50 protein-coding genes, 2 tRNA genes and 1 pseudogene (1 of these 53 running past the window's edge) are annotated in these 57,671 nt (G+C 70.0%); 7 read left to right on the forward strand and 46 right to left on the reverse strand.

The window, feature by feature from the left end:
• The 13 genes from lepB (B3I25_RS05100) to ftsY all read right to left on the reverse strand — a co-directional run.
• The coding region (gene lepB / locus B3I25_RS05100; RefSeq protein ID WP_286738095.1) for a signal peptidase I at positions 1 to 441 on the reverse strand (441 nt) is incomplete at its 3' end.
• A gap of 132 nt (positions 442 to 573) precedes the next feature.
• Positions 574 to 1,263, reverse strand: coding sequence for a signal peptidase I (lepB, locus tag B3I25_RS05105; protein ID WP_286738097.1), 690 nt, complete (start codon positions 1,261 to 1,263; stop codon positions 574 to 576).
• A gap of 10 nt (positions 1,264 to 1,273) precedes the next feature.
• Positions 1,274 to 1,636: a 50S ribosomal protein L19 gene (gene rplS, locus B3I25_RS05110; protein WP_064846126.1), complete on the reverse strand. Its 363-nt coding sequence runs from the start codon at positions 1,634 to 1,636 to the stop codon at positions 1,274 to 1,276.
• A gap of 177 nt (positions 1,637 to 1,813) precedes the next feature.
• Positions 1,814 to 2,764, reverse strand: a complete 951-nt coding sequence (gene trmD / locus B3I25_RS05115) for a tRNA (guanosine(37)-N1)-methyltransferase TrmD (protein WP_206478602.1) — start codon at positions 2,762 to 2,764, stop codon at positions 1,814 to 1,816.
• Positions 2,765 to 2,767: 3 nt separating this feature from the next.
• Positions 2,768 to 3,343 carry a ribosome maturation factor RimM gene (gene rimM, locus B3I25_RS05120; RefSeq protein ID WP_206478603.1) on the reverse strand — a complete coding sequence of 192 codons (576 nt, stop codon included), beginning with the start codon at positions 3,341 to 3,343 and terminating at the stop codon, positions 2,768 to 2,770.
• 115 nt (positions 3,344 to 3,458) lie between these two features.
• On the reverse strand, positions 3,459 to 3,701 hold the full coding sequence (locus tag B3I25_RS05125; RefSeq protein ID WP_035964545.1) for an RNA-binding protein: 243 nt from the start codon (positions 3,699 to 3,701) through the stop codon (positions 3,459 to 3,461).
• Positions 3,702 to 3,703: 2 nt separating this feature from the next.
• Positions 3,704 to 4,132 carry a 30S ribosomal protein S16 gene (gene rpsP, locus B3I25_RS05130; protein WP_064846130.1) on the reverse strand — a complete coding sequence of 143 codons (429 nt, stop codon included), beginning with the start codon at positions 4,130 to 4,132 and terminating at the stop codon, positions 3,704 to 3,706.
• Between the two features lie 177 nt (positions 4,133 to 4,309).
• Positions 4,310 to 5,296, reverse strand: a complete 987-nt coding sequence (locus B3I25_RS05135) for a hypothetical protein (RefSeq protein WP_286738100.1) — start codon at positions 5,294 to 5,296, stop codon at positions 4,310 to 4,312.
• Positions 5,293 to 5,787: an NUDIX domain-containing protein gene (locus tag B3I25_RS05140; protein WP_131332723.1), complete on the reverse strand. Its 495-nt coding sequence runs from the start codon at positions 5,785 to 5,787 to the stop codon at positions 5,293 to 5,295. The genes B3I25_RS05135 and B3I25_RS05140 overlap by 4 nt, the downstream gene beginning before the upstream one ends.
• Positions 5,788 to 5,793: 6 nt before the next feature.
• Positions 5,794 to 7,365 (reverse strand): signal recognition particle protein, encoded by a 1,572-nt coding sequence (gene ffh / locus B3I25_RS05145; RefSeq protein WP_286738104.1) that lies wholly within the window; start codon positions 7,363 to 7,365, stop codon positions 5,794 to 5,796.
• A gap of 113 nt (positions 7,366 to 7,478) precedes the next feature.
• A complete protein-coding gene (locus B3I25_RS05150; RefSeq protein ID WP_035964556.1) occupies positions 7,479 to 7,817 on the reverse strand; it encodes a P-II family nitrogen regulator in 339 nt (112 codons plus the stop codon).
• A complete protein-coding gene (locus B3I25_RS05155) occupies positions 7,814 to 9,133 on the reverse strand; it encodes an ammonium transporter (RefSeq protein WP_239321680.1) in 1,320 nt (439 codons plus the stop codon). Before B3I25_RS05155 ends, B3I25_RS05150 begins: the two co-directional genes overlap by 4 nt.
• Positions 9,134 to 9,407: 274 nt before the next feature.
• Positions 9,408 to 10,514 carry a signal recognition particle-docking protein FtsY gene (ftsY, locus tag B3I25_RS05160; RefSeq protein ID WP_206069197.1) on the reverse strand — a complete coding sequence of 369 codons (1,107 nt, stop codon included), beginning with the start codon at positions 10,512 to 10,514 and terminating at the stop codon, positions 9,408 to 9,410.
• A gap of 25 nt (positions 10,515 to 10,539) precedes the next feature.
• Here ftsY and B3I25_RS05165 point away from each other — a divergent pair, with 25 nt between their 5' ends.
• Entirely contained in the window at positions 10,540 to 11,907 is a 1,368-nt protein-coding gene (locus B3I25_RS05165) for an MFS transporter (protein ID WP_286738110.1), read from the forward strand.
• 662 nt (positions 11,908 to 12,569) lie between these two features.
• Here B3I25_RS05165 and smc read toward each other — a convergent pair.
• Positions 12,570 to 16,220: a chromosome segregation protein SMC gene (gene smc / locus B3I25_RS05170; protein ID WP_286738111.1), complete on the reverse strand. Its 3,651-nt coding sequence runs from the start codon at positions 16,218 to 16,220 to the stop codon at positions 12,570 to 12,572.
• Positions 16,221 to 16,565: 345 nt separating this feature from the next.
• Here smc and B3I25_RS05175 point away from each other — a divergent pair, with 345 nt between their 5' ends.
• The 3 genes from B3I25_RS05175 (at position 16,566) to B3I25_RS05185 (ending at position 21,785) form a co-directional block, all read left to right on the forward strand.
• A complete protein-coding gene (locus B3I25_RS05175; RefSeq protein WP_064846585.1) occupies positions 16,566 to 17,591 on the forward strand; it encodes a 3-oxoacyl-ACP synthase III in 1,026 nt (341 codons plus the stop codon).
• 46 nt (positions 17,592 to 17,637) lie between these two features.
• Positions 17,638 to 20,379, forward strand: a complete 2,742-nt coding sequence (locus B3I25_RS05180; RefSeq protein WP_286738113.1) for an alpha/beta fold hydrolase — start codon at positions 17,638 to 17,640, stop codon at positions 20,377 to 20,379.
• Positions 20,380 to 20,669: 290 nt separating this feature from the next.
• Entirely contained in the window at positions 20,670 to 21,785 is a 1,116-nt protein-coding gene (locus B3I25_RS05185; protein ID WP_414672692.1) for an NAD-dependent epimerase/dehydratase family protein, read from the forward strand.
• Between the two features lie 85 nt (positions 21,786 to 21,870).
• Here B3I25_RS05185 and B3I25_RS05190 read toward each other — a convergent pair.
• The 8 genes and pseudogenes from B3I25_RS05190 to coaD form a co-directional block, all read right to left on the reverse strand.
• Positions 21,871 to 21,975, reverse strand: a pseudogene (locus B3I25_RS05190) (type II toxin-antitoxin system YoeB family toxin); the annotation flags it as partial.
• A 62-nt stretch (positions 21,976 to 22,037) separates the two neighbouring features.
• Positions 22,038 to 22,694, reverse strand: coding sequence for a cation transporter (locus B3I25_RS05195; protein WP_286738114.1), 657 nt, complete (start codon positions 22,692 to 22,694; stop codon positions 22,038 to 22,040).
• 130 nt (positions 22,695 to 22,824) lie between these two features.
• The gene (mutM, locus tag B3I25_RS05200) at positions 22,825 to 23,754 is read right to left on the reverse strand and encodes a bifunctional DNA-formamidopyrimidine glycosylase/DNA-(apurinic or apyrimidinic site) lyase (RefSeq protein WP_206478608.1); all 930 of its coding nucleotides are present in this window, start codon (positions 23,752 to 23,754) and stop codon (positions 22,825 to 22,827) included.
• A gap of 7 nt (positions 23,755 to 23,761) precedes the next feature.
• A complete protein-coding gene (gene rnc, locus B3I25_RS05205) occupies positions 23,762 to 24,466 on the reverse strand; it encodes a ribonuclease III (protein WP_064845668.1) in 705 nt (234 codons plus the stop codon).
• 1 nt (position 24,467) lies between these two features.
• The gene (rpmF, locus tag B3I25_RS05210; protein ID WP_012398114.1) at positions 24,468 to 24,671 is read right to left on the reverse strand and encodes a 50S ribosomal protein L32; all 204 of its coding nucleotides are present in this window, start codon (positions 24,669 to 24,671) and stop codon (positions 24,468 to 24,470) included.
• Between the two features lie 2 nt (positions 24,672 to 24,673).
• Positions 24,674 to 25,264 (reverse strand): YceD family protein, encoded by a 591-nt coding sequence (locus B3I25_RS05215; RefSeq protein ID WP_064845669.1) that lies wholly within the window; start codon positions 25,262 to 25,264, stop codon positions 24,674 to 24,676.
• Between the two features lie 37 nt (positions 25,265 to 25,301).
• Positions 25,302 to 25,784 (reverse strand): hypothetical protein, encoded by a 483-nt coding sequence (locus B3I25_RS05220; RefSeq protein ID WP_286738124.1) that lies wholly within the window; start codon positions 25,782 to 25,784, stop codon positions 25,302 to 25,304.
• 58 nt (positions 25,785 to 25,842) lie between these two features.
• Entirely contained in the window at positions 25,843 to 26,313 is a 471-nt protein-coding gene (gene coaD / locus B3I25_RS05225; protein ID WP_098056114.1) for a pantetheine-phosphate adenylyltransferase, read from the reverse strand.
• Positions 26,314 to 26,441: 128 nt separating this feature from the next.
• On the opposite strand from coaD, the gene B3I25_RS05230 reads away from it, so the two are divergent.
• Positions 26,442 to 27,620, forward strand: coding sequence for an aminotransferase class I/II-fold pyridoxal phosphate-dependent enzyme (locus B3I25_RS05230; protein ID WP_064845719.1), 1,179 nt, complete (start codon positions 26,442 to 26,444; stop codon positions 27,618 to 27,620).
• A gap of 140 nt (positions 27,621 to 27,760) precedes the next feature.
• On the opposite strand, the gene rsmD is transcribed toward B3I25_RS05230, so the two are convergent.
• The 4 genes from rsmD to thiL are packed head-to-tail and all read right to left on the reverse strand — an operon-like array spanning position 27,761 to position 32,676.
• Positions 27,761 to 28,354: a 16S rRNA (guanine(966)-N(2))-methyltransferase RsmD gene (rsmD, locus tag B3I25_RS05235; protein ID WP_064845671.1), complete on the reverse strand. Its 594-nt coding sequence runs from the start codon at positions 28,352 to 28,354 to the stop codon at positions 27,761 to 27,763.
• Positions 28,351 to 30,579, reverse strand: coding sequence for an ATP-dependent DNA helicase RecG (locus B3I25_RS05240; RefSeq protein WP_414672693.1), 2,229 nt, complete (start codon positions 30,577 to 30,579; stop codon positions 28,351 to 28,353). Before B3I25_RS05240 ends, rsmD begins: the two co-directional genes overlap by 4 nt.
• 44 nt (positions 30,580 to 30,623) lie before the next feature.
• Positions 30,624 to 31,571, reverse strand: coding sequence for a DAK2 domain-containing protein (locus B3I25_RS05245; RefSeq protein WP_231885487.1), 948 nt, complete (start codon positions 31,569 to 31,571; stop codon positions 30,624 to 30,626).
• Positions 31,561 to 32,676 (reverse strand): thiamine-phosphate kinase, encoded by a 1,116-nt coding sequence (gene thiL / locus B3I25_RS05250; RefSeq protein WP_286738129.1) that lies wholly within the window; start codon positions 32,674 to 32,676, stop codon positions 31,561 to 31,563. Before thiL ends, B3I25_RS05245 begins: the two co-directional genes overlap by 11 nt.
• 74 nt (positions 32,677 to 32,750) lie before the next feature.
• Here thiL and B3I25_RS05255 point away from each other — a divergent pair, with 74 nt between their 5' ends.
• Positions 32,751 to 33,377, forward strand: a complete 627-nt coding sequence (locus B3I25_RS05255) for a DUF3515 family protein (RefSeq protein WP_193519851.1) — start codon at positions 32,751 to 32,753, stop codon at positions 33,375 to 33,377.
• A 9-nt stretch (positions 33,378 to 33,386) separates the two neighbouring features.
• Here the strand turns inward: B3I25_RS05255 and B3I25_RS05260 are convergent, their stop codons facing one another.
• The 7 genes from B3I25_RS05260 to leuC form a co-directional block, all read right to left on the reverse strand.
• Positions 33,387 to 34,469 (reverse strand): sulfite oxidase, encoded by a 1,083-nt coding sequence (locus B3I25_RS05260; RefSeq protein WP_206478611.1) that lies wholly within the window; start codon positions 34,467 to 34,469, stop codon positions 33,387 to 33,389.
• A gap of 59 nt (positions 34,470 to 34,528) precedes the next feature.
• On the reverse strand, positions 34,529 to 35,680 hold the full coding sequence (locus B3I25_RS05265; RefSeq protein ID WP_035964592.1) for a D-alanine--D-alanine ligase family protein: 1,152 nt from the start codon (positions 35,678 to 35,680) through the stop codon (positions 34,529 to 34,531).
• Positions 35,677 to 36,747 (reverse strand): NAD(P)H-dependent glycerol-3-phosphate dehydrogenase, encoded by a 1,071-nt coding sequence (locus tag B3I25_RS05270; RefSeq protein WP_206478612.1) that lies wholly within the window; start codon positions 36,745 to 36,747, stop codon positions 35,677 to 35,679. Before B3I25_RS05270 ends, B3I25_RS05265 begins: the two co-directional genes overlap by 4 nt.
• Positions 36,744 to 37,487, reverse strand: coding sequence for a lysophospholipid acyltransferase family protein (locus B3I25_RS05275; protein ID WP_098054707.1), 744 nt, complete (start codon positions 37,485 to 37,487; stop codon positions 36,744 to 36,746). Before B3I25_RS05275 ends, B3I25_RS05270 begins: the two co-directional genes overlap by 4 nt.
• Before the next feature lie 72 nt (positions 37,488 to 37,559).
• On the reverse strand, positions 37,560 to 38,879 hold the full coding sequence (murA, locus tag B3I25_RS05280) for a UDP-N-acetylglucosamine 1-carboxyvinyltransferase (RefSeq protein ID WP_064845678.1): 1,320 nt from the start codon (positions 38,877 to 38,879) through the stop codon (positions 37,560 to 37,562).
• A 97-nt stretch (positions 38,880 to 38,976) separates the two neighbouring features.
• Entirely contained in the window at positions 38,977 to 39,576 is a 600-nt protein-coding gene (gene leuD / locus B3I25_RS05285) for a 3-isopropylmalate dehydratase small subunit (protein ID WP_035964598.1), read from the reverse strand.
• A gap of 46 nt (positions 39,577 to 39,622) precedes the next feature.
• The gene (leuC, locus tag B3I25_RS05290) at positions 39,623 to 41,056 is read right to left on the reverse strand and encodes a 3-isopropylmalate dehydratase large subunit (RefSeq protein ID WP_098054710.1); all 1,434 of its coding nucleotides are present in this window, start codon (positions 41,054 to 41,056) and stop codon (positions 39,623 to 39,625) included.
• Positions 41,057 to 41,216: 160 nt separating this feature from the next.
• On the opposite strand from leuC, the gene B3I25_RS05295 reads away from it, so the two are divergent.
• Complete coding sequence (locus B3I25_RS05295; protein WP_098054712.1) at positions 41,217 to 42,029, forward strand: IclR family transcriptional regulator; 813 nt, start codon at positions 41,217 to 41,219, stop codon at positions 42,027 to 42,029.
• Between the two features lie 63 nt (positions 42,030 to 42,092).
• On the opposite strand, the gene B3I25_RS05300 is transcribed toward B3I25_RS05295, so the two are convergent.
• The 13 genes from B3I25_RS05300 to B3I25_RS05360 all read right to left on the reverse strand — a co-directional run.
• Positions 42,093 to 43,760 (reverse strand): GTPase, encoded by a 1,668-nt coding sequence (locus B3I25_RS05300; protein ID WP_286738134.1) that lies wholly within the window; start codon positions 43,758 to 43,760, stop codon positions 42,093 to 42,095.
• Positions 43,757 to 45,511 (reverse strand): dynamin family protein, encoded by a 1,755-nt coding sequence (locus B3I25_RS05305; protein WP_286738135.1) that lies wholly within the window; start codon positions 45,509 to 45,511, stop codon positions 43,757 to 43,759. Before B3I25_RS05305 ends, B3I25_RS05300 begins: the two co-directional genes overlap by 4 nt.
• Positions 45,512 to 45,631: 120 nt before the next feature.
• Positions 45,632 to 45,704 (reverse strand) — tRNA-Glu (locus B3I25_RS05310).
• A 164-nt stretch (positions 45,705 to 45,868) separates the two neighbouring features.
• Positions 45,869 to 45,940 (reverse strand) — tRNA-Gln (locus tag B3I25_RS05315).
• 143 nt (positions 45,941 to 46,083) lie between these two features.
• Positions 46,084 to 47,604: a glutamate--tRNA ligase gene (gene gltX / locus B3I25_RS05320; protein WP_286738136.1), complete on the reverse strand. Its 1,521-nt coding sequence runs from the start codon at positions 47,602 to 47,604 to the stop codon at positions 46,084 to 46,086.
• A 192-nt stretch (positions 47,605 to 47,796) separates the two neighbouring features.
• A complete protein-coding gene (locus tag B3I25_RS05325; RefSeq protein ID WP_131332698.1) occupies positions 47,797 to 48,570 on the reverse strand; it encodes a fumarylacetoacetate hydrolase family protein in 774 nt (257 codons plus the stop codon).
• 117 nt (positions 48,571 to 48,687) lie between these two features.
• A complete protein-coding gene (locus B3I25_RS05330; protein WP_206398982.1) occupies positions 48,688 to 49,785 on the reverse strand; it encodes a branched-chain amino acid aminotransferase in 1,098 nt (365 codons plus the stop codon).
• A 108-nt stretch (positions 49,786 to 49,893) separates the two neighbouring features.
• Positions 49,894 to 50,982, reverse strand: a complete 1,089-nt coding sequence (locus B3I25_RS05335; RefSeq protein WP_098054789.1) for a 3-isopropylmalate dehydrogenase — start codon at positions 50,980 to 50,982, stop codon at positions 49,894 to 49,896.
• A 212-nt stretch (positions 50,983 to 51,194) separates the two neighbouring features.
• Positions 51,195 to 52,748, reverse strand: coding sequence for a methionine--tRNA ligase (metG, locus tag B3I25_RS05340; protein ID WP_098054723.1), 1,554 nt, complete (start codon positions 52,746 to 52,748; stop codon positions 51,195 to 51,197).
• 144 nt (positions 52,749 to 52,892) lie between these two features.
• Complete coding sequence (ilvC, locus tag B3I25_RS05345) at positions 52,893 to 53,918, reverse strand: ketol-acid reductoisomerase (protein WP_035964613.1); 1,026 nt, start codon at positions 53,916 to 53,918, stop codon at positions 52,893 to 52,895.
• Positions 53,919 to 54,016: 98 nt separating this feature from the next.
• Positions 54,017 to 54,526, reverse strand: coding sequence for an acetolactate synthase small subunit (gene ilvN / locus B3I25_RS05350; protein WP_064845687.1), 510 nt, complete (start codon positions 54,524 to 54,526; stop codon positions 54,017 to 54,019).
• Positions 54,527 to 54,529: 3 nt separating this feature from the next.
• Complete coding sequence (locus tag B3I25_RS05355; protein ID WP_286738140.1) at positions 54,530 to 56,407, reverse strand: acetolactate synthase large subunit; 1,878 nt, start codon at positions 56,405 to 56,407, stop codon at positions 54,530 to 54,532.
• 364 nt (positions 56,408 to 56,771) lie between these two features.
• Positions 56,772 to 57,671 carry the 3' portion of an NAD(P)-dependent oxidoreductase gene (locus tag B3I25_RS05360; RefSeq protein WP_286738142.1) on the reverse strand. It continues 78 nt past the right edge of the window, so only the last 900 of its 978 coding nucleotides appear in the window; the start codon falls outside the window, past its right edge — the gene reads right to left on this strand; it ends in the stop codon at positions 56,772 to 56,774.

Here is a 57,671-nt window from a genome sequence, read left to right on the forward strand (position 1 = left end):
CAGGCCCACGAACTCGAGCGCGCCGCGCACGGGGTTGGCCGCGGTCCGGGGCGCCTCGGGCAGCCAACCCTGGGTGTCCTCGAAGACCACGATGTCGCCGCGGTCGATGTTGCCCGTGCGGCCGTCCAGCACGTTGACGAAGATCCGGTCGTTGAGTTCCAGGGTCTGTTCCATGGACCCGGAGGGGATGAAGAAGCCGCGGATCAGGAAGGTCTTGACCAGGAACGCGATGAGGAGCGCGAGGGCCACCACGATCAGGATCTCCTTGACCGCGCCCCACCCGGTCGTGGGCTCCTTGGCGTCCCGGCGGCCGCGGCGCCGTGCGCCGGATTCGCTCGCCCGCGCGTCCCGGGGTGCCGCCGCGCCGCCGGGGTCGCGCTGGGGTGCGGGCTCACCCGGTCCGCGAACGCCCTCGACACCTGATCCATGCTGCTCAGCCACTACGCATTCCTCTTCTCGGGTCCCACGGACACGGTTGCGTGTTCGCGCGTGGGAGTTTGCTCGGCGACGTCGCTCGCGCCCGGGATGCCGTCCGCGCGGGGGTGCGCGGGGCGGGGCGGAGCACCGAGACCGTCACTCCCGCAGTGTACGGGCACGCTCCGGGGGCCACACGACACGCTCGGCGGTGCCCACGATGCGTTCGGTGCGGATCAGGCCGCCGCCCGGCGAGCCCAGCAGCGATCGGGAGTCCACGGACACGCTGCGGTGGTCACCCATGAGCCACACCCGTCCTTCGGGCACGTGCACCGTGAACGGGATTCGGGACGGCTCGTCCCCGCGGAAAACGTAGTCCTCGTGTTGTGGCCGGCCGTTGACGGTGACCAGTCCGCCCGCGGTGCAGCAGGACACTGTGTCCCCTGCGACCCCGATGACCCGCTTGACGTACGCGGTGTCTGAACCGGTGACGCCCAGCCAGCGGCCCAGGGTGTGGGCGACCTGCTGGTGCCACGGGTCCGTCGAGTGCAGCGGGTCCAGGGAACCGCGGCCGTCGAAGACCACCAGCTCGCCCCGAGCGACGTCGTTCCCCGAGACGAGTTTGTCCACCAGCACCCGGTCCCCGCCCTGGAGCGTGGGCTCCATGGAATCGGAACCGACCCAGTAGACGTCCGCCACGAAACCGCGCACGACCGAGGCCAGGACGAAGGCCGTGAGCAGGGCGATGGCCACGACCCACAACCACCACCGGCGCGTGGAAACGGGCCGTTTCACGGCGGAGGACCCGGCAGATGCCGGGCCCTCCGCGTGTTCCGTGTGCTGTGGCACCCGGTGAGTCTTACTTGCTCGATGCGCTCGAGTCGCGCTTCTCGCGGATGCGAGCAGCCTTACCGTGACGATCGCGCATGTAGTACAACTTGGCACGGCGCACGTCGCCGCGGCTCACGAGCTCGATCTTCTCGATGATCGGGGAGTGCACCGGGAAGGTACGCTCCACGCCCACACCGAAGCTGACCTTGCGCACGGTGAAGGTCTCGCGCACGCCGGAGCCCTGACGGCCCACGACGAAGCCCTTGAACACCTGAACACGGGAGCGGTTGCCTTCCACGATGTTCACGTGCACGTTGAGGGTGTCACCGGCACGGAAGTCCGGGACGTCGTTGCGCAGCGACTTGGCATCAAGCTGGTCAAGAATGTTCATGACATAACTCCTCGTGATCGCCGCAGGTCTCCCACGTGTGGTCCGCGTGTCACCCCGCGCGGGGTGGCATCGCTCCAGGATCCGGGACGGAACTTGGGATGGCCGTGCCGGGTGGTGCGTCGTTGGTCGCTCTCCCCCCTGCGGCAGGGGCGTGCCCGACGCACACACAGCGCTCTATTATGCCATATCCGGCGTGCCTTCCGCGGCCGCGTGCCCGCCGTCACGGCGCCACGATCCACCCGTCACGTGGAAGCCGGTCTCGGCGAGCACCGCGAGGTCCGCCCTGTCCAGCTGTGCGGGGTCCAGGGCCAGGATCATGTCCGGGCGGCGCTGCGCGGTGCGCGAGAGTTGCTGGTCCCGCCGCCACCGTTCGATCCGCCCGTGGTGACCGGACAGCAGGATCTCGGGCACGGCCCGCTCCCGCCACACCGCGGGTTTCGTGTACACGGGGTACTCGAGCAGCCCGCCCGTGTGGGACTCCTCGGCCAGTGATTCCGGATTGCCGATCACGCCGGGGATCAACCGCGTCACGGCCTCGACCATGGCGAGCACTGCGACCTCTCCCCCGTTGAGCACGTAGTCGCCCAGACTCAGGGGGCGCACCCGCACCTCGGTCCGAGCGTTGTCGATGAAGCGCTCGTCGATCCCCTCGTAGCGCCCGCACGCGAAGATCAGGTGCTCCTCCGCTGCCAGTTCGTACGCGATCCGCTGCGTGAACACCTCCCCCGCCGGGGACGGGACCACGAGCACGGGTGCCGCGGAGTGTTTCCCAACGGTGAAGGACGACGTTGCGGCACCCGGCTCTGTGGTCTGCGCAGGGTTCGTCACGACAGCCGGTACCGCGGTCTCCGGGGCCTCCGGTGCGGTCCGAGCGGACGACGACGCCGCGGCGTCGCCCCCTGCGCGCACCACCGACTCGAGGGCGAGCGTCCATGGCTCGGGCTTCATGACCATGCCCGCGCCCCCGCCGTAGGGGGTGTCGTCCACGGTGCGGTGCCGGTCGGTGGTGAAGTCGCGGGGATCGGTGACCGCGAGGTGGAGGACCCCGTCCGTGACGGCCTTACCGATCAGTGACAGGTTGAGGGGCTGCAGGTACTCGGGGAAGATGCTCAGCACGTCGATGCGCACGGTTTACTCCGCTTCCGCGAGCTCGAGCAGGCCCGGGGGCGGGCTCACCAGCACGACACCCGCGTCCAGGTCCACCTCGGGGACGATTTCTTCCACGAACGGGATGAGCACGGGCCGCCCGCCGCCGTCCGGGGTGATCTCCAACAGGTCCTGGGCGACACCCTGGATCAGCGCCTTGACCGTCCCGATCCGGGCGTCGTCCCGTGTGATGTCCACCGCCGTGAGACCCAGCAGGTCGTCCTGGTGCCATTCGTCGTCGTCGAGCTCGAGGTCCGCGGCCTCCGCGAACAGTTCGAGACCCCGCGCGGCCTCCGCCGCGTTGCGGTCCTCGATCTCCTCGAAACGCGCCACCAGCACGTTCTTGTTCCACCGGGAACCGCTCACGGTCACGTGCTCGAGCTGCGGGGAGCCGGCCCCGGCCGGTGCATTGCCCTCGCCCCTGCCCCGCTCACGGGCGGGCTGCACCTCGAGCACGGAGCCCGGGGCGAACCGCGCCCGCGGGTCGTCCGTGAACAACTCCACCGTGACTTCTCCCCGCACCCCGTGCGGTTTACCGATCCGGGCTACCCGAACGCTCATGGCATCTCCTCGTGGCGACTCGTGCTGTGTGGGGCCCGCACGCTACCGCGCGGGCAACGACCACGGCCCCCGCTCCTCGGTGCGAGGAACGGGGGCCGTGATACGTGTGTTCGCGTCAGCGACGCCGGTCGGTGTCGACCACGTCCACGCGAACGTTCTCGCCGGAAGCCAGTGCCGAGACCACGGTGCGCAGGGCCTTGGCCGTGCGTCCCGATCGCCCGATCACGCGACCCAGATCGTCCGGGTGCACTCGCACCTCGAGCGTCTGACCGCGCCGGCCGTCGCGGGAGCGCACCGACACGTCGTCGGGGCTGTCCACGATGCCACGGACCAGGTGCTCGAGCGCTTCGGCGAGCATGCTCACTCTGCCTTCTCGGCGTCGTCCTCCGTGGCCGCGGTCTCCTCGGCGGGAGCTTCCTCGGCCTTGTCGGCCTTGGCGGTGATGGCCTCGGGGATGATCACGGAACCGTTGTCCGGGGCCACGAACTCGGCCTTGGCCTCGGGCTGCTTGAGGGTGCCCTCGGCGCCCGGCTCACCCTTGAACTTCTGCCAGTCACCGGTGATCTTCATGAGGGACAGCACGGCCTCGGAGGGCTGCGCACCCACACCGAGCCAGTACTGCACGCGATCCGACACCAGGTTGATGTACGAGGGGTGCTCGGTGGGCTGGTACACACCGACCTCTTCGATCACGCGACCGTCGCGCTTCTTGCGGGAATCCACGACGACCACGCGGTAACGAGGGTCACGCATCTTGCCCATACGCTTGAGACGAATCTTGACTGCCACTTGTGTGGTTACTCCTGTTTCGAATGGAATCGGACATCGCACACACCTGGCCGTGGGGCGGGCCGTGAATGGATTTCCTGTGGACGCGACAGCACGCGCGGTGAGAGGGTCCGCACGGGTCGAGTACCCGACCATTGTGCCATACGTGTCAAACCGAGGGCGGTCGGGGCGAACGCGTCAGCGGTTCTTGCGTGCGCGCACCGAGGCCCACAGGGCGGCTTGGAGGGCGGCATCCGTGAACAGCGCCGCCGACGCCGAACCGAGCACGGCGGCACGGCGTCCCCCGCGGGCCGCGAGACCCGCGAGCCCTGCGCCGAGGGCGATCTCCGCTCCCCCGATCGCGAGCAGCAGTCCCGGCCTGCGCACGTAGGCCCGCTGGATCCGGGACAGCACGTCCCCGCCGCTGGGTTCCACGCTCGCGGCGGCCAGCATGGACAGACCCAGGGGCCGGGGCTCGAAGTCCGAGACACCGTCGACCTCGTGCAGTTCGCGCTGGGACTCCACGAGCTTCGCGGCCACGGTGGGTAGGCCGAGCAGCTGCAGGACGGATTCCAGTAGCAGCCCCGAGCTGGGCGTGCGCGCGTAGTTCTCGAGCCGGGCCGTGGCGGCGGCGTCCAGCTCGGTGAGGGACGCGATGAACTCCACCGTGGTCAGCATGCGGGCCTCGGCGGTGCCCGCGGCGGGCGACGACGCGGCGTCGTCCGCGCCCGCGGCGCTGGCGGTATCGGGGGCACCGCTGAAATCCAGAGCGCCGTTCGTGTCCTGCGCCTCACGCGCAGGCTGGGCCGTGGGCACCGGGCTCGCCTGCCCCCGGAGCGCTTCGAGGGCAAGGTCGGTCGCGGACTCCGCGGGTTCCCAGCGCAGCGTGGAATCGTCCGCGATCCGCGCGAACTGGGCACTCCACGACTCACGAGCGTTCAACGAGTTCACGGGTGGGTAGATCCGCAGGCTGCGGCTCTCCCCGTCCGAGGAGATCAGGACGGCCATCGCGTCAGGGTCCGCGGCCGCAGCGAGGGCCCCGGGGTCCAACTCGTCCGGGACCAGCACGACTGACCAGCCGTTGCGCGCGAGCGCCGTGAACCTGGTCCCCAGAGCGGTGGCGATGAACGGCAACTGCGGGGCGTCCGCGTGCACGATCAGCGCGGTGCGCGGCGCGGCACTCATGCGCGCCGACCGCCGTCCATGACGCGTTCGACCACGGTCCCGGAGTGCAAGGCCTCCAGAGCCGCGCGGATGTGCTGCGCCAGGCCGGAGCTCAGCACGGTCTCGAGCTCCTCGGGGGCTACCCAGCGGTACGAGAGCAGTTCCTCCTCCTGCACCGTGATGGGGGTGTCGGAGGGGATTTGCCCGCCGTCGTAGAGGAAGGACACGGAGTCCCCCCACATGCCCATGCCCACGCCGTGGCTCACCGCGAGCAGCCGCCCGCCCTCGAGGTGCAGGCCGACCTCCTCCACCACTTCGCGGAAGCACCCGGTACGGGGATCCTCCCCCGCCTCCACGGTGCCGCCGGGCAGGGTCCAGTCGTCCTTGTAATTGGGTTCGACCGTGAGCACGCGACCGCTCTCGTCCCGGATGATCGCGGCGGACGCGAGCCGCCGGGTGGGCAGCGACGCGATGAAGCTGCGCAGTTCGTCGTCGGGGAGGTATGAACCCATGACCGCCTACTTTCCGAGGAATTTCTCGAAGCCCTTGGGCAGGTTCAGCGACTCGGCGTCCAGGTCCTTGCCCTGGGCACCGAACGCGCTGCCCGGTGCCGCCGGTTTCTGGCCGGAGGCGAGGGCCGCGTTCTCCTGCGCGCGCTTGGCGGGGTTGCCGGAGCGCGAGCTCTTCTTCTTGGACTTGCCCTTCTTGGCAGCACCCCCGCCGGCGCCGCCCATCCCGGGGATGCCGCCGGGCATCCCGGGCACGCCCTTGCCCTGGGCCAGGCGCTTCATCATCTTCTGCGCCTGGGCGAAGCGCTCCATGAGCTGGTTGACCTCGGAGACCGAGACGCCGGAACCCTTCGCGATGCGCGCGCGGCGCGAGCCGTTGATGATCTTGGGGGCCACGCGTTCGTGCGGGGTCATGGAGCGCACGATGGCCTCCACGCGGTCGATCTCCCGCTCGTCGAAGTTCTCGAGCTGCTCGCGCATCCCGGCGGCGCCGGGCATCATGGCGAGCATCTTCTTCATGGACCCCATCTTGCGCAGCTGCTGCATCTGCGCGAGGAAGTCCTCGAAGGTGAAGTCCTCCTGATCGGTGAACTTCTTGGCCATCCGCTCGGCCTGGGTTTTGTCCCACTGTCGCTCGGCCTGCTCAATGAGCGTGAGGACGTCACCCATGTCCAGGATGCGCGAGGCCATCCGGTCCGGGTGGAACTGCTCGAAGTCCCGCACACCCTCGCCCGTGGACGCGAACATGATGGGCTTGCCGGTCACTGCGCGGACGGACAGGGCCGCGCCGCCGCGGGCGTCGCCGTCAAGCTTGGAGAGCACCACGCCGGTGAAATCCACGCCCTCGTCGAACGCCTTGGCGGTGTTCACGGCGTCCTGGCCGATCATTGCGTCGATGACGAACAGGACCTCGTCCGGGTCCACGGCGTCGCGGATGTCGCGCGCCTGGTTCATCAGCGCCTGGTCGATGCCCAGGCGTCCGGCGGTGTCGACGATCACGACGTCGTAGAGCTTGGAGCGGGCGAAGTCGACGCCGTCGCGGGCCACCTTCACGGGATCCCCCGTGGGGTCGTCGAACTCCGAGGTGGCGCCGGGCTCGGGGGCGAACACGGGTACCCCGGCGCGCTGACCCACGACCTGCAGCTGGGTGACGGCATTGGGCCGCTGCAGGTCGGAGGCCACGAGCACGGGCTTGTGGCCCTGGTCCGTGAGCCACTTGCCAAGCTTGCCGGCCAGGGTGGTTTTGCCCGCACCTTGCAGGCCCGCGAGCATGATCACCGTGGGCCCGGTCTTGGCGAGGTTGATCCGCCGGGTCTCGCCGCCGAGGACGTTCTGCAGCTCCTCGTTGACGATCTTCACGACCTGCTGGCCGGGGTTCAGCGCCTCCGAGACCTCCGCGCCGAGCGCGCGCTCCTTGACGATCGCCGTGAACTCCCGGACCACGGGCACGGCCACGTCCGCCTCCAGCAGGGCCCGGCGGATCTCCCGGACGGTGGCATCGACATCGGCCTCCGAGAGCCGGCCCTTGCCGCGCAGGTTCTTGAAGGTCGCTGTGAGCCGGTCGGACAGTGAATTGAACACGGGGTGGTCGCTGCTTTCGTCTGACAACGGATGAATTCAGTGTCCCAGGTTAGCAAGCGAAGCCCCGCCCGGTCGCCCGGACGGGGCCTGTGCCGACGACGTCGCGCGCGACCTCAGAGCGCGACGTCACCCAATTCGCCGGTGCTCACGCGCACGGTGTTCTCCACGGCAGTGACCCACACCTTGCCGTCCCCGGGTTCGCCCGTGCGTGCGGAGGTGACGATGACGTCCACGAGGTCCTGGACCTCGCCGTCCTCCACGACCGTCTCGATGCGCACCTTCTCGAGGAGGTCCACCGTGTACTCGGCACCGCGGTAGACCTCGCGGTGCCCGCGTTGGCGGCCGTAGCCGTGGACGGTCAGCACGGTCATGCCCTGCACGCCGTATCTCTCCAGGGCGTCTTTGACGTCACTGAACTTCTCGGGTCGCACCACTGCGGTGATCAGCTTCACTGGTTGTCTCCTTTGCTGGCGGCGGGCACGGGGGCTTCGGCGGTCCCGGGCAGGGGCCGCGCGGGGGCCTGCCCGGCGAAGTAGCCGGTGGCCTCGTCCTTCAGCGAGTACGCGGACTCCGCGTGCTGAGTGAGGTCCACGCCGATGACCTCGTCCCGGCGGGTGATCCGCAACCCCATGGTGGCCTTCAGGACGAGCCCGATGACCAGCGTGAGGACGCTGGTGTAGAGCGTCACGAAGAGGGTCGCGGCGAGCTGGGTGCCCAGCAGGCCCCAGCCACCACCGTAGAACAGTCCGGCCCGGCCCTCGGAGGGGATCGCCAGGAAGCCCAGCGCCACGGTGCCGACAATGCCGGAAACCAGGTGCACGCCGCACACGTCCAGCGAGTCGTCCAGGTGGATCCGGTACTTCAGGCCCACGGCGATCGCGGAGCACGCACCGGCCACGGCGGAGAGCAGGATCGCGCCGAGCGGGGTCACGTCGGCGCACGCCGGGGTGATGGCCACGAGCCCGGCAACGACGCCCGACGCCGCACCCAGCGACGTCGCGTGCCCGTCCCGGATGCGCTCGGTGAGCAGCCAGGCCAGCATGGCCGCAGCCGGGGCCACGAGCGTGTTGGTCCAGATCAGGGCGGCCTGCTCCACGGTGGTTGCGGCGCCGGCGTTGAAGCCGAACCAGCCGAACCACAGGATGGCCGAGCCGAGCATCACGAGCGGCAGGTTGTGCGGGCGCTGGCCCGAGTCGCGGCCGAAGCCGCGGCGGGCGCCGATGAGTAGGATGAGCACCAGCGCCGCGATACCCGCGTTGATGTGCACGGCGAGCCCGCCGGCGAAGTCGATCGGCTCGCCGAAGATCCGGCCTAGGGCGCCGTCCTCGGAGAACAGCCCGTCACCCCACACCATGTACGCGAGGGGGAAGTAGACCAGGGTGACCCACACGAGCGTGAAGACCACCCACGTGCCGAACCGGGTGCGGTCCGCGATCGCGCCGGAGATCAGGGCCACGGTGATGATCGCGAACGTCACGGAAAAGTCTGAGGACAGCAGGTCCTCGGTGCCCATCAGGCCGTGCAGACCGAAGTGCGCGAACGGATCCGCGGTGAGGCCGCCCAGCACCGGGTCCCCGGCGAGCATGGAACCGCCCCACAGCACCCACACGACGCCCACCACGCCGAGCGCGGCGAAGCTCATCATCATCATGTTCAGCACACCCTTGGCGCGGGTCATGCCTCCGTAGAACAGTGCAAGTCCGGGGGTCATGAAGAACACCAACCCCGCGGCCACCACGGTCCACACGTGTCCGGCGGTCAACTCCACCCGGATCACCTCGTCCCTGTCTCGTGTCGGCACAGCCTTTGCGCCTGGTGCACACAGTCAACGGGGCGGGTGTTACCGCGACAGCGCGGGTTCGTGACGCCGGTGTTTCACGTCACGTCGGCGTGTGACGATCGTGTTAACTCCTTAGGTGCCGGTGTCGATGCCGGTTCCAGTGCAGTGCCAGGGGCCAGTGCAAGTGTCGGTGCCCCGACGTCGACGGCGCCCACTCCCACGAAGGGGGCGGGCGCCGTCGACGTCGCGAGAGGGAGCAAGCTCAGTCGATGATCGCGTCCACGAACTGCTCGGCGTTGAAGGGTGCGAGGTCGTCCGGGCCCTCGCCGAGACCGATCAGCTTGACGGGCACGCCCAGGCCGCGCTGGATGGCGACCACGATCCCTCCCTTGGCGGTGCCGTCCAGCTTGGTGAGCACGATGCCGGTGATGTCCACGGCCTGCGCGAAGACCTTCGCCTGGGTCATGCCGTTCTGCCCGGTGGTCGCGTCGATCACGAGCAGCACCTCGTCCACCTCGGCGGCCTTCTCGATCACGCGCTTGACCTTGCCGAGCTGGTCCATCAGACCGGCCTTGTTCTGCAGCCGGCCAGCGGTGTCCACGAGGACCACGTCCGCCTCTTGGTCGATGCCGGCCTTGACGGCATCGAACGCCACCGAGGCGGGGTCCGCGCCCTCCTGTTCGGAGCGCACCGTGGGCACGCCCACGCGGGCTCCCCAGGTCTCGAGCTGGTCAGCGGCGGCCGCGCGGAACGTGTCCGCCGCGCCGAGCAGGACGTCCTTGTCCTCGGCCACGAGCACGCGCGCGAGCTTGCCGACCGTGGTGGTCTTGCCCACGCCGTTGACACCCACCACCAGGACCACCGCGGGCTTGCCCGGGGCGGACTCGGTGCGCAGGGAACGGTCCAGGGTGGGGTCCACGAGCGCGAGCATTTCTTCACGCAACAGGGACTTCAACTGCGCGGGGTCCTTGGTGCCCTCGACCCGCACGCGCTTCTTGAGGTTCTCCACGAGCTCGAGGGACGCGTCCGTGCCGAGGTCCGCCATGAGCAGCGTGTCCTCGATCTCGTCCCACGTGTCCTGATCGATGCGTTCGCGGGACAGCAAGACCAGCAGACCCTTGCCGAGCATGGTGTTGGACTTGGCCAGCCGTCCGCGCAACCGGGTCAGGCGCCCGCGGGCGGACTCCGGGCGTTCGAGGGTGCTGACCGGTCTGTCCTCGACGAGGGTGTCGCCCTCGGTCTCCGGGACGTCGTCCAGGTCCCGGGTGTCCGTGTAACCTCCCCGCGGTGCCTTGGGTCGGCGCAGCAGCAGGATGCCGAACACCACGAGCAGCACCACCACCACCGCGGCGACAATGAGTATCCACATCAGGTCAGTCGTGATCACCCTCCTAATGTCCCATAAACTGCAGGGCGTGTCCCGCCCCGATCCCCGCGACCCCGCCGAGCATCCCGTCCCCGCCTCCCCCGACGACGCGCGCGCTGCTGCGGCGACGTCGGACGCCGCCGCAGCAGCGTCCACTGCATCGGACGACGCCGCCGGAGAACCCGCGCCGCGCGGCAGGGTCCCCGAGCCCATCAAGGTCCTGATCGCTGCGGCCTTCGTGATCGCCCTGGGCTACGGGATCGTGGCGCCCGTGCTGCCGCAGTTCGCGGCCAGTTTCGGCGTGGGCGTGGCCGCGGCCTCCGCCGTGATCAGCGCGTTCGCCCTGTGCCGGCTCGTCTTCGCCCCCGCGAGCGGTGCGGTGGTCAACAAGTTGGGTGAGCGGCCCACGTACCTGATCGGGTTGATCGTGGTGGCCCTGTCCTCGGCCGCGACCGCGTTCGCGCAGACCTATGGGCAATTGCTGATCTTCCGCGGTCTCGGGGGCATCGGGTCCACGATGTTCACGGTGTCCGCGATGGGCCTGATCGTGAGGTTGGCCCCGCCCACCATGCGCGGGCGGGTCTCCGGGTACTACGCGACCGCGTTCCTGCTGGGCGGCATCCTGGGGCCCGTGCTCGGCGGACTGCTCGCGGGTCTCGGGATGCACGCCCCGTTCCTGATCTACGCCGGCGCTCTGCTGGTCGCCGTGCTCGTGGTGTACCTGCGGCTGAAGGACGAGACGATCGGCGCCAGACGCACCGGCCGGGCCCAGCCGCCCATGCGCGTCCGCGAAGCGCTCGACGCCGGAGCGTACCGTGCCGCGCTCGTGTCCAGCTTCTCCACGGGCTGGACGGCCATGGGCGTACGCGTGGCCCTGGTCCCTCTCCTGGCCGTCCAGGTGGTCGGTGAGGGTCCGGCCGTCGCCGGGCTCGCGCTGGCACTGTTCGCCGTGGGCAACGCTGCGGCCTTGACCGTCACGGGGCGGCTCACCGACCGCGTGGGGCGCAAACCGCTCGTGCTCACGGGCCTGCTCGTGTGCGGCCTCGCGACCATTGGGGTGGGGCTGAGCACGTCCGTGGTGGCGTTCGCCGTACTGTCCCTGCTCTCCGGGGTGGGCTCCGGAACCCTCAACCCGGGGCAGCAAGCCGCGGTAGCGGATGTCATCGGCCCGGATCGATCGGGCGGCAGGGTACTGTCCCGGTATCAGATGTGCGCGGACGCGGGCCAGATCGCCGGCCCCGTGCTCGCGGGCGCGCTCGCGGACGCCGCCGGTTTCGGCTGGGCCTTTGGGATCTCGGGAGCGCTCATGCTCCTCGCCGCCGTCGCGTGGCTGCCGGTCAGGGACACCCTGCCCCCGGAGTCACGCACCCAGGGCCCCGCCCCCCGACGGAAGTGAGCCCCCGTGGCCGCAACCGAACGACGTCGTCCCCGTTCCACGGCGGTACTCTTCATGGTCGTTTTCGTGACGATGTTCGTCGCGAACGCGATCCTCACGGAGCTACGGGACCGCGGGATCATCACCACGCCGGTGCTCGTGCTCGCCATGGTGTTCCTCCTGGGCGGGTTCGCAGTGTACTGGCGGTTCTGCTGGGTCCCCAGAGCGTCGAGCTCGGAACCGGACCGTCCCAGGATCACCGTGGCCGAGACGTGGCACAGCCCGTATCCGCCCCGGGAGGCTGCGGCTCGGATGCGCGATGCGTTCACCGACCCCGCCGCACGGGTGACCGCGGATGACACCTCCGTGCACGTGCGGACCGGTTCCGACATGACCTACCGGATCCGTGGCGCCGGTTCCGCGAAGGGCTGGGACGCACTGCCTCTCGCGAAGGCTGGCGGGCCCTGCCCCTGGCAGCCACCTTCCAGACAGAGGCCCGGAACGGAGGCTCCCGGATCCGTGGCGAGGTCCGGGACGACTTCGGGTGGGACTCCGGCCCACCCGAGCAATTCATCGAGGACGAGGTGCGCACCCGCGGGGCCGCGCTGTTGCGCCGCGCCCGCGCGGCGACAAGCTGAGCCGTCCCACCCTCGGCGGGCGAGCGGCGTCGTCGGCGGAAGACCTCAGCGCAACTGTGAGAGCTGCTGGCCCACGACGAGGCTCACGCCGTCGCCGCGCATCGAGACCCCGTAGAGCGCGTCCGCGATCTCCATGGTGCGTTTCTGGTGCGTCACGATGATCAGCTGCGAGCTCTCCTTGAGCTGCTCGAAGATGGTGAGCAACCGACCCAGGTTCCGGTCGTCCAGCGCGGCCTCAACCTCGTCCATGACGTAGAACGGGGACGGCCGGGCCTTGAAGATGGCCACGAGCAACGCGAGTGCCGTCAGGGAGCGCTCGCCGCCGGAGAGCAGGGAGAGTCTCTTGATCTTCTTCCCGGCGGGCCGGGCCTCGACCTCGACCCCCGAGTTGAGCATGTCGTCCGGGTCGGTCAGGCGCAACCGCCCCTCCCCGCCCGGGAACAGGGTTGCGAACACCGAGACGAACCGTTCTGCGGTGTCCCGGTAGGCCTGCGCGAAGACCTCTTCGACGTGCTGGTCCACCTGCCGGATGATGTTGCGCAGATCCGTGCGGGAATTCTTGACGTCCTCGAGTTGGGTGACCAAGAACTTGTGGCGTTCCTCGAGCGCGGCGAACTCCTCGAGCGCGAGCGGGTTGACCTTGCCGAGCGCCTTGAGCTGCTTCTGCGCGCGCTGCAACCGGGTCTCCTGCTCCTCGCGTCGGAACGGGGTTCCGGCATCGGTCATCCGGGGCGGAGCCAGCTGCACGGGCGCGCCGTCCTCCTCGGCGCGCTGGGCCGCCTCGAGCGCTGCGTCCGCGTCCAGGACGGGCAGGTGGGGGCCGTAGTAGTCCACGAGGAAGTCGGGGGTCATCCCCAATTCCTCGAGGGCCGTGGTCTCGAGCCCCTCGAGCCGGGCCCGGCGCTGCGCGAGGTCCAGTTCCGCACGATGCAGCTGTTCGGTAAGTTCGCCGATCCGCCGGGCGAGCTCGTCACGTTCGGAGCGCAATCGCTGCGCGACCTCGTCCAGCCCGGCCCTGCTGGTCTCGATGGCGTCTCGCTGGGCGGCCGCCCGCGCCGCAGCGTCGTCGGCGCGTTCCCGGAGATAGCGCGCGGCCTCCCCCACGGCCCGCGCCACGACCGCTTGCACGCGGCGACGCTCCGCACGCCGCGCGGCCTCGGCCTGCGCGAGACGTTCGGTACGCGCCGCCCGCGCCTGGGCCTGCGCCCGGGACTCGGCGTGGCGATGTTGTTCCTCGAGCCCGCGCAGCGCGAGCCGCGCCTCGGTCTCGACCTCGCGGGCGGTCCGGGCCTGCTCCTCGGCGCGGTCCTTGGCGGACGCGGCCGCGAGCTGCTCGCGGTCGAGGTCCTCCTCGTCCCCGGTCTCCGCGGCCTCGGCGCGTTCCACGGCCTCGCGCAGCTCCGCATCCCGCTGGGTCAAACGCTGCTGTGCGGTCGCCAGGACACCGCGGCGCCGTTCCAGTTCGGAATCCGCCGACGACGCCGTGGCCTCCGCCCTGCTCGACGCCGCCCCGGCCGCCGCGGCCTCCTGCTGGGCCCGCTGCGCGGCCCGGCCGGTCTCGCGGGCTTCCCGTTCCGCGCCCGCGCGCTGTTCCTCGGCCTCCCGGGCCCGTTCCGCCGCGGTCTCTGCGGCGTCCCGCAAGGTCGCGGTCTTTTCCACCTCGCGGTCGATCAACGCGAGAATCTCGAGGTTGCCGGCCGCTTCCGTGGCTCCGCCCTGGACCCGATGGACGCCGTACACGTCACCGTCGCGGGTGACCACGCGCCACGCGGCGTCGGCCCGCCCGTCCTGCGCCGCGGCGTCGAGGACCGCGAGCGCGGCGGTCGCGTCCGGGACGAGCACCGTGGTGGCGAGTGCGGCCCGCACCGCGGCCACGACGGCCGCGTGGCCCGTGGTGTCGGATTCCTCCGGGGCCGAGGAGAGGACCTCCGTGGCGCGCACGCACCCCTCGGGCAGCGCTGGACCGGTGACTTCGGTGGCCGCGCCGTCCTCCCGCGCGATCACGAGGTGCACGCGACCCGACCCGGCATCGCGCAACCGCGAGAAGACCCGGGCGGCCGAGGTGTGGGACGCCACGGCGAGCGCGTCGGACCACGGGCCCAGCGCGGCCGCCACGGCACGTTCCCACCCCGGGCTCACGCGCACGGCCCGCGGCACCTCCCCCAGCACGGGGACGACGTCCGCCACCGAGGACGAGCCGTCCGGTTGCCGCACGGACTCGCGCAGAGTCTCGAGGCGCACGATGTGGGCGTGCAGCGCGCTCGCGGTCTGCTGTCGGTGGTCGTCCGCCTCCCGCGAGCGGGCGCGAGCGGCGTCGGCCGTTTCCTGGGCTTCGCGGGCCCGTTCCCCGAGGCGCTGCGCCTCGACCGCGGTGGCCTCGGCCGTCTCGCGCAGGGACGCGGTGTCCAGACGGGCACTCTCGGCGCGGGTCACGACGTCGGAGAGCTCCCCGCGAACACGCTCCACGTCCGCTTCTGCGGCCGTGAGCGCCGACCGCGCGGCCGTGACCGCCGCGGCGAGCCGGACCTGCCCCGCGCGTCGGTCCGCGGCACGGCGCACGAGCGCGGCCGATTCCTTTTCCGCGTCCCGCGCGGTCGATTCGGCGGCCTCACGCGCCGCATGCGCACGGTCGAGGTCCTCGCGCGCCCCCACGACCCGTTCGGCCAGCTGTTCAGCCTCGACGAGTGTCCGGGCGGCCTGTTCCTCGAGGGTCTGCGCGTCCCGGTTCGTGGCGGCGGTTTCCTCGGTACTGCCCAGCAGCCGGCGGCGCTCCTCGGCCAGCGCCGCCAGCGCCCGGTAGCGGTCGCGCACCGTGCTCAGTTCGTACCAGCTCGTGCGGGCCGCGTTCAGTTCCGGGGTGGTGCGCGCGGCACGGGTCTCGGTCTCCTGCAGCCGCTGGGCGAGATCCGCGGCCGCGGTCTCGAGTTCGGCCTTGCGTTCGCGCGCCGCGCGGCTCGCGTCCTGATCCGTGTCCATCCCGGCGCGCGCCGCCACGAGATCGTCCGCGAGCAGACGGGCGCGCGCATCACGGACGTCGTACTGGATCCGCTGCGCCTTACGAGCCGTGCGCGCCTGCCGACCCAGGGGCGTGAGCTGACGCTGGATCTCACCGGTGAGGTCCTCGAGCCGGTCCAGGTTCGCCTGCACCGATTCGAGCTTGCGCAGGGTCTTCTCCTTACGGCGGCGGTGCTTGAGGATCCCTGAGGCCTCCTCGATGAACCCACGGCGGTCCTCGGGGGTGGCCTGCAGGATCCGGTCCAGCTGCCCCTGCCCCACGATCACGTGCATCTCCCGACCCAGCCCGGAGTCGGAGAGCAGCTCCTGGATGTCCAGCAACCGGCACGAACGGCCGTTGATCGCGTATTCGGAGCCCCCGGAGCGGAACAGCGTGCGCGAGATGGTGACCTCGGAGTATTCGATCGGCAGGGCGCCGTCGGCGTTGTCGATGGTCAGGGACACGTGTGCGCGGCCCAGGGCGGAGCGACCGGAGGTGCCTGCGAAGATGACGTCCTCCATCTTCCCGCCGCGCAGGGACTTGGCGCCCTGCTCCCCCATGACCCACGCGAGGGCGTCCACCACGTTGGACTTACCCGACCCGTTCGGCCCCACGACCGCGGTGACCCCGGGCTCCATGTGGAACGTGGTGGCGGACGCAAAGGACTTGAAACCACGCACGGTGAGGGTCTTCAGATGCACGCGGGGGTCTCCAATGTCGTTGTCGCTTACGCCGCCCCTCGGCGCGCGCACCGGCGGGTGACAGGCGCGCCGACCTGGGCGATCACGAGCGCGGGGGCAGCCCCCGAGTCTACCCGGGGCGGGCCCCGCGGCGGTGCGGGGCGCGTGCGGGGGCTCACACCCGCGGCTCACCGGGGCCGGAACGGCCTGCGCCCGCAGAGAAACGCCACGTACATCCGAAGGGAGCTGTCAGTCGGGACCGTTAGACTGAGCCGGTCCAACCCGCTAGTTCACCCGAGCGCCGAGGCTCTCCTCTCACGATCGATTCCTTGACGGTACGGGTGGCGTCTGATCGAAAGCGCCACATTGACCGGTAACTCCACCATCAGAAACCGAAATGCCGCAGTCCTATCCGTGACCAAGACGGAGGCGGACGTGGTAATTCCGTCTACTCGGTTCGATGAGGAGTTGGCAGAGACCTTCCGGCGGCTGCGCATGCCCAAGGGGCTGCTCGAGCGACTGGCCGGGATCAAGGAACGCCGCGGTTGGGCACCGGGACGCCACTTCACGGACGGCGCCACGGAGGCCGGCCAGGAGGCCCTGCGGCAATCGGGGGTGGCCCCGGAGCAGATCGGGTTGTTCATCAACGCGTCCGTGACCCGCGACAACTTCGAACCCGCCGTGGCCGTGGGCATCCACGACCGGTTGGGCCTGCCGAGCTCCGCGCTGAACTTCGACATGACCAACGCGTGCCTGGGCTTCGTCAATGCCCTAACCGTGGCGGCGTCCATGATCGACGCCGGGGCGATCGAGTACGCCCTGGTGGTCGCCGGTGAGGACCCCTCCCCGTGGCACCACGCAGCGGTGGAACGGTTGCGCGGGGACGACATCACCCGCGAACAGGTGGTGCAGGAGTTCGCCACGCTCACGCTGGGGTGCGGTGCCGCCGCGGCCGTGGTGGGCCCCGCGGACCGCCACCCGAACGGGCACCGCATCGTGGGATCCGTCACGCGCGCGGGCACGGAGTTCAACCACCTGTGCATCGGCGGGGACGACGGCATGTTCACGGACGCCACCGGGCTGCTCAACCACGGGGTGGGCCTCGTGGTCGAGGCGTGGCTCGAGGCCGAGAAGGACGGCTGGCAGTGGCGGGACATGGACTCATACGTGACCCACCAGGTCTCCAACTCGCACACCAACAAGCTCATCCAGGACATGGGCCTGGACGCGGGCCGTGTCCCCCTCACCTTCCCATACTGGGGCAACGTGGCCGCCGCGGCCCTGCCCATGACACTCGCGCTCGAGGCCGAGCGGCTCGAACCCGGCCAGCGCGTGCTGTGCCTGGGCGTGGGCTCGGGCCTGAACACGACCCTCATGGAGATCGCCTGGTAGCCCGCCCGTAGCCCCCGGTCACCGCCTCACAGAACGGAGGAGCAACGTGCTCTCCACACCCTCCCCGGAACGCACCACCACGGTGCGTCTGCCCTTCACCGACACCCCGCTGCCGGGTGTGGACCCCGCGTGGTCCACCACGGTGAGCGTCCCGACCACGGCGGTCGTGGAACCCGTGCCCGGCAGGAAGCGCCGCTGGCACGTGCTGGACAACGGGGACGCGATCACCGAGGCGGGCCGCAGTCCCCGCGGGATCATCCTGGCGGTGCACGGCAACCCCACGTGGTCCTACCTGTGGCGGGACGTGGTGCGCGCCGGCCAGACGGCCGAGCAGCCGTGGCGCGTGGTGGCCGTGGACCAGCTGGACATGGGCTTCTCCGAGCGCACGGGATTGTTCCGTCGGCTCGAGGACCGCGTCCGGGACCTCGGGGACCTCACGCACGCGCTGGGCATCGACGACGCCGGACTGCCGGTGGTCACCTTGGCCCACGACTGGGGCGGGCTCATCTCCCAGGGCTGGGCGCAGGAACACCCGCAGCTCCACGCGGCGACCATCATGACCAACACCGCCGTTCACCACGACAACGCCGAGCCCATCCCCTCGGCCCTGCGGCTCGCGCTCAACCGCGCCGTGCACGAACCCCTCACCTCCGGGACCACCGCGTTCCTGGACACCACCCTGGCCCTGTGCGATCCCGCCCCGGCCAAGGACCTCAAGAAGGCCTACAAGGCTCCGTACACCTCCCGCGAGCGCCGCGAGGGCATCGCGCACTTCGTCGCCGACATCCCCGCCGAACCGGGCCACCCCTCCAACGCGGCGTACGAGCGCATCGCCGGGCGGATGAGCGCGCGCGAGGTCCCCACGCTGCTGCTGTGGGGCACCAACGATCCCGTGTTCCAGCAGCGTTACCTCGAGGACCTCATGCGGCGGGCGCCCCACGCGGACGTCCACCGCTTCGAAGGCGCCAAGCACCTGCTGCCCGAGGCCCGGGACATCGCCCCAGCGATCCTCACGTGGCTCGGTGAGCGTTTCGGTCAGGACGAGCCCGTGGTGCAGGCCCACCGTGAGCGCCGCGCGCGCGGTCGCGGGGACTTCGTGCCGTTCTTCGCCGAACTCGACGCACGACGCCGCGACGCCTCCCCCGCCGTCGTGGACATGGGACCCGTCATGGGAACCGTGGACGGTTCCGCACCGGCGCTCAACGTGGAACGCACCGTGACCTGGGCCCAGCTGAGCACGTCCGTGGACCAGCTCGCGGTGGCCCTGCTGCGCACGGGCGTGCGCCCCGGGGACCGTGTGAACCTCATGGTCCCCCCGGGCTCCATGCTCACCACCCTGATCTACTCGTGCCTGCGCATGGGCGCGGTGATCGTGGTCGCGGACCAGGGGCTGGGCCGCAAGGGACTGACCCGGGCGCTGCGCGGTTCGTCCCCCGACTGGTTCATCGGCATCCGCAAGGCCCTCATGGGTGCGCGCGCCCTGGGCTGGCCCGGACGCCGGATCTCCGCGGACCGGCTGGACCCCGTGTCCAAGAAGCTGCTGGGCGTGGAACACACCGTGGCCGAGCTCATGGACTCGGTGACCACCGTGCGCCCGGAGGACATCCCCGCCGTGGACCCGGACGCCGCGGCCGCCGTGCTGTTCACGTCCGGCTCCACCGGACCCGCCAAGGGCGTGGTCTACACCCACCGCCAGATGGCCGGGATGCGCGACACCATCCGGGACACCTACGGGCTGCGGGCCGGAACCGGACTCGTGGCCGGGTTCGCGCCGTTCGCGCTGCTCGGCCCCGCCCTTGGTGCCGCCTCCGTCACACCGGACATGGACGTCACGAGCCCCAAGACGCTCACCGCACAGGCGCTCACCGAAGCTACGATGGCGATCGGCGCCACCGCGGTATTCGCGTCCCCCGCGGCCATCGCCAACGTCCTGGCCACCGCGGACGAGCTGTCCCCCGCCGAGCGTGATGCGCTGGCCCGGGTGGACCTCATGCTCTCCGCCGGAGCGCCGATCCCCGAGGAGCTGCTCGCCCGGTTGCAGGAGCTGATGCCCGCGGCCGAGCTGCACACCCCCTACGGGATGACCGAGGCGTTGCCCCTGACCGACGTCAGCTTGGACGTGATCCGCGCGGCACGGGAGGACGCCCAGAGCGGCGTCGAGGGTGCGGGCCGCGGCGTGTGTGTGGGCACCCCGGTCGAGGGAGCGCAGCTCGGCGTATTGCCGCTGCGCGCGGACGGCTCCGTCTCCCCCGACATCGTGACCACCCCTGGTGTCACCGGCGAGATCGTGGCGCGCGCCCCGCACGCCAAGGACCACTACGACCGGTTGTGGATCACGGAGCGCGCCTCCGACCTGACCCCCGGCTGGCACCGCACCGGGGACGTGGGGCACTTCGACGCCCGTGAGCGGCTGTGGTACGAGGGCCGCCTGGCCCACGTGATCACGATGTCCGACGGGCCGGTGTCTTCCGTCGCGGCGGAGCACGCCGCCCAGACGGTTCCCGGTGTGGGCCGCGTGGCCGTCGTGGGTGTGGGCCCCCGCGGTTCCCAGTCCCCCGTGGCCGTGATCGAAACGGTGCCCCCGGCCGCCAAGCCCCACGTGGCCCCCGCGGATCTGGCCGAGCGCGTGCGCGCTACGATCGATTTCGCGACCGGGCTGGCTGTGAGCGCCGTGCTCGTGATCCCCGAGCAGCCCACGGACATCCGCCACAACTCCAAGATCGACCGCGCCGAATTGAGTGACTGGGCCGAGCAGGCCCTGGCCACCGGAAAGATGAGTGCCCTGTGAGCCACGACCAGACCCCTGCTCCCGACCGCTCCGGCGCCGGCCGCCACCGCGCCGACGATCACGACGCCGCTGCGCCCGCTCCCGGGGCCACCGCGGCCGGGGCGGCGTCGTCGGCTCCCCGGAACGACGGGAACGCAAGCAATTCCGATGCAAACGCATCGGATGGAGACCGGCAGGACACCGCTCCCGGCGTCGCGCAGATCGCGGATCCCGAGCGTGGCGGCGCCACCGCGACCCAGGGTGAGCTGACCGGGGACGGCCGCACCGTGCTGGTGACCGGCGCGTCAGGGATGCTCGGCGGGGACGTCGCCCGCGTCCTGCTCTCGCGCGGCTGGCGCGTGCGCGTCTTCCAGCGGGGTCACGCATCCGTGGCCGAGCGCGAAGGCGTCGACGAGGTGCTCGGTTCGGTGACCGATCCCGACGACGTGGCGCGCGCGCTTGACGGCGTGGACGACGTCGTCCACCTCGCGGCCAAGGTCTCCTTCACCGGGGACTGGGAGGACTTCGTGCGGGTCAACGTGACCGGGACGCGTGTGCTGCTGTGCCAGGCGCAGAACGCCGGGGTGCAGAACGTGGTCTTCGTGTCCTCGCCGTCCGTGGCCCACGCGGGCATGTCGATCGAGGGCGCGGGCGCAGAACCCGCAAACCCCCAGACGGCGCGCGGGAACTACGCGCGGTCCAAGGCCGCCGCTGAGCTGCTCGGCCTGAGCATGGACGGCCAGCGCGACCTCAAGGTGGCCGCGGTACGTCCGCACATCGTGTGGGGCCCCGGGGACACCCAGCTCGTGGAGCGCGTCGCGGATCGCGCGGCGGCCGGGCGGATGCCGTACCTGGACAACGGTGCGGCCATGATCGACACCACCTACATCGACAACGCGTCCGAGGGCATCGTGCGGGCGCTCGAGCGCATTGACACCGTGCGCGGACGCGCGCTGGTGATCACCAACGGTGAGCCCCGCCCCGTGGGCGAACTCATCGCGCGGATGTGCCGCGCCGCAGGCGCCCCCGCGCCCACGCGCTCGATCCCCGGTGGCGTGGCACGCTTCGCCGGCCGCGTCATCGAGAAGGTCTGGCCGTACCTGCCCGCGAAGTTCCGCGGCGGGGACGGCGAGCCGCCCATGACCGAGTTCCTGGCCGAGCAGCTGTCCACGGCCCACTGGTTCGACCAGCGCGAGACCCGCGAACTGCTGGACTGGACGCCGTCCGTAAGCCTGGACGAGGGCTTCGCGCGGCTCACCGCGTACTACTCCGACAAGCCGCGCCCGCAGCGCAACACGGGATCGGTCGCGGTGTCACGCGTGGTGGAGGTCGCCGACGACCAGCGCATCCGCGCCGAGGACGCCTCGATCGCCCCCGAAGAAGAGAGCGGAACGAGCAACGACCTGCAGATCGTGCGCGCACAGTAGGCGCTGTCGTGCCCGCGGCGTGGAGCCGCGGGCACGATGCGAACCAGGGTGCAGGCCCCGCTATCCGGCCTCCGCGTGCGGTTGCTCAGTAGTGGGAGCGCGCTTGCAGGATGACGAGATCGTCACCCACGACCATGTAGACCAGCCGGTGTTCGGCAGTGATTCTCCTCGACCACGCGCCTCTGCCTCCGGTGCATCCTGGCGTGAGTGGCCGGGTACGACGTCCGGACAGGGCCGGGACAGATGCCCGGATCAATCGATCTCTTCGCCGGCGAGGGCCTTGGCGGCCAGGCGCTCCTCCTCGCTGACCTCCCACACCTCGTAGGCGGCGTGCAACGCGAGCAGGATGATCAGACATCCGAGGACCAGGTCCGGCCCTCCCGAGCCCGTCCATGCGGTGATCAAGGCCATGACGATGATCGCCACGTTCACCAGCACGTCGTTACGGGCCGAGAGGAACGCGGCGCGGCCGAGGGAGCCGCCGTGGTTGCGGACGCGGGCGATGACCAGAGCACTCGTCCCGTTGATGACAATGGCGCCGAGCGAGGCGAGGACGACGGGCAGCACGTCCGGTGCCACAGGCTCGGCGAACCGCTGAGCTGCTTCCCATGCCGCGAACGCGGCCGGAGCGAGGATCACGACGGCCATGACCTTGCCCATGACGGCGCGCTTGGCCAGGGCCCAGCCGAGCGCCACGAAGATCAACAGGTTGATCGAGGTGTCCTCGAGGAAGTCGACACTGTCGGCCAGCAGCGACACCGACCCTGAACCGAGCGCGACGAAGAACTCGACGAAGAAGTACCCGAAGTTCAGGAGGGCGACCGTGAGCACAGCTCGACGGACCCGGGGTGCATCGAAGGCGCCGGGCGCCTTCCCCGGGTTCTCGTCCGGTGCACTGGGAGCATTCATGGGCACAATTCTCGTCATTGGCTCTCGGGGACACCCCGGGGCCAGCGGGTGATCCGGATGGCCTGGGCGGCGTGGGGACATCGATGCCGGTCTCGACCCCCGACGGGCGAGCCGCCTGCGGGGTCTCTCGTCAGGGCCGGAAACGTCTCGGCCGCCGCTGGCACCGCGAGCAGCGATACGAGGAACGGTTGGCGAAGCGCTCACGCACGATGACGCCGTCGTCCCCGCCGGCCTCGCAGCGAGGGCACGGCTGGCCGGCGCGGCCATAGGCGTTGAGTGACCGGGAGAAGTACCCGGACTCGCCGTTGACGTTGACGTACAGCGAGTCGAAGCTCGTGCCGCCTGCGTCCAGCGCGCGACGCATGACCTCCTGGCACGCCGCCACGAGTGTGTATGTGCGCGGCGCGGTCATGGTCTCGGTGGGCGCGGCCCAGTGCAGGCGCGCCGCCCACAGCGCTTCGTCCGCGTAGATGTTGCCGATCCCGGAAATCAGCCCCTGGTCCAGCAGCGCGCGCTTGAGCCCGGTCCGACGACGCCGCAGCGCCGCGTGGAAGGCCGCGACGTCGAAGAGCGGGTCCAGCGGATCGCGCGCAATGTGCACGGCGTGTTCCGGGACCGTGCCGTGGCCGTCCGACGCGGGCACCAGACGATCCAGCAGCATCCCACCGAAGATCCGCTGGTCCACGAACCGCAGTTGCTCTGGCAACGGCTGCCCGGACTCGTCGAGCGCCGGGGACAGCTCCAGCCGGATGCGCTCGTGACGCGGCCTGGGGTGTTCCGGGGAGGACACGAGCAGTTGCCCACTCATCCCCAGGTGCACGAGCAGTGCGCGGGAAGGTTCTGACCCATCCGCAGCGCGCACGGGCAACCACAGGAACTTGCCGCGCCGGCACGCGTCGACAACTGTCAGCCCGGTCAGTTCGCGACGGAAATCCTCCGGGCCGTCGGTGTGTCGCCGCAGGGACCGGGGGTCCACGACCTCCACGTCCTCCACGGTGCGCCCCACGACCCAGCGGGCGACGCCGCGGCGCACCACTTCCACTTCGGGCAACTCAGGCACGGCGCGCTCAGTTCTCGGTGGCGAAACGTTCGACGATTGCCTCGCACGCGACCGCGGCGGCCGCGCGTTCGGCGGCCTTCTTGGACGTCCCCTCGCCGTGTCCCAGGACATCACCGTGCACGACGACGTCCGCGGCGAAGCGGCGCGCGTGGTCCGGGCCGGTGCCCTCGACCTCGTAGCGCACGGTCCCCAGCTCGTACTGGGAGGCGAGTTCCACCACGCGGGTCTTCCAGTCGCGGCCCTCGTGCAGCACGCGGGTGTCCTCGAGCAGGGGGACGATCAGTCGCAGCACGAGATCGCGCGCGGGCAACGGCCCACACGCCTCGTAGACGGCGCCGATCAGGGCCTCGGTGGTGTCCGCGAGGATGGAGGCCTTCTCGGCCCCGTGCGTGCGGATCTCGCCCTTGCCCAGGCGGATGTGGGGGCCGAGGCCGAGGGTCTTGGCGACCCCGGCGAGCGCGCGGGCGGAGACCACGGATGCCCGCAGTTTCGCGAGGCTCCCCTCGTCCCACTCGGGATAGCGGTGGAAGATCTCGTCCGTGACCGCGAGCTGCAGGACCGCGTCCCCCAGGAACTCGAGGCGTTCGTTGTGGACTTCCCCGGGATGCTCGTACGCGTACGAACGATGTGTGAGCGCAATGCGAAGCGTCTCGGTGTCGAGGTCGACACCGAGACGCTCAAGCAGTTCGCCGGGATCCGGCAAAATGGTCACTTTACGCGTCAGCGACCTTGCGACCCTTGTACTCGTAGAACAAGGGGGTGCCGGCGGAATCGGAGACCAGCTTGGCCTGGTGCGGCAGGCTGTAGCTGACCTTGCCGTTCTCCACGGTCTTCACCAGTTTGGGGGCTTGCGCCTTCCACTGGGAGCGGCGCATCCGGGTATTCGCGCGGGACATTTTCCGCTTGGGAACAGCCACGGCTATCTCTCTTCTCTCGTGTCGGTTGTCGGCTCCGACGCCTGCGGATCCCCCGATTCGGTCATCAGCCCCTGCAGGGCGGACCAGCGGGGATCCAGGACGTCGTGGTGGTGGTCCGGGTCGTTCTCGAGCCGTGCGCCGCACTGGGCGCACAGGCCCGGGCAGTCAGCCCGGCACACCGGTTGGAACGGCAGTTGTGTGATCACTGCGTCCCGAAGCATCGGTTCGAGGTCGATCTCCTCGTCCCGCACTTCATACACTTGCTCGTCCTCGACGTTCTCGTCACCCTGGGGGGACGGATCGAAGACGAAAAGTTCTTGCACGTCGACCGGTAGTTCGTAGTCGATGGGGTCGAGGCATCTACTGCATTCCCCGTGAACGCTCACGATCACGGTTCCGGACACCAGAATACCGTCGTGGACGGATTCCAGGCGCAGCTGCAGATCCATGGGCGCGCCCTCCGGCGAGCCGATGAGCGCCGTACCGAAGTCCTTCGGTGCGGGTGCCTCGACATCCAGGGTTTCCATGGTCCCCGGTCGGTGTTCGAGATCCCTGACGTTGAACGTGAGGGCTGAACTGTTGCGGTGATTCACGAAACTCCTGGCTAACGACACTGGCCGACAGACCACCTTAGCATGCCGACCCTCGTCGGTTCATCCCACGGGCCCCGTCCGGATGTCCCCCGGACGCACGGCCCTGGCACCCGCGGGCTCTCGCCGGGCGACGGCCCGCCCGATCAGCGGCGCGGTGAGACCATGCAGCATCACGGAGCAGAACACGACCATGACCACACTCTCCAGGATGATCCCGATCTGCGTATCGATCCCGCGCGGATCCAGCCACGCGATCGTGGCGCGTTCGGGCCAGGTCGCTCGGGACCAGGACGCAGGCCAGCACGAGGCACAGGGACAACCGGACGTCCGGCAGCAGGTACATGGCGGCGAAGAACACCGCGATGAGACTGAGGGGCAGGGCCAGGAACAGCACGCGCAGCACCGGGGTGCGGCTGCGACGCGGGGCGTCGCGGATGTCCAAAGCGTCCATGAACAGCAACACGGACAGGATCACTTCCACGGTGCGTTCCACCGAGGTGCTGGTCAGGGACTCGATCAACGGGGTCGAGCTCTACCACCCCGCGGCCATGCCCGACCTGGCAATTCCGCCGGGCCCCTCAGCGCCGTTCGATGGCCCGCAGGACGGGGTCGGGAACGAACGACGCGACGTCTCCCCCGAGTGCCGCGACCTCCATCACGAGGGACGAGGACACGTGCAACAGGGACGGCTCCCCCGGCAGGAACACCGTCTCCACGCCCGTGAGGGAACGGTTCATGGTGGCCATGGGCAGTTCGTAGTCGTAGTCCGCGCTGTTGCGCAGCCCCTTGATCAGGGCCACCGCCTCCCGGCGCTCCGCGTAGTCCGCGATCAGCCCCGACGCGAGCGGTTCCACGACCACGGCCGGTTCGTCCGCGAACACCTCGCGCACCAGTTTGATCCGGGTGTCCTCGCTGAAGCGGTGGGTCTTGTTGGGGTTCGTGGACACGGCCACGATCACCTCGTCGAACAGGCGGGCAGCGCGGTGGATCACCGCGCAGTGTCCCAGGTGCAGCGGGTCGAAGGACCCCGGGCAGATGGCGCGTCGCATGGCACCACCCTAGCGGCAGGGGTTCCTAGACTGGGCCCATGATCGCAGACGCTCACGACCACTCGCCCGCGGCCGCACCCCGCGCCGATCCCGCCCGGGAGCTGTCCCGCGCCCAGCCGTGGCAGCGCATGGCCGCAGGCGGCGGGCTGCTGGATCCCTCCGGGGCCCTCCGTTCCACGGTCTTCGAAGAGATGACGGCGCTCGCCACGCGCACCGGCTCGGTGAACCTCGGTCAGGGGTTCCCGGATTTCGCGCCGCCGCAGCCCATGGTCGACGCCGCGGTGGCCGCCCTGCACACCGGGCACCACCAGTACGCGCCCATTATCGGCGTCCCCGCACTGCGCCAGGCGGTGGCTAAGCACCAGCGCGACCACTACGGTCTGCACCTCGACCCCGATTCGCAGATCGCCGTGAGCGCGGGCGCGACCGAGGGCATGACCGCGGCGCTGTTGTCCGTGCTGCAGCCCGGGGACGAAGTGGTCATGTTCGAGCCGCGCTATGACCTCTACGGCGCGGCCGTGGAATTCACCGGCGCCACGCCCGTTCCCGTCCCCCTGCTCCCCCCGACCTTCACGCCGGACCCGGACGACGTGCGCGCCGCGTTCTCCCCCCGCACCCGCGCCGTGATACTCAACGACCCGCACAACCCCACGGGCACGGTGGCGTCCCGCGAGTTCAAGGAACTGCTCGTGGAGCTCGCCACGGAGTTCGACGCCGTGATCGTGACCGACGAGGTGTACGAGCACCTCCGGTTCGCCGGGCCCCATGAGCCCATCGCCTCCCTGCCCGGGGCTGCGGAGCGCACCCTGAGCGTGTCCTCCGCGGGGAAGACGTTCTCCGCCACGGGCTGGCGCGTGGGCTGGGTGAGCGGCCCGCCCGAGCTGATGCGCGGGGTCATCGCCGTGAAGAGCTATCTTTCGCACAGCGCGGCCGCCCCGCTGCAGCACGCCGTGGCCCATGCACTGAGTTTCCCGCCCGCGTTCTACGATGCGCTGCTCGAGGACTACCGCGAGCGCCGAGACGTGCTCGTGGCCGGGCTGCGGGAGGCCGGGCTGACCCCGCCGGTTCCCGAGGGCACGTTCTTCGCGGTCGCGGACGTGAGCGATCACTACGCGCTCGCCGGGGTGGACAACGCCACGGACCTCGGCCGGCACTGGGCCGAGAACGCGGGTCTGGTGGGCATCCCGGTCTCGGCGTTCGCGGGTCCCGCGAACCGGGGGCTGTACGCGGACTGGCTGCGGTTGGCGTTCTGCAAGCGCACGGACGTGCTGCGCGGGGCCATGGCGGGACTCGCCGCCGCGGTCTGACAGGCCGTTACCGGGCGCCGACGGCGGCGCGCTCGGCCTCGCGCAGCTCCGGCTCGCGAGGTGCCTGAGCCGGTGCAGCTGACCAGGTCGACCGCGCAGGGGCCCGGGTCGACGACGCCCGGACCGGGGTGCCGCCGAGGTCAGTCCGCGTCCGAGGCACCGGGCGCGTCGTCGTCCGCTTCGAGGAACCACAAGCGGGTCTCGCCATGCTCGCCGTCCTCGAAACGGCGCAGGCCGCGGGGCCACGCGGGCTCCTCGGTGCGTGTGGAACGCTCGACCGCGATCACCCCGCCCGGCCCCAGCCGACCCGCGAGCCGCGAGAGCGTCCGGGCGAGCTCATCGTTGTCCAGAGGGTAGGGCGGGTCGGCGAGCACGAGGTCCCAGCGGTGGTGCGCGGCGCGGCCCAGGTACCCGGCCACGGCGGACTGCACGGTGGTGATCTTGGTGTCCGGGCACGACGCCGCTACGAGCGTCGCGTTCTCCCGGCACACCGCCGCCGCCACGGCCGCTCGTTCCACGAGCGTGACGGTCGCGGCTCCGCGGCTCGCCGCCTCGAGGCCCAGGGCGCCCGAGCCTGCGAAGAGGTCGAGGACGCGTGCGCCCTCACACATGCCCCAGGCGTCGAGCCGGGCGAACAGTGATTCCTTGACCCGGTCGGTCGTGGGTCGTGTGGCCGAGCCGGGCACCGACTTCAGGCGTTGGCCGCCGGCTCGTCCGGCTATGATCCGTGTCATCCTCGCTCCAGGAATGCTTGTCGGTCCTCGTCCAGGACCCGTGTGATCGCCGCACGCAGGGCGGGGTGTTCGGTGAGCTGCGGGTCGTCGTGGACCACGATCTCCGCGGCGGCCCTGGCCCGTGCGACGAGGGCCTCGTCCCGCAGTGCACTGATCCACCGTAGGCCGGAGCGGCCCCCGGACTGGGACGCGCCCAGGATGTCCCCCTCCTTGCGCAGGCTCAGATCGACTTCCGCGAGATCGAAGCCGTCCGTGGTCGCGGCCACGGCGTCGAGACGCGCGCGCCCGGGATGATCGGGGGGCGTGCGGGTCACGAGCAAGCACGTGCCCGGGTGCTCACCGCGCCCGATCCGCCCGCGCAGCTGGTGTAGTTGGGAAATCCCGAACCGTTCCGGGTCCGCGATGATCATGAGCGTGGCGTTGGGGACGTCCACCCCGACCTCGATCACCGTGGTGGAAACCAGTACGTCGGTGTTCCCCGCCGCGAAGTCCGCCATGGTGCGAGCCTTGAGTGGCGTGTCCTGGCGACCGTGCAGCACGGCCACGCGGGCGCCCCGAAGTTCGGGCTGTGCGGCCACGAGCTCGGTGAGCCACGTGACGGCCGCGGGCTCGAGATCTTCCTCTTGCGTCTCGATGGAATCGCGCAGGCTCTCGAAGGGGGGCACCGCGGCGTCATCGCCGATCTTGGGCGCGACGACGTAGACCTGCCGGCCGCGCGCGACGTGCTCCGCGGCGAGCGCCCACACGCGGCGTTCCCAGGCCGGGCCGTGCTCGGCGAGGCCCACGACGAACGTGCCGATGGGTTGGCGCCCGCCCGGCAACTCCCGCAGTGTGCTCACGTCCAGGTCGCCGAAGACCGTCATGGCCACGGTGCGCGGGATGGGCGTGGCCGTCATCACGAGGGTGTGCGGGGCCTGGCCGGCCTTGTCCCGGAGGGCGTCGCGTTGTTCCACGCCGAAGCGGTGCTGCTCGTCCACGACGGCCAAGCCGAGGTCCGCGAACTGCACCGCGTCCTGGATCAGGGCATGGGTGCCCACCACGATGCCCGCGGCGCCGCTGGCGATGTCCAGGAGGGCCTTGCGGCGGGCGGGTGCGGACATGCTGCCGGTGAGCAGGGTGACCCGTGTGGCCTCCGGGTCCCCACCCAGCTGCCCGGCCATGGCGAGGGGGCCCAGCGCGGCCGTGATCTTCTCGTGGTGCTGCGCGGCGAGCACCTCGGTGGGGGCGAGCATGGCCGCCTGGCCGCCGTGGTCCACGACCTGGAGCATGGCCCGCAGCGCGACCACGGTCTTACCGGAGCCCACATCGCCCTGCAGCAACCGGTTCATGGGTGCGGTGCCCGCGATCTCCCGGGAGATCTCCTCCCCGACCGCCCGCTGGCCAGGGGTCAGGGCGAAGGGCAGGGAGGCGTCGAAGCGGGCCAACAGGCCGTCCTCCCGCGGGGGTCGTGGGGCCACGGGATGCGCGGCGTGCTCCGCGCGACGGCGCACGAGCTCGGCCTGCAGGACGAACGCTTCCTGGAACCGGAACCGATTGCGCGCCCGTTCGTAGGCCGCCACGGTCTCGGGAACGTGCAGATCCCGGTAGGCCTGTCCCGGTTCCGGCAGTCCCTGCGCGGCGACGACGTCGGGCGGCAGCGGGTCCTGGATCGCGTCCAGGTCCGCGGTGAGCAGTACTTGCTGGACCACCTTTCCGATCCGCGGCGTGGTGAGCTTGCCGGACTCCGGGTACACGGGGATGGGCATGAGCTCACCGGAGTCCGAGGCGGCACGGGACACCGATTCGGGGGTGTCCACGAGGGCGTAGTCCGCGCCCGCCATCGACAGGTTCCCCCGGTAGAACTCCGGCTTCCCCGTGAACAGGGCGAGCGCCCCCACGGGGAGGTCCTTCTGGGCGGAGTACGCGTTGAAGAACGTGATCTTCAGGTAGGCACCGGAGTCGTCCGAGACCGTGACGTCCGTGAGACTGCGCCGAGGATCACTGCGCATGCGCCGGGTGCTTGTGCTCTCGACGCGTGCGACGAACGAGGTCCGCTCCCCCGCCACCAGGTCCGTGAGCGCCTGGATCTTCCCCCGGCGGATGTAACGCCGTGGCGCGTGGTCCAGCAGTTGGCCCACCGTGGTGATCCCCAGGTCCTTGGCCAGCAGGGACACCGTGGAGCGCGGGGACTTCCCGGGGACGTAACGGGTCAGGGGCTGGTCCAGCAGGTCCGCGAAGGCGGGCAACCCCTGCGGCGCGGCAGGCGCATCCCCGTCCGGCTGGTGGCTGGTCACCGTGGCTCCGCCGCGAGGGACGTCACTGTCACATTGCGCGCGGTGCCGCGCCGGCGCATGAGGTCCAGCGCGGTGTCCGGGTCCGCGACGTGCACGTGGACGCGCCACGTGTACCCGTTCTCGTTCTCACTGACCGCGCTGACGATCACACTGTCCCCGGCGTCGTCGAGCTCGTGGCGCAGTTCGGCGGCGTCCAGGGCGGAGAGGTCCATGGTGCCCATGACCTCGTACCCATCCGAGGGCTCCTGCTCGTCACTCGTGAGCGGCAGCGCGTGGTCCCGGACGATGTCCTGCACGGGGTCCGCGGCCGAGTCCTCCCCGCTGAGTTCGGCGCGCAGCGCCGCGAGGATGACGAGCATGCCGAGCGCGCCGGAATCCACCGTGCCGCGTTCACTGAGCACCGGAATCTGGTCCACGGTGTCGATAACGGCCTGCGTGGCGGCCTGCACCATGAGGTCCAGCCACTCGACGAGCTGCTGATTGGACCCTTCCGCGGCGGTGTCCGGGACGGGTACCTCCCCGGCGGCCTGCAGGACGGAGATCATGGTCCCCGGAACGGGCTCGGTGAGTGCGGACCAGCACCGGACCTGGGCTGCCATGAGCGCCGCCTTGAGCTGCGCGGCGGTCAGCCGCACGCAGCCCTCCACCGCCTGGCCCATGGCGGTCAACGCCACCGCGGCCAGTACGCCGGAGTTCCCGCGGGCCTGCTCGAGGGCGGCCTGGCCGGCGTAGACGAGCAGTTCGCCCACGTCCCTGCCCTCGATCAGGTGCGCGGCCTCCGCCGCGAATCCCACCGTGGCGCTGAGGTTCGCACCGGTGTCCGCGTCCGCGACGGGGAAGACGTTGAGATCGTCTAGAACGTCCGCGTGCTCGCGCAGCCGACGGTGCGCGGCGTCGAGCCAGTTGCGTATCTCGGTGGTGGACGAGCCGGCTCTATGGCTCAAAGTGATCCCATCCTTCGACGACGTCGCGACCGAACCACTGCCGTGGGCTCCGGCCCGCAATGGTCACGGTGCCGCGCTCGTGGCGCCGCTGCCGTGCTCCGTTCCCTGCTGACGAGCCACCGCCCCGGGGGCCGTCCTCGCGAGGCAAGGGTGCACACGAGCCTATCGCACGGACCCCGGACGGCAGCGGGGAATCCACAGGGAGCACGGCGAGCAGACCGTGGTCCTCACCCCCCGTGAGCACCCACTGCCACGGGTCCACCCCGACGGCCTCCCCCGCGTGGGCGAGCGTGTGCACCGCGGGTTCCAGGGCCTGCGGGTCCAGGTCGATGCTCACGCCGCTCGCTCGTGCGATCCGGCGGACATCGCGCAACAGACCGTCCGAGATGTCGAGCATGGCGATCGCCCCCGCCCGAGCGAGTTCCGCCCCCACGGAAACGGGCGGGGCCGGTCGCAGTTGGGCGCGGTGCAGCGCGGTCCGTTCGGGCTCGGGGACGCCGTCCCAGCGCCCCGGCACGGGGGTCTGCAGGGCGTCCAGTCCGGCCGCCGCGCGGCCGAGCACGCCCACGTGCACGAGGGTCCCGCCCCGTCCGGCCCCACTGCGCAGTACGGGCTCACCCTCGAGCCTGCCCAGGACCGTGGCCGTGACGGACAGTTCCCGCCCCCGCCCGAGGTCCCCGCCCACGAGCGCGCACTCCGCCGCGCCCAGTTCACCGAAGGCCCGCGAGAGTCCCGCCGCGAACTCGGAAACCCATGCGACCTGGGTGTCCCCCGGCAGGGTGAGGGACACGACCATGGCCGTGGGCACGGCCCCCATGGCGGCGATGTCCGCGAGGTTCTGCGCGGCGCACTTGTGCCCCACGTCCGCGCCGGTGGTGCGGTAACCGCACGGCCACACGATCGCGAAGTCCTGGTCCACGGTCAGCGTGTCCGTGGTGACCACGACCCGCTCGCCGGGGGCCGCGATCACGGCGCAGTCGTCCCCGGGTCCCACCAGGACGTGCGGTCCGTCCGTGGTGGCGCCCGGGAGGAACGCGTCCAGCAGCTCGGTCTCGCTGAGCTGGGACACGGTGGTCCCGGGCGGGGCGGCGGGCTCGTGCGTCATGTCCCTTACACTAGCGAGCCATTCCGACGGGCACAGTCACCGAACTCCCGGGTGCAGCACCTATCCTGGGTGCCATGATTCCCCCGGCCCCGCAGCACCCGTCCACGCCCACGTCCGCCGCGCAGGCCCCCGGGACTCGGCCGCGGCTGCGCGGCGTCGTACGAGGCGCAGGGCACGACGCCGCCACGGGGCGCGGGAGGGCGCGACCGACGTCGTCGTCCCGCCGCCGCGTGGCCGGCGCGGCTGTGGTGGGTGCGCTCGTGCTCACCGGGTGCGGTTCGACCGTAACCGTGGACGGCGCCCCGGACAACGCCAATCCCGACTGCGCGTCCGTGATGCTCGCGATGCCCGAGTCGGTGAGCGGGATGGATCAGCGGGAGACCTCGAGCCAGGGCACCACGGCCTACGGGGACCCGTCGGCCATGATCGTGCGCTGCGGCGCGGAGGAACCGGGACCTACCACGGACCCGTGCACGAACGTCAACGGCGTGGACTGGCTGATCTCCGAGGTGCCGGATCAGAAGGACCAGTGGCGCGCGGTGACCTACGGCCGTTCCCCCGCGGTGGAGGTGCTCTTCGACAGCAGCCGCGTGCCGTCCTCGACCGCGCTCGTGGACACGGGATCCGCCATGCAGAACATCGAGCAGACCCGGCAGTGCCTGTCCGTCAAGGACACCCTGGAGCAGCAGGGCCGCCCCTAGAAGGCGGCCTCACTCGACCGTGACCTCCACCCGGGCCCACGAGTTGTTCACGTAACCCTTGGGGTTCCACAGCACTCGCGGTGACTCCGGCTGGCACGCGCCGGTGCTGTCCCATGCGCGGGCCATCAGGACGTGGGACCCGGCCCCGGTCACCGGGACAAGTGCCTCCCAGTGCTGCCACGCCCACGGGGAGGCCGCCACATCCAGCTCGGCCTGGTGCCACGTGCGCCCGTCGTCCCCGGAGACGTCCACGCGCGCCACCGTGCGATCGTCCCCCGCGTACGCGTACCCGGTGACGCGCACCGGACCGCCCGGAACGTGCTCATGCTCCTCCGGGCTCAGGATGTCGCAGTTCAACGCGACGGATCCCAGACTGATACCGTCCCCCGGCCCGGCGTGATCCGGGTCCGCCTCGGGCGGCAGGACGCGATAGGCCGTGGCCTGGAAGTAGTTCTCGGACGGGTCCGCGCGCACCGTGATCCCGCGCAACCACTTGACGCTGCGCGCCCCCACGTACCCGGGGACGACGACGCGCACGGGCGCCCCGTGCACCACGGGCAGGGGTTCGCCGTTCATCGCCCACGCGAGCAGCACCTCGGACGACAACGCCTTGGCGAGCGGGATCGACCCGCCGTAGGCCTGCGGGGGATCCGCGAGGTCGGAGACGTCCGAGGCCGTGAACTCCACGTGCCGGGCGCCGTCCGCGACACCGACCGACCGCAGGACGTCGCACAATCGAGCCCCGGTCCACGGCGCGGTGGAGGTGGCCCCGGGTCCCCACGGGTCCTCCCCCGGGATGTCACGCACGGGCAGGAAACCGGCACGGCGATTGCCCGCGCACTGCATCGTGGCCGTGAGCGTGTGGTGCGTGAACTCCTCCCGCAACCGTTCCGGCGTGAAGCTCGCGGACTCGTCGACGAGCCCGTCGACCGTGACCGCCCAGTCCCCGGGGTCGTTCTCGGGCACCGGGCCGTGATTGCGCACGTAGAAGGAATCGGGGGTCGTGATCGGATCGTGGAGTCCCGACCGGGGTGGTTCCGCGTTGTACGGGTCGGTCTCGTGGACGATCATGTCATCGCGTTTGTGCCACACGGGGTGCCCCTTCCGATCCCGGCGTTCACGCAACCCTCACGCGGCGTGCGTGGGCGGATTCAGCGCAGCCCCACGGGCCGTTCGAGCGCCAGGGTGATCAACTCGTCGATCAGTGCACTGTACTGCAGCCCGCTCGCGTCCCACATGCGCGGGTACATGGAGATGGGGGTGAACCCGGGCATGGTGTTGATCTCGTTGATGATCACGCGGTGATCGGGCGTCACGAAGAAGTCGCAGCGTGCAAGCCCCTCACCGTCCACGGCGTGGAACGCGCGCACCGCCTCGCGGCGCAGCGTGTCGATCACGTCCTCCGGGAGCTTCGCGGGGCACGAAAGTGCAGCGCCGTCGTCCTCAAGGTACTTGGCCTCGAAGTCGTAGAATGCGTGACCCTGCACCTCGATCTCCCCGGGCAGGGACGCGCGGGCATCGTCGGTGCCGTGGCCACCCAGGACGGCGCACTCGATCTCACGGCCGTCGATGCCCGCCTCGATCACGAGCTTGCGGTCGTGTTCGCGCGCGGTCTCGATGGCCGCGTCCAGTCCGGAGGGGTCGTCCACCCGGGTGATCCCGAAGGACGACCCGGCTCGCGCGGGCTTGACGAAGACCGGGAAGCCCAGCTCGGCGACGGCGCGGTGCACGCCCTGCGGGTCGGTGCGCCACGTGCGGTCGTGGACCACGGTGTACGGACCCACCTCGAGTCCGGCGGCCTGGAACGCGAGCTTCATGAAGTGCTTGTCCATCCCGATCGCCGAGGCCGCCACGCCGCACCCCACGTACGGCAGGTCCGCGAGCTCGAGCAGCCCCTGCAGGGTCCCGTCCTCACCGAACGGACCGTGCAGCAACGGGAAGACGATGTCCACGTGGCGGCCGCGGGTCAGGGCGGCACCGTGCTCGTCCGAATCGTGGATCAGCAGCCGGCTGTCCCCCGTCTGCAGGGGCAGGCTCACTCGTCGCCGCCCCACGGGCAGCTGCGCCATGGGCTGCTCGTCCAGCAGCGCCTCGAGTTCCTCCTGGGAGTACAGGAACCATGCGCCGTCCGTGGAGATCCCCACACTCACCACGTCCCATGTGTCACGGTCGATGGCCCGCAGTACCGAGCGCGCCGTGATGAGGGAGACGGAATGTTCCGACGAGCGCCCGCCGAACACGACCGCGACACACGGCTTACTGCCCGCGGCGGTGGACTCGGGGTTCTCGTGGGTGGTGCTCATGCGCTGTTCCCTTCGGATTTCAGATCGCGGCCCAACAGCCTGGGCGTCAGTTCGTGGACCGGAACGTCGTTGCGCAGTACGCTCACCACGGCCTCCGTGATGGGCATGTCCACGCCGTGGCGGCGCGCGAGGGCGAGGACCGCGGGGGCGGACTTGATCCCCTCCGCGGTCTGGGTCATGGCGTCCTGCACCTGCTCAAGGCTCAGTCCGGCCCCCAGGAGCCTACCGGCCGTGTGGTTGCGGGACAGGGAGGACGAGCACGTGGCCACGAGGTCGCCCATCCCGGACAACCCCGACAAGGTGGTCAGGTCGCCGCCCAGCGCCAGGGCCAGCCGTGTGGTCTCGGCCAGGCCGCGCGTCATGACCGAAGCTTTGGAGTTGTCCCCGTAGCCGCGGCCGTCGCAGATCCCCACGCACAGGGCGATCACGTTCTTCACGAGACCGCCGATCTCGGTGCCGATTACGTCCGTGTTCGTGTAGGGCCGGAAATAGGGTGCGGCACAGCAGCGCGCAACCCACGCGGCGGTGTCGTGAGCGGTGGCCGCGATCACGGAGGCCGTGGGTTCCTCCCGCGCGATCTCCATGGCCAGGTTGGGCCCCGAGAGCACGCACGTGTGCCGGGCCCACTCCTCCGCGGTGCGCTGCGTGTGTTCGGCGAGCACCTGAGCGATCACCTGGGTCATCCGCAGCCCGGTCCCGGATTCGAGTCCCTTGGCCAGGGACAGGATCACGGCCTCCGGTTCCACGTACGACGCCGCCGCGCCCAGTTGCGCGCGCAGCGATTGGGCGGGGATCGCGGCGACCACCAGGTCCGCTCCCGCGAGCGCCGAGCGCAGGTCGCTCGAATACTCGAGGGTTTCCGGTAGCTCGATCTCCGGGACGTAACGGTCGTTGCGGTGCTCGCGGGCGATCCGCTGCATCGACTCGGGATCGCGGCCCCACAGACACACGGTGCGCTGGGCGCCGGCATCCGCGGCGGCGTCCGCGAGGACCTTGGCGAACGTGGTGCCCCACGAACCCGCTCCCAGCACGGTGACCTTGCGGGGACCGTTCGGATCCGGCGTCACGGGGCCACCTTCCCGGCTCGCGGGTCGAAGAGCTCGCGCGGTGCTTCTTCTTGCCGCAACTCACCCAGCAGATCGGTGATCGCACCCATGATGGATTCGGTGGCCTTCGTGAGCTCGTCGGAGGACGGATGACCAGGGCGCTGGAGACCGCCGGGGACGAGGTCCTCCGGGTGCATCGGCTCTCCCACGAGCACGTCCACGCGCTTACGGGGCCACAGGCTCACCGTGCGGTGACCGCTGGGGTCCCGGTACAGGATCTCCTGGTCCCCCCAGTGCGCCATGGGCACCACCGGGACGCCGGCCTTGAGCGCGAGACGAGCGGCTCCCGTGCGCCCGCGCATGGGCCACATCTCGGTGTCCAGCGTGATGGTGCCCTCCGGATACACGATTACGGCGCCGCCGCTGTCGAGTTCGGCCAGGGCTGCCACCAGGGAGTCCTTGGCGCGCGAGGTTCCGCGGTACACGGGGACCTGCCCGATCTTCGCGATGATGGTGCCCACCACCGGGACCCGGAACAACGACTCCTTCGCCAGGAACCGCGGCATGATCCCGGACGCGTACACCGGGTAGGCCACGGTGATCGGATCGAGCTCCGTGAGGTGGTTGGCCACCACCACGAAACCGCCGGAGTCCGGGAAGTTCTCCCGGCCCCGCCAGTGGGATCTGGCGAACAGTCGGTAGACGGGGATCACCATCCCCGCGAGGACGCGGAACGTGGAACGCTGCGAGGTCCTACTCATCCGGGCTGTCACTCCTTGCTGGACGGATTGCAGTTCCCTCGATCGGGTGAGCCGTGCGGTGCGGGCGGGGGCTCACCGCTCGTCGACGGTGAAGTTCGCGCCCAGCCCACCCAGTTTGTCGGTGAAGTGCTCGTAGCCGCGCTTGATCAGTTCCACACCGGTCACGTGCGAGACGCCCTCCGCGGACAGCGCCGCGATCAGGTGGGAGAACCCGCCGCGCAGGTCCGGGATGTGGATGTCGGTGGCGTGCAACGGCGTGGGGCCGGAGATCACGGCGGAGTGCAGGAAGTTGCGCTGCCCGAAGCGGCACGGCACCGAGCCCAGGCACTCGCGGTGCAACTGGATCACGGCGCCCATGCGGTTGAGCGCGCGCGTGAAGCCGAAGCGGTTCTCGTACACGGTCTCGTGCACGATCGACACGCCCTTGGCCTGGGTCAACACGACCACGAGCGGTTGCTGCCAGTCGGTCATGAATCCGGGGTGCACGTCCGTCTCCACGATCAGGGGGTTGAGGTCCCCGCCCGGGTGGTAGAAGCGGATGCCGTCCTCGCGGATGTCCAGCCCACCGCCCACCTTGCGGAAGGTGTTGAGGAAGGTCATCATGTCCGCCTGCTTGGCGCCGGCCACGAAGATGTCACCACCGGTGGCCAGTGCCGCGGAACCCCACGACGCCGCTTCCATGCGGTCGGGCAGCGCGCTGTGCACGTACCCCGTGAGTTCAGGAACGCCCTCGATGCGGATCACACGGTCCGTCTGCACGGTGATGAGCGCGCCCATCTTCTGCAGGATCGCGATCAGGTCCATGATCTCGGGCTCGGTCGCGGCACCGCGCAGCTCGGTATGGCCCTCGGCACGCGTGGCGGAGAGCAGCACCTGTTCCGTGGCCCCCACGGACGGGTACGGCAAGTCGATCTTGGCGCCCTGCAACCCGTGCGGTGCACTCATCCGGATCCCCGAATCGAGCTTCTCCACCTTGGCGCCGAAATTGCGCAGCACCTCGAGGTGGTAGTTGATGGGTCGGTCACCGATCCGGCACCCGCCCAGGTCCGGGATGAACGCTTCTCCCAGGGCGTGCAACAGCGGGCCGCACAGCAGAATCGGGATCCGCGAGTCGCCGGCGTGGGCGTCGATGTCCGCATGGCGGGCACGAGTCACGTTGGTGGGGTCGAGCGTCAACTCACCCCGGGCGTCGTCGCGCGTGACCTCCACACCGTGCAGGCTCAGCAGGTCCGTGACGACCTTGACGTCCTTGATCTCCGGCACGTTGCCCAGCGTGGAAGGAGTGGAGCCGAGCAGCGCGGCCACCATGGCCTTGGGAACCAGGTTCTTGGCGCCGCGTACCGTCACCTGACCCGACAGCGGAACGCCGCCGGTGATGCGCAAAGAAGTCATGACCTACCGATCTGCGGGAAGGGATCTCCCGGGCGCGGAACACGCACGGGACCTCGACATTCTACCGGCTCGAACCGCTGATCGGTCCAGCCGCCACTCAGGTCCGGGCGGGCAGCGTGGTGGGCTTGAACGCGGGGCGGGTGCGCTCGTACGCATCGATGTCCGCCTCATGCTGCAGGGTCAACCCGATGTCGTCGAGACCCTCCATGAGCCGCCAGCGGGTGTAGTCGTCGATCTGGAAGGGCACCGTCACGGGCCCGCACGTGACGGTGCGCGACTCCAGGTCCACCTGGATCTCCACGCCGGGCTGCTCCTCCATGAGCTTCCACAGCAGCTCCACGTCCGACTGGTCCACCTGCGCCGCAAGCAATCCCTGCTTGCCCGAGTTGCCGCGGAAGATGTCCGCGAAACGGGAGGAGATCACGGCCTTGAACCCGTAGTCGCGCAGCGCCCACACGGCGTGCTCGCGCGACGACCCCGTACCGAAGTCCGCGCCGGCCACGAGCACGGAAGCGTTGCGGTACTCGGGCTGGTTGAGCACGAACTCGGGGTTCTTGCGCCACCCGGCAAACAGGGCGTCGTCGAAACCGGTCTTGGTGATGCGCTTGAGGTAAACGGCGGGGATGATCTGGTCGGTGTCCACGTTCGACTGCTTGAGCGGGGCACCCACGCCCCGGTGGGTGGTGAACTTCTCCATGGCTGTGTCCTTTTCTGGTGGTGTACGTCGCGGCGGGTTGCGGGGCTCAGGCCACCGGCTCGAGGTCCGACGGCGCGCTGAGGGTCCCCCGCACGGCCGTGGCCGCCGCGACCACCGGCGACACCAGGTGGGTGCGCCCGCCCTTGCCCTGGCGCCCCTCGAAGTTGCGGTTGGACGTGGAGGCGCAGCGCTCCCCCGGTGCCAACTGGTCCGGATTCATCCCGAGGCACATGGAGCATCCCGCGAAGCGCCAGTCCGCGCCGAAGTCCGTGAACACCTTGTCCAGCCCCTCGGCCTCGGCCTGCAAGCGCACCTTGGCGGAACCGGGGACAACCATGACCCGCACGTTCTCGGCCTTGCTGCGGCCTTTGACGATCGCCGCGGCGGCCCGCAGGTCCTCGATGCGGGAGTTGGTGCACGAGCCCAGGAACACGGTGTCCACGGGGATCTGCTTCATGGGTGTTCCGGCTTCCAGGCCCATGTACTCGAGGGCGCGCCGCGCGGCGTCCTTGGCGTTGTCGTCCCCGGCGTCCTCCGGATCCGGGACCGCCTGGGACAGCGGCACGCCCTGACCCGGGTTGGTGCCCCACGTGACGAACGGCTCCAGTTCATCCGCGTTGATGAACACTTCGCGGTCGAACGTGGCGCCCTCATCCGTGCGCAGGGTCTTCCAGTACTCCACGGCGGCGTCCCAGTCCTCACCCTGTGGCGCGTGCGGGCGGCCCTCGACGTAGTCGAACGTGGTCCGGTCCGGCGCGATCATCCCCGCCCGCGCACCCGCCTCGATCGACATGTTGCAGATCGTCATGCGCGCTTCCATGGACAGGGAGCGGATCGCGGACCCGCGGTACTCGAGCACGTGACCCTGCCCGCCGCCCGTGCCGATCTTGGCGATCACGGCCAGGATGATGTCCTTGGAACTGACCCCCGGCTTGAGCGTGCCCTCCACATTGATGGCCATGGTCTTGAACGGTGCGAGCGAGAGGGTCTGGGTGGCCATGACGTGCTCCACCTCGGACGTGCCGATCCCGAACGCGAGCGCCCCGAAGGCCCCATGCGTGGATGTGTGGGAGTCACCGCACACCACGGTCATCCCCGGCTGGGTCAGCCCCAGCTGCGGACCCACCACGTGCACGATCCCCTGTTCGGCGTCCCCCAGAGAGTGCAGCCGCACACCGAATTCCTCGCAGTTGCGGCGCAGCGTCTCGATCTGCTTGCGGGAGGTCTCGTCCGCGATGGTCGAGAAGATGTTTTCGGTGGGCGTGTTGTGATCCTCGGTCGCGATCGTCAGATCGGTGCGCCGCAGTCCGCGTCCGGCCAGCCGCAGGCCTTCGAAGGCCTGGGGGCTCGTGACCTCGTGGAGCAGGTGGAGGTCGATGTAGATCAGGTCGGGGCGTCCGGCCTCACCCTGGCGCACCAGGTGGTCGTTCCACACCTTCTCCGCCAGCGTCCGCGGCGCGGTGGTCTGTGTGCTCGTCATCTCGTCACTCCTGCTCGTGTCCTGGCGTGCGGTGGGCGACGCCGCGTGGGCGGCGTTCGCGCGTCCCGCACGTGACCGTTGCCATCATGGTCATCGCTCGCGGCGAGTAGTTCCACTCCTCGGACTTGCTTCTCGCATTGTGAGACGGCAATATCAAGGCATGGACACGACGCACGCGATGGATCCTTCCGGAGCCCCCCTGGGCTCTCCCCTGGGCGGCCGAGGGACGGGCTCGGGCATGCCCGAGGAGTCCTCGTTCTCCCCCTCCGGCGTGGGGGTCATCGACAAGGCCTCCCTCATCCTGGACGCCCTCGAGGCCGGCGCGGCCTCCCTCGCGGATCTCGTGGAGACCACGGGGCTCGCGCGACCCACCGCCCACCGGCTCGCAGTGGCGCTCGCCCATCACCGGTTCGTGGGCCGGGACGTGCACGGGCGCTTCGTCCTCGGGTCCCGCCTCGTGGAGCTCGCCTCGGCCGCGGGTGAGGACCGGCTGATCTCTGCCGCGGCCCCCGTGCTCCTGCAGTTGCGGGACAGTACCGGTGAGTCCTCCCAGGTGTTCCGCCGCCAGGGCGAGTGGCGCGTGTGCGTGGCCTCGGCCGAACGGCCCATCGGCTTGCGCGACACGATCCCCGTGGGCACCCAGTTGTCCATGAAGGCGGGCTCCGCCGCGCAGGTGCTCGTGGCGTGGGAGGACCACGCGCGCCTGATCGAGGGGCTGCATCACGCGCGGTTCTCCGCCACGACCCTCGCCGGGGTACGACGCCGCGGCTGGGCCCAGTCGATCGGCGAACGCGAACCGGGGATCGCCTCGGTCTCCGCGCCCGTGCGTGGACCCTCGGGCAGGGTGATCGCCGCGGTGTCCATCTCGGGACCCATCGAACGCCTGTCCAAGCAGCCCGGTCGGAAGCACGCGGACATCGTGGTCCAGGCGGCCCGGCACCTCTCGGAGGCCGTGCGCGTCAGCGCCGCGTGAGCCCGTGGGCGCAACCCGGGCCGGGCGCATCCGCAAGGGTGAGCCCCGAGCACGCCGTGCAGATCAGCGCCGCGTGAGCGCCGCCCGTGCCACGGCCCCGGTGAACTCGCGGTGCGCCTCGAGTTCGTGTTCCACCGGGGCCTGGACCGTCTCCTCGGCGGTCGTGCGGACGGATCGCTGCAAGCGACGTCGTACCCGCGAGGCCCGGACACGGGACGCGAGCGACGCGATCACCGCGCCCGTGAGCGCGAGGAAGAGCGCGAGCACGACCCCCGCGAGCACCATGAGCGTGGGCACGGGTAGTGGGAAGCCCTCGACCGTGGGTGGCGGGGGCAGGGGGATCTGGAAGTACTCGGCCAGGAACAGACCCAGCAACCACAACAGACCGAGCACCGTGACGAGCATGGCGAGCCACTGCAGGACGTCGAAGACGATCCACCACCAGGACGCCCCGCGCGCGGAGAACTTGGTGCGTGCGACGGCTTGGTCCAGCGCGTCCGGCAACCGCTGTTCGTTGCTGCGGGCGGCGCCACGGATGCTGCGCCGCCACGGCTCCCCGGCGCCCTGGGAGACATCGTCCGCGAAACCGCGCACGGCGGAGTCCGCGGCGGCCTTCTGGGACGCGTTCATGGGCGGCAGGGACGTGCGGTGCACCCCGGGGTCCGAGTGCTTGTCATGGCTCTCGATGTGCAGGCGCTTGAGCGGGTCCTTGCGCAGGCGGGCGAGCCAGCGCGTGGCGATCCACCCGGTGTGCCGCCCCGCGCGCAACCGGTACGAACGGGCCGCGGCGTCCGCGACCAGGTCGATGCCGGCGGCACGCGCGAGCCCGGCGGTGAGCCGTTCACTCGCGTCCTTGGTGATCCCGCGCGGATCGCCCTCCCCCGCGGCGCGCGCGAGTTCCCCGGCGCTGTGGATGACGTCCGCCTCGAGCCGCTGCCCGGCGGCGGCGCGTTGGGCGGCCACGGCGTGGATCCGGTCCCGCAGCTGCGGGACACCCTGACCCGTAAGAGCGGAGACGGCCACGGGCGCGCTCGGCCCGGTCGCGGGGAGGCCGTCCTGCGCCACGAGTTCCGTGAGCGATGCGAGCACCGAGGGGACGTCCCGCTCATCGAGCCGGTCCGCCTGGTTGAGCACGACCATGGTCACGGCGCCGTGGCGCGCGAGAGGCTGCACGAAGTCCTGGTGCAACACCGCGTCCGCGTACTTCTGGGGGTCCACGACCCACACGACCACGTCCACGAGACCGACCATGCGCTGGACGATCTGCCGGTGTTCCCGCGTCACGGAGTCGAAGTCCGGCAGGTCCAGCAGCACGAGCCCACCGCTCGTGGTGCTCGCCTTGCGCCCGCGCCCGGTGGACGTGCTCAGCGCGGGACCCACGACCCTGCGGTCAGCGACGTCGAGCCAGTCGAGCAGCGGCTGGCTGCCCTCATCCCCCCAGATCGCGGCGAGCGGTGCGGAGGTCGTGGGTCGGCGCGCCGCACTACGGGCGAGGTCCTGACCGACCACGGCGTTGAACAGGGAGGACTTGCCGGAGCCCGTGGCGCCGAAGAAGCCCACCACGGTGTGGTCCGCGGACAGCGCCCGGCGCTGCGCGGCGCGCTCGAGGGTCTCCCGCGCACCCCGGATCACCTCGGCGTCCAGGCGACCCTCCGCGATCTCCACGGCCTGCGCGAGTCCTGAGATCCGATCGGACAGGGACACGTCCTGGTCCCGGGAACGCGGGCTCACAGGGCCCCGCTCTCTGCGCGCACGCGGGCGGCCGCTGCGTGCAGTTGCTCGGCCGAGGGGTGCTCCCCGAGTTCGTCGATCGTGTCCAGGAACTGCTTGGCCCGACCGGCCAGCATCGTCCGGATCCGGGTCTCCAGGTTCTTGCGCGCCTGGTCGCTCATCCGGCGCACGGCGTCCTCACCGAAGACCGCCTCGAGCAGTTTGGTCCCCACGACACCCGAACCACCCGCGATCCCGACCTCCAGGCCGGTCAGCCCGCCCGTGGTCGAGAACACGGCGATCATGAGGATCACGGCGAGCGCGTTCACGCCCAGCGACATTGCGCGGGCCCGCGTGCGCTTGCCCGCGCCTTCCTGCTGGATCATGAGCATGACGTCCGACTGCCACGACCGGATGCTCTCCGCGACCTGGTCGGGGAAGTCCGGTGGCAGGCCGGCCGCATCCCGGCCCGCGAGCAACACCTGTCCGGCGGGCTCGTCACGCCAGCGCCGCTCGGCGGATTCCGCGGCACGGGCCGTGTTCTCCACGATCACGGCCTGCAGACCCGATTCGATGGCTTCCTCCACGCGCACCTCGGGTGCGGGTTGGCCCTTGAAGAACGCGGTCATCCGGTCCCGGACCCGCCCGATTCCCGCCTCGAGGCTGCGGAAGAACTCGCCGGTTCCCACGAAGTCCTGCCAGCGTGCGAGCACCTCACCGCGCAACAGGGTCCCGTCCCGAGTGGAGTCGATGATCGCGCGCAGCGCCTCGTCGAAGGACGTGGTCACCTCGCGGCGCAGGTGCTCCTCCGTGTGCTGCTGGCCCGCCACGGCCTCCGCGGTGCGGTCGGTCGTGTCCGCGAGTTCCCGCACCGCTCCCCCGAGGGTGCGCGCGGCGATCTCCGAGCGGGCCTGCGCGTCCGCGCCGAGCGTCTCGAGCCACTCACGCAGCGGTTCCACGGCGGCCGGGGGCAGCATGCGCAGCTCGTTGAGCGGGGACTCCTCGACCACGAAGATTGGGGCGCCACCCAGTCCCTCCTCATTGAGCATCCGCCGCAGGTCCTCCTCGATCTCCGCGGCCGACGACGCCTGCACCCGGTCCAGCACCACGGCCACCGTGATGTCGCGCCCCGCAGCGTTGCGCAGCAGCTGCCACGGCACGGCGTCCGCGTAGCGATTGGCGGTCGTGACAAACAGCCACAGGTCCGCGGCGGAGAGCAACTGGGCGGCCAGGGCCCGGTTATTGTCCGAGACGGAATCTACGTCCGGGGCGTCCAGGATCGCGAGGCCCTTGGGGATGTTCTGGTCCGCGAGCAACACGAGGGACCCAATGTCCTCCACGGCCGTCCCACCGTCGTCGGGCGCCGGCGCGGGGCGAGAGGGATCCACGAGGGTCCCCTGGACCCGGGCCAGGTGCGGCAGCACACGCTGAGTGGTGAACGCCCCCGCGTCGCTCGGGTGATGGATCAGCAGGGGTCTGCGCGTGGTGGGGCGAATGGCCCCGGAGCGTGTGACCGGGTGGCCCACGAGGGCGTTGACCAGGGTCGATTTTCCCGCGCCCGTGGAACCGCCCACCACGGCCAGCAGCGGGGCGTCCAACGAACGGACACGCGGCAGGACGTAGTCGTCCAACTGGGCCACGGCACGCGCCGCGTTCTCGCGCTGTTGCGCCGCGCTCGCCGTGGCGAGCGGCAGGGTCGTGGAGCGCAAGAGCTCACGCGTGGTCTCGAGGGACTCGATGAGCGGCACGGCCGGTGCGTTCTCGGTGTTCACACGATCATTGTGCCAGCCGTCACGCGGGCGTCGCGGCAGCGCGCCGGGAACGGACGGGAGCAGTGGGTGGCAGACATGCGAAGAGCCCCGGTTTCCGTGGAAACCGAGGCTCTTCCGTAGTGACCCCAGCGGGATTCGAACCCGCGTTACCGCCGTGAGAGGGCGGCGTACTAGGCCGCTATACGATGGGGCCGTGTACTTTCCGTGGACCGCTGTCGGAAACTCGTTCCTGTGCGGTCCCGCGTTGACGCACCAAACAGTAACATCTTCGCGGTCATGCTCCAATTCGGGAAAACCCACCGTGGAACAGCGATGCTCGGTCCGTTCGAACCGTGGTCCGTCCGATGCCAGAAAGCGCTGGGATACCAGGACTCGAACCTAGAATGACGGTACCAGAAACCGTTGTGTTGCCAATTACACCATATCCCAATGGTCTCGCTGCCCGCCCGGTCCGCACCGGATCGGCCGCGCAACGAGCAATAACTATACCCGGGGAACCCGCGGCTGCCAAACCGGTCCGCGGGGTGGGGGTCGCCTCCCGGGTGACACCCACCCGTCGCGGACGGATCGGGTCAGGACGCGGCGAGGTGCTCGCGCAGCGCGCGAATGCGCTTGAGCGACGATTCTTTCCCCAGGATTTCAAGGGATTCGAACAGGGGCGGGGAGATCCGCTGGCCGGACACTGCCGTGCGGACCGGGCCGAACGCCAGGCGCGGCTTGATCCCCAGGCCATCCACGATTGCCTCGCGCAGGGCGATCTCAATCTTCTCGGCCGAGAACTCCTCCAGCGACTCGAGAGCCGTGAGAGCGGCGTCGAGCACCTGGGGTGCGCTGTCCTTGAGCTGCTTGGCGGCGTCCGGGGCGATCTCGATCTGCTCGTCCGGCAGGAAGAGGAAGCCCAGCAGGCCGGGGGTCTCACCGAGCAGGTTCATGCGCTCCTGCACGAGCGGGGCGGCCCGATCCAGGACGTCGTTCTCCTTCTCGGTCAGGGTCTCCCCCACGAGGCCGGCGGAGCGCAGGTACGGGATCAGCCGGTCCCGGAAGTCCCAGGGGTCCAGCATGCGCACGTGCGTGCCGTTGATCGCCGTGGCCTTCTTGAGGTCGAAGCGCGCAGGGTTGGCCAGGACGTCGTGGATGTCGAAGTTCGCCACGAGTTGGTCCACGGTGAAGATGTCCTCGTCCGCGGACAGCGACCACCCGAGCAGGGCCAGGTAGTTCAGCAAACCCTCGGGGATGAACCCGTTGTCGCGGTGGTGGAAGAGGTTGGACTCCGGGTCCCGCTTGGAGAGCTTCTTGTTGCCCTCCCCCATGACGTAGGGCAGGTGCCCGAACTCGGGGATGAACTCGGCGACCCCGATGCCCATGAGTGCGCGGTACAGCGCGATCTGCCGGGGCGTGGAGGACAGCAGGTCCTCGCCGCGCAGTACGTGGGTGATCCCCATGAGGGCGTCGTCCACGGGGTTCACGAGTGTGTAGAGCGGCTGGCCGTTCGCGCGGGCCACCACGAAGTCCGGGACCGAGCCCGCCTTGAAGGTGATCTCACCGCGCACGAGGTCCGTGAACGTGATGTCCTCGTCCGGCATGCGCAGGCGCAGCACGGGCTTGCGGCCCTCGGCCCGGAACGCATCCTTCTGCTCCTCCGTGAGGTCGCGATCGAAGTTGTCGTACCCGCGCTTGGGATCCTCACCCTTGGCACGGTGACGCTGCTCGACCTCCTCGGGCGTGGAGAAGTCCTCGTAAACGTAGCCGCCGGCCACGAGCCGGGTCAGGACGTCCTGGTAGGTCTCGCCGCGCTGGGACTGCCGGTAGGGCTCGTGGGGTCCGCCCACGTTGACGCCCTCGTCCCACGTGATGCCCAGCCAGCCCAGGGCGTCCAGGATCTGCTGGAAGCTCTCCTCGGAATCGCGGGCGGCGTCCGTGTCCTCGATCCGGAACACCAGCGTGCCGCCCGTGTGGCGGGCCCACGCCCAGTTGAACAGGGCCGTGCGGATCAGACCCACGTGCGGGGTGCCCGTGGGGGACGGGCAGAAGCGCACGCGCACGGGTGCGTCGGCGGGAACGGTGGGGTGCAAAGTCGCTGCGTCGTCAGTCATGATGCGTTTATTCTACGGGTAGGAGTCATCCCCGCGGCGGGTAGGGGGACTACCCGCGCGGGCGTCGGCGAGCGCTGCCGCACCGCCCCGGCCGGCTCCGACGACGGCGCGCCGAGGGACGGCTCGGCAACGCGTGCGCCCCGGGTCGTCAGGCGACGGCGCACCCCGGGGGTGGGCCGGCGGCGAGCCGGGTCAGCGCCGCAGCACCGTGGTGAGCTCGCCGATCCCCTCGACCTGCACGGAGAGCTGATCGCCCTCGTCCACGATCCCGACCCCCGCGGGGGTCCCCGTGAGGATGACGTCACCGGGTAACAGCGTGAAGGCCTCGGACGCGTAGGAGACGAGCGTGGCCACGTCGAAGATCATGTCCCGCGTGTTGCCGTCCTGCTTGAGCTGCCCGTTCACGGTGGAGCGCACGGACAGGGCGGAGGTGTCCAGCTCGGTCTCGATCCACGGGCCGATCGGGCACGCGCCGTCGAACCCCTTGGCCCGGGCCCACTGGCCGTCGGTGCGCTGGGCGTCGCGGGCCGTGAGGTCGTTCGCGGCGGTGTAGCCGAACACGACCTCGGGAACGCGTTCCACGGGGACGTCCTTGCACATGCGCCCGATCACCACGGCGAGCTCGGCCTCGTACGAGACCTCCTCGGTCCAGCTGGGCAGGGTCACGGGATCGCCGGGACCGGACACCGCGGTGTTCGGTTTGAAGAACAGCATGGGAGCGGGCGGCAGCTCGTTGCCGAGCTCCTTCGCGTGCGCTGCGTAATTGCGCCCCACGCACACGATCTTGGAGCGCGGGATCACCGGGGCGAGCAAGCGGGCCTCGGACACGGCCACGGTGCGTTCGAGCTCCTGGATCCCCACGTACAGAGGGTCGCCGGTGAGGTACCGCAGCGTCTCGGCGCCGGGTTCCCCGTGCACCGTGCCGAAGTGGATTTCGTTGTCGTGTGTGAACCGTGCGATGCGCATGCTCACAGGCTACACAGCCGCCCCCGGTGCAACCGAGGTTGGACCGGGGGCGGCTGGTCGAACGGGTGGCACGGACCCCGCCACGCGAAGCGTGCCGAGGGAATCACGCCACGTGGATCACGCCAAGCGGGTCAACCAACCGTGCGTGTCCTCCGCCTTACCGGTTTGGATGTCCAGCAACTGCTTGCGGATGGACATGGTCACCTCGCCGGGAGCCGCGTCCTCCGGGCCGATGGTCTCGTCGTGGCTCACGAGCCGCCGCACGGGTGCGATCACCGCGGCCGTGCCGCACGCGAAGACCTCCGTGAGGTGACCCGAGTTCACGCCCTCGCGCCACTCGTCCAGGGTGAAGGCGCGTTCCTCGACCTGCAGCCCGCGTTCCTTGGCCAGCTGGATCACGGAGTCGCGCGTGATCCCCTCGAGGATGGTCCCGGTCAGTTCGGGGGTCACGAGCCGGCCGTCGTCGAAGACGAAGAACACGTTCATGCCACCGAGTTCCTCGACCGCGTCCCCGCGCTCGTGGTCCAGGAAGAGCACCTGGCTGCACCCGTGCGCGTCCCCCTCCATCTGGGCGATCAACGACGCCGCGTAGTTGCCACCACACTTCGCGGAGCCCGTGCCGCCCTTGCCCGCGCGGGCGTACGTGCGCGAGAGCCAGATGTCCACGGGTTCGACCGTGCCGAAGTAATTGCCCGCCGGGGACGCGATCACGGAGAACAGCGCCTCCCTGGACGGACGCACCCCCAGGAACGGCTCCGTACCGATCATGAACGGACGGATGTAGAGGGACTCGCCCTCCCCGGAAGGAACCCACTTCTCGTCCTGGGCCACGAGCTCGCGGATGGCATCTACAAACGTCTCCTCGGGCAGCGTGGGCAGGGCCAGCCGCTGCGCCGAGCGATTCAGCCGCGCGGCGTTGACCTCGGGGCGGAAACTCCACACGGATCCGTCCGCGTGCCGGTAGGCCTTGAGTCCCTCGAAGATCTCCTGGCCGTAGTGCAGCACGGCGGTGGACGGGTCCAGGCTCAGCGGGCCGTACGGCTGCAGCCGTGCGTTGTCCCAGCGGCCGGTGTTCGCTTCCACGTCCCCCTGCCAGTCGATGCACACCATGTGGTCCGTGAAGTGTTTGCCGAAACCGGGGTTCCGCAACACGGCTTCGCGCACCTCATCGGTTGCGGGGTGAGGGTTGAGCTGCTTAACGAATTCAGTGCTCACTGGTGTTCTCCTTCGACGGCGTGCTGCCGGGCATCCCTGCTGAGGCGGTGCGCTGGCACGTGATGATGTGCTCCCAGTATCCCGCCCGCGGTGGCCGGGACGCGGACCTTAGGCGCTGCGCGCACCCAACTGCGCCACGACGTCGTCGCCCACCTGCGACGTGCTGCGCTGCGCGGAACCGTTCGCCTCCAGGTCTGCGCGCACGGCGGCGTTGACCTGTTCCGCGAGATCGGGGTGGCCCAGGTGCTCGAGCATCATGGCGCCCGCGAGGATCGCGGCCGTGGGCTGGGCGGTGCCGGTACCGGCGATGTCCGGGGCGGAGCCGTGGACGGGCTCGAACATGGACGGCGCGGTGCGGTCCGCGTTGATATTGCCGCTGGGCGTCAGACCGATACCCCCGGTGACCGCGCCGGCCTGGTCGGTGAGGATGTCCCCGAACAGGTTGTCGGTCACGATCACGTCAAAGCGCGCGGGGTCGGTGGTCATGAAGATCGTGGCGGCGTCGATGTGCATGTAGTTCACGGTGACGTCCGGGTACTGCTCCCCGATCTCGTCCACGGTTCGCTGGTAGAGCCGCCCGGCGTTGACCAGGACGTTGTGCTTGTGGACCAGGGTCAGCCGCTTGCGCGTGCGGCTGTTCGCGAGGTCGAACGCGTAGCGCACCAGGCGGCGGACACCGTGGGCGGTGTTCACGGACACCTCGGTCGCGATCTCGTGCTCGGTGCCCGTGCGCAGCGTGCCACCGTTACCCGCATAGAGCCCCTCGGTGCCCTCGCGCACGACCACGAAGTCGATCTCCCCCGGGTCCGACAGAGGGCTCGTGGCACCGGGGTACAGCACCGCGGGGCGCAGGTTGATGTAGTGGTCGAACCCGAAGCGCAGCTTGAGCAGCAGATCGCGTTCGAGGATCCCGGAGGGGATGCGCTTGTCGTTGGGGGCGGCACCCACGGCACCGAACAGGATCGCGTCGTGGGAACGCAACCGTTCCATGGTGTCCTCGTTGAGCACCTCACCGGTCTCGAGCCAGTGCTCGGCGCCGAGCGGGTAGCTCGTCTTCTCGAGGGTCACCCCCGCGGGGCGGGTCACGGCGTCGAGGACCTTGACGGCCTCGGCCACGACCTCCGGGCCGATACCGTCACCGGGCAGGACGGCGATCGAGTGGCTGCGGGCGGGTGCGGAAGGTGACGTCGGACTCATGGGGGCCAGCTTAGGTGCGCCCGCCGCGGCCTTCCACATGGTGAACCCGGGTTTCATATAGCGAGACGAACAGCGGGCGCGAGATCCGCTGACAGCCGACCGGCCCGACGACGCTCGGCCGGCCCGCAACGGTCGCTGCGGCGTCGTGCGGACAGGCAACGGCCGGGCCGACCGACGACGACCCGGCCACCGCACCTCGATACCGCAGTACCTCAGTCCTGGAGCGCCTCCGGGGCCTCGTAGCGCGGGAACACGCCGGAGGGCTTGGGCAGTTCGGTCCCCGCGGCGAGCCGCGTCCCCAGGGCCGAGAACTGCCGCGCCTCCCCCTCGGGCTGACCGAGCTGGTCCAGCAGCCTGGCCATGGAATCCGGCATGACCGGCTGTACGAGGATCGCGACGATGCGCAGCACCTCCGCCGTCACGTACAGCACGGTGGCCATCCGTTCCGGATCGGTCTTCCGCAGCACCCACGGCTGCTGCGCCGTGAAGTAGCGGTTGGCCGATGCGATGACCCGCCACACGGTCTCCAGACCGCGGTGGAACGCGAGCTCGTCGAACGCCGCGCGGTAGTCCCCCACCGCCGACTCCGCCTGTTTGAGCATTTCGAGGTCCTCGGCAGTGAAGTCCCGCGGTTCCGGCACCGCGCCCCCGAGGTTCTTGGCGATCATCGAGAGGCTGCGCTGGGCCAGGTTGCCGAGGTCGTTGGCGAGATCCGAGTTGATGCGTCCGACGATCGCGTCGTGCGAGTAGTTGCCGTCCTGGCCGAACGGGACCTCTCGCAATAGGAAGAAGCGCAACTGGTCCAGCCCGTACTCGCCGATCAGGGCGTGGGGATCGATCACGTTGCCCACGGACTTGGACATCTTCTCGCCCTGGTTGAACAGGAACCCGTGCGCGAAGACCTTCCGGGGCAGCTCGAGCCCCGCGGACATCAGGAACGCCGGCCAGTACACGGCATGGAAGCGCGCGATGTCCTTGCCGATCAGGTGCACGTCCGCGGGCCAGAACGCCCGGAACAGCTCGGCGTCCGTGTCCGGGTAGCCCAGACCCGTGAGGTAGTTGGTCAGGGCGTCCACCCACACGTACATCACGTGCTCGGGGTTGCCCGGCACGGGCACGCCCCAGTCGAACGTGGCGCGGGAGATGGACAGGTCCTGCAGTCCGCCGCTCACGAAGGACGCGATCTCGTGCGAGCGCGTCTCGGGCTGAACGAACCCGGTGCGGTAGAGCTCGAGCAAGCGGTCCTGGTACGCGGAGAGCCGGAAGAAGTAGCTCTCCTCCTCGGTCCACGTGAGCTCCGTGCCCGTACCGATCGAGTAGCGCTGACCGTCCGAGCGCACCTCGGTCTCGTCCTCGGCGTAGTAGGCCTCGTCCCGCACGGAGTACCACCCGGCGTACTTGCCCAGGTAGATGTCCCCGTTGGCCTCCATGCGCCGCCACAGCTCCTGCGACGCCGCGTAGTGGTCCTCGTCCGTCGTGCGGATGAAGCGGTCGTAACCGATCTGCAGTTTGTCGTCCATGGCCAGGAAGCGCGCGGAATTGGCGTCCGCGAGGTCACGAGGGCTCACGCCCAGCTTCTCGGCGGTCTGCTGCATCTTCTGGCCGTGCTCGTCCGTCCCCGTCTGGAAGCGGACGTCGAAGCCGTCCAGCCGCTTGAACCGGGCCAGGGTGTCCGCGGCGATCGCCTCGTAGGCATGGCCGATGTGCGGCGCGCCGTTGGGGTAGGAAATGGCCGTGGTCACGTAGAAGGGAGTCTGCTCAGTCACCCCACCACTCTATCGACCCGCGCACCGTGCCCGTCGTCCTTGAAGTGGGTACGACGCCGCGGTGCCCCTCCCGTGGGAGGGGCACCGCGGCGTCGTCGTCAGTTATGTCACGCCCTGTCGGCGAGGAGGCAACGGAAGGAGGGATCAGCGAGCGGCGGTGCCCTCGGTGTAGTCCTCGTCCGTCTGCTCCCACGCGAACAGCGAGCGCAGCTGGCGGCCCGTTGTCTCGATGGGGTGCTTCTCCTCCTTGGCGCGCAACTCCTTGAACTCGCTGCCGCCGGCGGCCTGGTCCTTCATGAAGCGGTCCGCGAAGACGCCCTCCTGGATGTCCTTGAGAACGTCCTGCATGCGCTCCTTGACGGAGGGGTCGATCACGCGCGGGCCGGAGACGTAGTCGCCGTACTCGGCGGTGTCGGAGATGGACCAGCGCTGCTTGGCGATGCCGCCCTCGACCATGAGGTCCACGATGAGCTTGAGCTCGTGCAGCACCTCGAAGTATGCGATCTCCGGCTGGTAGCCGGCCTCGGTCAGCGTCTCGAAGCCGTACTGGACCAGGTGGGACATGCCGCCGCACAGCACGGCCTGCTCACCGAACAGGTCCGACTCGGTCTCCTCGGTGAAGGTGGTCTCGATGACGCCGGCGCGCGTGCCACCGATGCCCTTGGCGTAGGACAGCGCGAGCTGCAGCGCCTGACCGGACGCGTCCACCTCGACGGCCACGAGGTCCGGGACACCGCGCCCGGCCTCGAACTCGCGGCGCACGGTGTGGCCCGGGCCCTTGGGGGCGACCATGGCCACGTCCACGCCCTCGGGGGCCGTGATGTAACCGAAACGGATGTTGAAGCCGTGCGCGAAGAAGATCGCGTCACCCTCGTCCAAGTTGTCCTTGATGGACTCCTCGAACACCTGCGCCTGGACCTGGTCCGGGGTCAGGATCATGATGACGTCCGCTTCCTTGGCGGCCTCGGCCACGGTCAGCACGCGCAGGCCCTGTGCCTCCGCCTTGGCGCGGGACTTGGAGTTCTCGGACAGGCCGATGCGGACGTCCACGCCCGAGTCACGCAGGTTCAGCGCGTGGGCGTGGCCCTGTGAGCCGTAGCCGATGATGGCCACGGAGCGGTTCTGGATGATCGACAGGTCGGCGTCGTCGTTGTAGTAGATCTTTGCCATGGGCTTGCTCTATCTCCTTCGAATAGCGGATGGGCATTGCACGTCGGGGCGCAACGGCACGGGCGTTGCGCGGGATGCGGTGTCCTGCGGCCGAGCGGTCAGTGACGCAGGGCGCGATCGGACATGGATTTGGGGCCGCGGCCCAGGGCCACGGTGCCGGCTCGCACGATCTCCCGGATCCCGAAGGGCTCCAGGACATCCATGAGGGCGTGGATCTTGTCGCGCGATCCGGTGGACTCGATGACCACGGATTCCGTGGAGACGTCCACGATCGTGGCGCGGAACAGGTCCGCGGCCTGCGTGACCTGCAACCGGGTGGCCGCGTCCGCGCGGACCTTGACCAGGATGTGGTCCCGCTGCACGGAGGACTCCGGCGACAGCTCCACGATCTTGATCACGTTGATCAGCTTGTTCAGCTGCTTGGTGACCTGCTCGAGCAGCTCACCCTCAGCATCGACCACCACGGTGATCCGGGAGATCCCGTTCAGCTCCGTGGGGCCCACCGCGAGCGAGTGGATGTTGAACGCGCGCCGCGCGAACAACCCCGCCACGCGGGTCAGCACGCCCGGCTTGTCCTCCACCAGGACGGAAAGAGTGTGTCGGCTCATCGATCAGTCCTCCGTGTTCCACTCGGGCGTCATGTTGCGGGCGATCTGGATCTGGTCGTTGGAGACCCCGGCGGGGACCATGGGCCACACCATCGCGTTCGCGGAGACCACGAAGTCGATCACCACGGGGCGGTCGTTGATCTCGAGCGCCTTCTTGATGGTCTCGTCCACGTCCTCGTCCTTCTCACAGCGCAGGGCGGCACAGCCGTAGGCGTCCGCAAGCTTGACGAAGTCGGGGATGCGACGGGAGTTGTGACCCGTGTTCAGCTCCGTGTGGGAGTAGCGACCGTCGTAGAACAGGGTCTGCCACTGGCGCACCATGCCCAGGGACGAGTTGTTGATCACCGCGACCTTGATGGGGATATTGTTGATCACGCACGTGGCAAGTTCCTGATTGGTCATCTGGAAGCACCCGTCACCGTCGATCGCCCACACCACGCGGTCCGGCTGGGACACCTGTGCACCCATGGCCGCGGGGACCGCGAAGCCCATGGTGCCCAGGCCCGCGGAGTTCAGCCACTGCCGGGGCCGCTCGTAGTCCACGAACTGCGCGGACCACATCTGGTGCTGTCCCACACCGGAGACGTAGACCGCATCCGGCCCGGTCAGCTCGGAGATCCGCTCGATCACGTACTGGGGGCTGCCCAGACCGTCATCGGTCTTGGTGTAGCCCAGCGGATAGGTCTCGCTCAGGGAGTTCAGGGTATCCCACCACAGACCCAGATCCGGCGTGCTGGTTTCCTCGAACTCCTGGCGCACGGCCTGGGTGAGGTCCGGGATCACGTACTTGAGATCCCCCACGATGGGCACGTCCGCCACGCGGTTCTTGGAGATCTCCGCGGGGTCGATGTCCGCGTGGATCACCTTGGCGTTCGGGGCGAACGAGCTCAGCTGACCGGTCACGCGGTCGTCGAAGCGCGCTCCCAGGGTGATCAGCAGGTCCGACTGCTGCAGCGCGTACACCGCCGGCACGGTCCCGTGCATCCCGGGCATGCCCAGGTTCTGGTCGTGCGAGTCGGGGAAAATCCCGCGCGCCGTGAGCGTGGTGACCACCGGCGCGCCGGTGAGTTCGGCGAGCTCGAGCAGTTCCGCGGGCACGTCCGCCCGCATGGCGCCGCCACCCGTGTAGAGCACCGGACGCTGTGCCGCCGCGATCATGCGGGCGGCCTCCTTGATCTGCTTGGAGTGCCCGCGCGTCACGGGACGGTAGCCCGGCAGTTCCATCTGCGGGGGCCAGCTGAAGGTCATCATCGCCTGCTGGGCGTCCTTGGCCACGTCCACCAGAACGGGTCCCGGACGCCCGGTCGAGGCGAGGTGGAAAGCCTCCGCGATGACCCGGGGGATCTCCTGGGCGTCGGTGACCAGGTAGGAGTGCTTGGTCACCGGCATGGTCATGCCCACGATGTCCGCCTCCTGGAAGGCGTCCGAACCGATCGCGGAGCTGGCCACCTGACCGGTGATCGCGAGCATGGGGATCGAGTCCATGTTGGCGTCCGCGAGCGCCGTCACGAGGTTCGTGGCACCGGGACCGGACGTGGCGATGCACACGCCCACGCGACCCGAGGCCAGGGCGTAGCCCTCCGCGGCGTGCCCCGCACCCTGCTCGTGGCGTACGAGGATATGGTTGATCTTCTCGGCGTCCAGCAACGGGTCGTAGGTGGGCAGGATGGCACCACCCGGCAGACCGAAGACGTCCGTGACACCGAGCTGCTCGAGGGAGCGGATGATCGCCTGGGAACCGGTCATCTCCTCCGGGGCCACGACCTCCGCCGCGGTACCCGTCAGCCGTGCCTGGTCCGTCTCCGCGGGCCGGGGCACCGAAGCCGCGGGCGGCCGCCGCTGGGCCATCACCGCCGGTGAGATCGGCTGATCCTTACTCATAGTGCTGTGTCCTTACCTGCTGTGTTGTGCGAGATGCCGAGCGGGGTGGCGCGGGGCGAGCCGGTGACAGGTCGTCATACATGGAAAAAGGCCCTTGCCACGGGTTCCGTGGGCTGAGGGCCTGGCGGGTACGCGCGTCGAGTACTCCTCAGGCCCGGTGTCCAATGAGGACGACCGGTACGAGGTCTACCACGATGCGCAGTGCCGTTGTCATACCGACCATGGTGTGACCCACAGAACGCGGGTGTCAAACTACGGACACCCCTTCTCACAATGTGAAACATTGTGTCCCCCACCGCGGCACCCCCGTCCGCGTGCGCGAGCCCGTCCGTGGTCGACCGTGCGGGACCGTGGTTGTCCGTGCTCACTCGTCCTGCAGGGCCAGTCGGCCCGGCTGCACGAGGAACTGCGGTGAGCGACCCTGCCGGATCAGTTCCAGCTGCTCCAGGATCAGCTTGCGCACCCGGGGCCGGAAGGAGACGTTGGAGCCGCCCACGTGGGGCAGCACGATCGAGCCCGCCGCGCTCATCAGGGAGTGGTCACCGGGAAGCGGTTCAGGGTCCACCACGTCCAGCGCGCAGCGAAGACGGCCCGAGACGACCTCCGCGGTCAGGGCGTCCGTGTTCACCACGGGACCCCGGCCCACGTTGACCACGAGGGCGTCGTCCGGCAGCAGTGCCAGGGTCCGCTCGCCCACCAGGTCGCGGGTCGCATCGCCGAGGGGTAGCGCGAGCACCAGGATGTCGGTGCGCGGCAGGATCTCGTCGAGTTCGTCGATGCCGTGGATACGGCCGGCCTCGCCCTCGCGGGCGTGGGAAGCCACTCGAGTGAGCTCCACCTCGAACGGTGCGAGTCGGGAGATGACCGCGCCTCCGATCTTCCCGACGCCCACCACGGTGACGCGAGAGTCAGCCACCGCGCGCGAGAAGTACCGCTTGTAGACACCCTCGTGCTGTTGCAACACGGCCCGGTCCAGGTTGCGTTGCGCGGCGATGATCAGTCCCAGGGCGATCTCCGCGGTCCCGGCCGCGTGCACCCAACCGCCGGCGGCCAGGGCCACGTCCTCACCAATCTTCTCGGGCACGCCGTCGAAGCCCGTGGACTGCAACTGCACCAGGCTCACGTCCCGCACGACGGAGGGGTCCTTGAGCCAGCGCCCGCTGTAGTAGGGGGCCACGGCGATGTCCACGTCCTCCCGGGCGCAGCCCTCCGGCTCGTTCTCCAGATCCCACAGCACGCACGTGAAATCGGTGGTTTCGGCGCT

Origin of the sequence: Kocuria sp. UBA1838, from assembly GCF_002338785.1 — a bacterium.
Lineage (GTDB): Bacteria > Actinomycetota > Actinomycetes > Actinomycetales > Micrococcaceae > Kocuria > Kocuria marina.

Coding starts and splice junctions, on each gene's coding strand:
- B3I25_RS05325 (WP_131332698.1), bottom strand. CDS start 48,570: ATGCGCATCGCACGGTTCACACACGACAACGAAATCCACTTCGGCACG.
- rimM (WP_206478603.1), bottom strand. CDS start 3,343: ATGAGCGTTCGGGTAGCCCGGATCGGTAAACCGCACGGGGTGCGGGGA.
- thiL (WP_286738129.1), bottom strand. CDS start 32,676: ATGACGCACGAGCCCGCCGCCCCGCCCGGGACCACCGTGTCCCAGCTC.
- B3I25_RS05140 (WP_131332723.1), bottom strand. CDS start 5,787: ATGGGTTCATACCTCCCCGACGACGAACTGCGCAGCTTCATCGCGTCG.
- B3I25_RS05165 (WP_286738110.1), top strand. CDS start 10,540: ATGTCCCATAAACTGCAGGGCGTGTCCCGCCCCGATCCCCGCGACCCC.
- B3I25_RS05355 (WP_286738140.1), bottom strand. CDS start 56,407: ATGAGTAAGGATCAGCCGATCTCACCGGCGGTGATGGCCCAGCGGCGG.
- B3I25_RS05335 (WP_098054789.1), bottom strand. CDS start 50,982: ATGAGTCCGACGTCACCTTCCGCACCCGCCCGCAGCCACTCGATCGCC.
- coaD (WP_098056114.1), bottom strand. CDS start 26,313: ATGCGACGCGCCATCTGCCCGGGGTCCTTCGACCCGCTGCACCTGGGA.
- B3I25_RS05135 (WP_286738100.1), bottom strand. CDS start 5,296: ATGAGTGCCGCGCCGCGCACCGCGCTGATCGTGCACGCGGACGCCCCG.
- B3I25_RS05185 (WP_414672692.1), top strand. CDS start 20,670: ATGCTCGGCGGGGACGTCGCCCGCGTCCTGCTCTCGCGCGGCTGGCGC.
- B3I25_RS05275 (WP_098054707.1), bottom strand. CDS start 37,487: ATGAGTAGGACCTCGCAGCGTTCCACGTTCCGCGTCCTCGCGGGGATG.
- B3I25_RS05230 (WP_064845719.1), top strand. CDS start 26,442: ATGGCCGCAGGCGGCGGGCTGCTGGATCCCTCCGGGGCCCTCCGTTCC.
- B3I25_RS05295 (WP_098054712.1), top strand. CDS start 41,217: ATGGACACGACGCACGCGATGGATCCTTCCGGAGCCCCCCTGGGCTCT.
- B3I25_RS05125 (WP_035964545.1), bottom strand. CDS start 3,701: ATGCTCGCCGAAGCGCTCGAGCACCTGGTCCGTGGCATCGTGGACAGC.
- leuC (WP_098054710.1), bottom strand. CDS start 41,056: ATGACGAGCACACAGACCACCGCGCCGCGGACGCTGGCGGAGAAGGTG.
- murA (WP_064845678.1), bottom strand. CDS start 38,879: ATGACTTCTTTGCGCATCACCGGCGGCGTTCCGCTGTCGGGTCAGGTG.
- B3I25_RS05195 (WP_286738114.1), bottom strand. CDS start 22,694: ATGAATGCTCCCAGTGCACCGGACGAGAACCCGGGGAAGGCGCCCGGC.
- gltX (WP_286738136.1), bottom strand. CDS start 47,604: ATGACTGACGACGCAGCGACTTTGCACCCCACCGTTCCCGCCGACGCA.
- B3I25_RS05265 (WP_035964592.1), bottom strand. CDS start 35,680: ATGAGCACCACCCACGAGAACCCCGAGTCCACCGCCGCGGGCAGTAAG.
- ilvN (WP_064845687.1), bottom strand. CDS start 54,526: ATGAGCCGACACACTCTTTCCGTCCTGGTGGAGGACAAGCCGGGCGTG.
- B3I25_RS05255 (WP_193519851.1), top strand. CDS start 32,751: ATGATTCCCCCGGCCCCGCAGCACCCGTCCACGCCCACGTCCGCCGCG.
- rsmD (WP_064845671.1), bottom strand. CDS start 28,354: ATGACACGGATCATAGCCGGACGAGCCGGCGGCCAACGCCTGAAGTCG.
- rplS (WP_064846126.1), bottom strand. CDS start 1,636: ATGAACATTCTTGACCAGCTTGATGCCAAGTCGCTGCGCAACGACGTC.
- leuD (WP_035964598.1), bottom strand. CDS start 39,576: ATGGAGAAGTTCACCACCCACCGGGGCGTGGGTGCCCCGCTCAAGCAG.
- ftsY (WP_206069197.1), bottom strand. CDS start 10,514: ATGTGGATACTCATTGTCGCCGCGGTGGTGGTGGTGCTGCTCGTGGTG.
- ilvC (WP_035964613.1), bottom strand. CDS start 53,918: ATGGCAAAGATCTACTACAACGACGACGCCGACCTGTCGATCATCCAG.